The sequence below is a fragment of the Pseudomonas syringae group sp. 243L2 genome, assembly GCF_032587875.1.
GTDB lineage: Bacteria > Pseudomonadota > Gammaproteobacteria > Pseudomonadales > Pseudomonadaceae > Aquipseudomonas > Aquipseudomonas amygdali.
On sequence record NZ_JAWHPL010000003.1, the window covers coordinates 1 to 57,671 of the forward strand.

The 57,671-nt window shown below is 59.1% G+C and carries 43 protein-coding genes (1 of these 43 running past the window's edge); 27 read left to right on the forward strand and 16 right to left on the reverse strand.

The annotated features are described in order from the left end of the window. Positions 1-205 precede the first annotated feature (205 nt). The 5 genes from RYB66_RS01185 (at position 206) to RYB66_RS01205 (ending at position 8,253) form a co-directional block, all read left to right on the forward strand. Positions 206-1,372, forward strand: coding sequence for an efflux RND transporter periplasmic adaptor subunit (locus tag RYB66_RS01185; RefSeq protein ID WP_117140276.1), 1,167 nt, complete (start codon positions 206-208; stop codon positions 1,370-1,372). After that, positions 1,369-4,473: a multidrug efflux RND transporter permease subunit gene (locus tag RYB66_RS01190; protein ID WP_005778166.1), complete on the forward strand. Its 3,105-nt coding sequence runs from the start codon at positions 1,369-1,371 to the stop codon at positions 4,471-4,473. The genes RYB66_RS01185 and RYB66_RS01190 overlap by 4 nt, the downstream gene beginning before the upstream one ends. Before the next feature lie 10 nt (positions 4,474-4,483). Then, entirely contained in the window at positions 4,484-5,161 is a 678-nt protein-coding gene (locus RYB66_RS01195) for a heavy metal response regulator transcription factor (RefSeq protein ID WP_057405381.1), read from the forward strand. Further along, complete coding sequence (locus RYB66_RS01200; protein WP_060407189.1) at positions 5,151-6,515, forward strand: heavy metal sensor histidine kinase; 1,365 nt, start codon at positions 5,151-5,153, stop codon at positions 6,513-6,515. The genes RYB66_RS01195 and RYB66_RS01200 overlap by 11 nt, the downstream gene beginning before the upstream one ends. A 208-nt stretch (positions 6,516-6,723) precedes the next feature. After that, positions 6,724-8,253: a sensor domain-containing diguanylate cyclase gene (locus RYB66_RS01205; protein ID WP_010201929.1), complete on the forward strand. Its 1,530-nt coding sequence runs from the start codon at positions 6,724-6,726 to the stop codon at positions 8,251-8,253. 68 nt (positions 8,254-8,321) lie between these two features. On the opposite strand, the gene RYB66_RS01210 is transcribed toward RYB66_RS01205, so the two are convergent. After that, on the reverse strand, positions 8,322-8,801 hold the full coding sequence (locus tag RYB66_RS01210; RefSeq protein ID WP_316893553.1) for a PA2169 family four-helix-bundle protein: 480 nt from the start codon (positions 8,799-8,801) through the stop codon (positions 8,322-8,324). Positions 8,802-9,004: 203 nt separating this feature from the next. Here RYB66_RS01210 and RYB66_RS01215 point away from each other — a divergent pair, with 203 nt between their 5' ends. Beyond that, positions 9,005-9,259: a DUF3820 family protein gene (locus RYB66_RS01215; RefSeq protein WP_004656040.1), complete on the forward strand. Its 255-nt coding sequence runs from the start codon at positions 9,005-9,007 to the stop codon at positions 9,257-9,259. 127 nt (positions 9,260-9,386) lie between these two features. On the opposite strand, the gene RYB66_RS01220 is transcribed toward RYB66_RS01215, so the two are convergent. Genes RYB66_RS01220 through zwf form a run of 3 tightly spaced genes read right to left on the reverse strand, consistent with a single transcriptional unit; the run spans position 9,387 to position 12,248 of the window. Next, positions 9,387-10,061 (reverse strand): bifunctional 4-hydroxy-2-oxoglutarate aldolase/2-dehydro-3-deoxy-phosphogluconate aldolase, encoded by a 675-nt coding sequence (locus RYB66_RS01220; protein ID WP_002552327.1) that lies wholly within the window; start codon positions 10,059-10,061, stop codon positions 9,387-9,389. A gap of 17 nt (positions 10,062-10,078) precedes the next feature. Continuing rightward, entirely contained in the window at positions 10,079-10,792 is a 714-nt protein-coding gene (gene pgl, locus RYB66_RS01225; protein WP_316893554.1) for a 6-phosphogluconolactonase, read from the reverse strand. Further along, positions 10,779-12,248 carry a glucose-6-phosphate dehydrogenase gene (gene zwf / locus RYB66_RS01230; RefSeq protein ID WP_005778156.1) on the reverse strand — a complete coding sequence of 490 codons (1,470 nt, stop codon included), beginning with the start codon at positions 12,246-12,248 and terminating at the stop codon, positions 10,779-10,781. Before zwf ends, pgl begins: the two co-directional genes overlap by 14 nt. Before the next feature lie 219 nt (positions 12,249-12,467). Between zwf and RYB66_RS01235 the strand changes: the two genes are divergently transcribed. Further along, the gene (locus RYB66_RS01235; protein ID WP_002552324.1) at positions 12,468-13,334 is read left to right on the forward strand and encodes a MurR/RpiR family transcriptional regulator; all 867 of its coding nucleotides are present in this window, start codon (positions 12,468-12,470) and stop codon (positions 13,332-13,334) included. Positions 13,335-13,875: 541 nt separating this feature from the next. Here the strand turns inward: RYB66_RS01235 and RYB66_RS01240 are convergent. From RYB66_RS01240 to edd, 10 genes are all read right to left on the reverse strand, one after another. Further along, positions 13,876-14,751, reverse strand: coding sequence for a D-hexose-6-phosphate mutarotase (locus RYB66_RS01240; protein WP_005732728.1), 876 nt, complete (start codon positions 14,749-14,751; stop codon positions 13,876-13,878). A gap of 108 nt (positions 14,752-14,859) precedes the next feature. Then, the gene (locus tag RYB66_RS01245; protein WP_004656031.1) at positions 14,860-16,221 is read right to left on the reverse strand and encodes a carbohydrate porin; all 1,362 of its coding nucleotides are present in this window, start codon (positions 16,219-16,221) and stop codon (positions 14,860-14,862) included. Positions 16,222-16,347: 126 nt separating this feature from the next. After that, on the reverse strand, positions 16,348-17,514 hold the full coding sequence (locus tag RYB66_RS01250) for an ABC transporter ATP-binding protein (RefSeq protein ID WP_004656029.1): 1,167 nt from the start codon (positions 17,512-17,514) through the stop codon (positions 16,348-16,350). A 2-nt stretch (positions 17,515-17,516) separates the two neighbouring features. Next, positions 17,517-18,362 carry a carbohydrate ABC transporter permease gene (locus tag RYB66_RS01255; RefSeq protein WP_316893557.1) on the reverse strand — a complete coding sequence of 282 codons (846 nt, stop codon included), beginning with the start codon at positions 18,360-18,362 and terminating at the stop codon, positions 17,517-17,519. Continuing rightward, complete coding sequence (locus tag RYB66_RS01260) at positions 18,355-19,263, reverse strand: carbohydrate ABC transporter permease (protein ID WP_004666129.1); 909 nt, start codon at positions 19,261-19,263, stop codon at positions 18,355-18,357. The genes RYB66_RS01255 and RYB66_RS01260 overlap by 8 nt, the downstream gene beginning before the upstream one ends. A gap of 104 nt (positions 19,264-19,367) precedes the next feature. After that, positions 19,368-20,654 carry an ABC transporter substrate-binding protein gene (locus RYB66_RS01265; RefSeq protein WP_016982660.1) on the reverse strand — a complete coding sequence of 429 codons (1,287 nt, stop codon included), beginning with the start codon at positions 20,652-20,654 and terminating at the stop codon, positions 19,368-19,370. Between the two features lie 169 nt (positions 20,655-20,823). Then, the gene (locus tag RYB66_RS01270; RefSeq protein ID WP_004666131.1) at positions 20,824-22,230 is read right to left on the reverse strand and encodes an ATP-binding protein; all 1,407 of its coding nucleotides are present in this window, start codon (positions 22,228-22,230) and stop codon (positions 20,824-20,826) included. Positions 22,231-22,291: 61 nt separating this feature from the next. Further along, positions 22,292-23,029 carry a response regulator gene (locus RYB66_RS01275; protein WP_004656016.1) on the reverse strand — a complete coding sequence of 246 codons (738 nt, stop codon included), beginning with the start codon at positions 23,027-23,029 and terminating at the stop codon, positions 22,292-22,294. A gap of 50 nt (positions 23,030-23,079) precedes the next feature. Next, positions 23,080-24,045 carry a glucokinase gene (locus tag RYB66_RS01280; RefSeq protein ID WP_004656014.1) on the reverse strand — a complete coding sequence of 322 codons (966 nt, stop codon included), beginning with the start codon at positions 24,043-24,045 and terminating at the stop codon, positions 23,080-23,082. Beyond that, positions 24,042-25,868, reverse strand: coding sequence for a phosphogluconate dehydratase (edd, locus tag RYB66_RS01285; RefSeq protein WP_004656012.1), 1,827 nt, complete (start codon positions 25,866-25,868; stop codon positions 24,042-24,044). The genes RYB66_RS01280 and edd overlap by 4 nt, the downstream gene beginning before the upstream one ends. Positions 25,869-26,087: 219 nt before the next feature. Here edd and gap point away from each other — a divergent pair, with 219 nt between their 5' ends. The 15 genes from gap (at position 26,088) to RYB66_RS01360 (ending at position 44,268) form a co-directional block, all read left to right on the forward strand. After that, on the forward strand, positions 26,088-27,089 hold the full coding sequence (gap, locus tag RYB66_RS01290; protein ID WP_005778146.1) for a type I glyceraldehyde-3-phosphate dehydrogenase: 1,002 nt from the start codon (positions 26,088-26,090) through the stop codon (positions 27,087-27,089). Between the two features lie 113 nt (positions 27,090-27,202). Further along, complete coding sequence (locus RYB66_RS01295) at positions 27,203-27,721, forward strand: RNA polymerase sigma factor (protein ID WP_005778145.1); 519 nt, start codon at positions 27,203-27,205, stop codon at positions 27,719-27,721. A 59-nt stretch (positions 27,722-27,780) separates the two neighbouring features. Further along, a complete protein-coding gene (locus RYB66_RS01300) occupies positions 27,781-28,746 on the forward strand; it encodes a FecR family protein (protein ID WP_005778143.1) in 966 nt (321 codons plus the stop codon). Positions 28,747-28,867: 121 nt separating this feature from the next. Then, complete coding sequence (locus tag RYB66_RS01305; RefSeq protein ID WP_117140737.1) at positions 28,868-31,447, forward strand: TonB-dependent receptor; 2,580 nt, start codon at positions 28,868-28,870, stop codon at positions 31,445-31,447. Between the two features lie 117 nt (positions 31,448-31,564). Continuing rightward, positions 31,565-32,179 (forward strand): biliverdin-producing heme oxygenase, encoded by a 615-nt coding sequence (locus RYB66_RS01310; RefSeq protein ID WP_057405375.1) that lies wholly within the window; start codon positions 31,565-31,567, stop codon positions 32,177-32,179. Further along, complete coding sequence (locus RYB66_RS01315) at positions 32,176-32,634, forward strand: YbaN family protein (protein ID WP_054077878.1); 459 nt, start codon at positions 32,176-32,178, stop codon at positions 32,632-32,634. The genes RYB66_RS01310 and RYB66_RS01315 overlap by 4 nt, the downstream gene beginning before the upstream one ends. 98 nt (positions 32,635-32,732) lie before the next feature. Next, positions 32,733-33,089: a DUF5064 family protein gene (locus RYB66_RS01320; protein WP_002552307.1), complete on the forward strand. Its 357-nt coding sequence runs from the start codon at positions 32,733-32,735 to the stop codon at positions 33,087-33,089. Positions 33,090-33,565: 476 nt separating this feature from the next. Then, positions 33,566-35,074: a sigma-54-dependent transcriptional regulator gene (locus tag RYB66_RS01325; protein WP_005745817.1), complete on the forward strand. Its 1,509-nt coding sequence runs from the start codon at positions 33,566-33,568 to the stop codon at positions 35,072-35,074. 171 nt (positions 35,075-35,245) lie between these two features. Next, positions 35,246-36,976 carry a PAS domain-containing sensor histidine kinase gene (locus RYB66_RS01330; protein WP_316893561.1) on the forward strand — a complete coding sequence of 577 codons (1,731 nt, stop codon included), beginning with the start codon at positions 35,246-35,248 and terminating at the stop codon, positions 36,974-36,976. Beyond that, the gene (locus tag RYB66_RS01335; protein ID WP_005745815.1) at positions 36,961-37,350 is read left to right on the forward strand and encodes a response regulator; all 390 of its coding nucleotides are present in this window, start codon (positions 36,961-36,963) and stop codon (positions 37,348-37,350) included. The genes RYB66_RS01330 and RYB66_RS01335 overlap by 16 nt, the downstream gene beginning before the upstream one ends. A gap of 9 nt (positions 37,351-37,359) precedes the next feature. Further along, positions 37,360-39,477, forward strand: a complete 2,118-nt coding sequence (locus RYB66_RS01340; protein ID WP_005778133.1) for a putative bifunctional diguanylate cyclase/phosphodiesterase — start codon at positions 37,360-37,362, stop codon at positions 39,475-39,477. Positions 39,478-39,564: 87 nt separating this feature from the next. Continuing rightward, entirely contained in the window at positions 39,565-40,314 is a 750-nt protein-coding gene (locus RYB66_RS01345) for an efflux RND transporter periplasmic adaptor subunit (RefSeq protein WP_183134537.1), read from the forward strand. Beyond that, positions 40,311-41,633 carry an efflux RND transporter periplasmic adaptor subunit gene (locus RYB66_RS01350; protein WP_316886446.1) on the forward strand — a complete coding sequence of 441 codons (1,323 nt, stop codon included), beginning with the start codon at positions 40,311-40,313 and terminating at the stop codon, positions 41,631-41,633. Before RYB66_RS01345 ends, RYB66_RS01350 begins: the two co-directional genes overlap by 4 nt. Next, entirely contained in the window at positions 41,633-43,729 is a 2,097-nt protein-coding gene (locus RYB66_RS01355; RefSeq protein WP_005778125.1) for an HlyD family efflux transporter periplasmic adaptor subunit, read from the forward strand. The genes RYB66_RS01350 and RYB66_RS01355 overlap by 1 nt, the downstream gene beginning before the upstream one ends. A gap of 29 nt (positions 43,730-43,758) precedes the next feature. Then, positions 43,759-44,268: a GNAT family N-acetyltransferase gene (locus RYB66_RS01360; RefSeq protein ID WP_005745809.1), complete on the forward strand. Its 510-nt coding sequence runs from the start codon at positions 43,759-43,761 to the stop codon at positions 44,266-44,268. Here RYB66_RS01360 and RYB66_RS01365 read toward each other — a convergent pair whose 3' ends face one another. Continuing rightward, positions 44,269-44,580, reverse strand: coding sequence for a DUF6916 family protein (locus RYB66_RS01365; RefSeq protein ID WP_005745808.1), 312 nt, complete (start codon positions 44,578-44,580; stop codon positions 44,269-44,271). Positions 44,581-44,634: 54 nt separating this feature from the next. Further along, complete coding sequence (locus RYB66_RS01370) at positions 44,635-45,225, reverse strand: phage tail protein (protein ID WP_002552297.1); 591 nt, start codon at positions 45,223-45,225, stop codon at positions 44,635-44,637. 364 nt (positions 45,226-45,589) lie between these two features. Between RYB66_RS01370 and RYB66_RS01375 the strand changes: the two genes are divergently transcribed. The 5 genes from RYB66_RS01375 to gcvP form a co-directional block, all read left to right on the forward strand. Then, a complete protein-coding gene (locus tag RYB66_RS01375) occupies positions 45,590-46,426 on the forward strand; it encodes a sulfotransferase family protein (RefSeq protein WP_005745807.1) in 837 nt (278 codons plus the stop codon). A gap of 139 nt (positions 46,427-46,565) precedes the next feature. After that, on the forward strand, positions 46,566-54,344 hold the full coding sequence (locus RYB66_RS01380; protein ID WP_316893716.1) for an Ig-like domain-containing protein: 7,779 nt from the start codon (positions 46,566-46,568) through the stop codon (positions 54,342-54,344). 98 nt (positions 54,345-54,442) lie between these two features. Beyond that, positions 54,443-55,936: a TolC family protein gene (locus RYB66_RS01385; protein ID WP_010202019.1), complete on the forward strand. Its 1,494-nt coding sequence runs from the start codon at positions 54,443-54,445 to the stop codon at positions 55,934-55,936. Positions 55,937-56,258: 322 nt separating this feature from the next. After that, on the forward strand, positions 56,259-56,642 hold the full coding sequence (gcvH, locus tag RYB66_RS01390; RefSeq protein ID WP_002552291.1) for a glycine cleavage system protein GcvH: 384 nt from the start codon (positions 56,259-56,261) through the stop codon (positions 56,640-56,642). A gap of 10 nt (positions 56,643-56,652) precedes the next feature. Next, positions 56,653-57,671: the beginning of an aminomethyl-transferring glycine dehydrogenase gene (gene gcvP, locus RYB66_RS01395; RefSeq protein ID WP_057405370.1), read on the forward strand. Its footprint extends 1,846 nt past the window's final position; 1,019 of the gene's 2,865 nt are visible here — the first part of the coding sequence; its start codon is at positions 56,653-56,655; the stop codon falls past the right edge of the window.

Sequence of the window (57,671 nt, forward strand, 5' to 3'; positions counted from 1 at the left end):
CGGCGACTGGTGTCCGGAGATTTTGCCAAATTAGGAAGTCTTTTTCAGAGTTTCCTTAGCGGATTTTCTTGACTGCACGCTATGCGCGGTGGAGGCTTCCTGACAAACCTGACAGCTAAAAGTCATTCTGCTGACCGGGTTTGCAGGCTATAAGGAAGCCCTAAAAAAATATTACTCCCGTACCGACATTTGGCGTTTTCTTCATATGCGCAGACAGACCCTGACCGTCACCGCTGTAGTCCTGCTGATAGCCTGCGCGGCCATTGCCGGATGGAAACTGACACGCCCCGCTACACTCCCGAAAAGCTCCGTGACTGCGGTGCCTGTGAAGGTGATCACGGTCAGCATTGAGGACGTACCACGTTTCGTCACAGGTATCGGTTCGGTGCTGTCACTGCAAAGTGTGGTGATCCGTCCTCAGGTAGATGGCGTACTGACGCGCGTGCTGGTCAAGGAAGGTCAACAGGTCAAGGCCGGCGAGTTGCTGGCGACGCTGGAGGATCGATCGATCCGCGCCTCGCTGGAGCAGGCACGCGCGCAGCTGGCGCAGAGCAAGGCGCAGCTTGATGTCGCGCAACTGGACCTGAAGCGCTATCGCCAACTCACTCAGGACAATGGCATTTCGCGCCAGACATTCGATCAGCAGCAGGCACTGGTCAGGCAACTCGAAGCCACGGCGAAAGGCAACGAAGCAAGCATCAACGCCTCACAGGTGCAGCTCTCCTACACCCAGATTCGCTCGCCGGTCACGGGAAGGGTCGGCATCCGCAATGTCGATGAAGGCAACTTCCTGCGCGTCAGCGATGCTACCGGGCTGTTTTCGGTGACACAGATCGACCCGATTGCGGTGGAATTCTCCCTGCCTCAGCAGATGTTACCGACCCTGCAGGGGCTGATTGCCGAGCGTAGCGCTGCGACCGTCAAGGCGTATCAGGGCGACGGTGCGGCCAACGGACTGCTTTTGGGTGAAGGCACGCTTTCGCTGATCGACAATCAGGTTTCGGCAACCACCGGCACGATCCGCGCCAAGGCTCAATTCAAAAACCCCGGCGAACAACTGTGGCCCGGGCAACTGGTCACGGTGAAGATCCAGACCGGTGTCGAACTCAACTCGCTCAAGGTACCGCCACAAGTGGTACAGCGCGGGATCGATCAGCACTTTGTTTATCGACTGACTGCTGATAAAAAAGTGGAAGTGGTACCGGTCAAGGTGCTTTATCAGGACAGCGAGCAGACGTTGATCAGCGGGCCAAACGCCGGAGATGTACTGGTCAGCGACGGCCAGTCGCGGCTGCGGCCGGGGGCAACTGTCGAAGTGGTCAGCGCACCCGCCCCGGATGTGGCAAGCGCGCAAGTGGAGCACGCACAATGAGTGGCCGAGGCTCGGTATCGGCGTGGTGCATCGACCACCCGGTGGCCACCTTGTTATTGACCTTCGCACTGGTACTGCTAGGGGTCATTGCCTTTCCACGACTGCCGATTGCGCCGTTGCCGGAAGCGGAGTTCCCGACCATACAGGTTACCGCGCAGCTGCCCGGTGCCAGCCCGGAAACCATGGCGTCTTCGGTTGCCACACCGCTGGAAGTGCAGTTCAGCGCGATCCCCGGCATGACCCAGATGACCTCCAGCAGCGCGCTGGGGTCCACCAACCTGACGCTGCAATTCACCCTCAACAAAAGCATCGACACTGCCGCCCAGGAAGTCCAGGCCGCCATCAACACTGCGGCGGGACGCCTGCCAGCCGACATGCCGAGCCTGCCGACCTGGCGCAAGGTCAACCCGGCTGACAGTCCGGTGCTGATCCTCAGTGTCAGCTCCAGCCTGATGCCCGGCACGGAGCTGAGCGATGTCACCGAAACCATCCTGGCGCGCCAGCTCAGCCAGATCGAAGGCGTGGGCCAGGTGTTCATCACCGGCCAGCAAAGGCCAGCGATTCGTGTGCAGGCCGCCCCCGAAAAACTGGCCGCGCTGGGGCTGACCCTGGCCGACATTCGCCTGGCGGTGCAACAGACCAGCCTTAACCTGGCCAAAGGTGCCTTATACGGCAAGGACAGCATTTCGACACTGTCGTCCAACGACCAGTTATTCAAGCCGCAGGACTACGCGCAACTGATCGTTTCCTACAAGAACGGCGCCCCCGTCCAGCTCAAGGATGTGGCGCGGGTGGTCGCGGGTTCGGAAAACGCCTACGTCAAGGCCTGGTCCGGCGACCAGCAAGGCGTCAACATCGCTATTTTTCGTCAGCCGGGCGCCAACATTGTCGACACCGTGGACCGCATTCAGCGTGAACTGCCAAGGCTGCAGGAAATGCTCCCGGCCACCGTTGAGGTCTCGGTACTCAACGACCGGACCCGCACCATTCGTGCCTCGCTGCACGAAGTGGAACTGACCCTGATGATCGCAGTGCTGCTGGTGGTGGCGGTCATGGCGCTGTTTCTGCGCCAGCTGTCGGCCACGCTGATCGTCAGCGCGGTGCTCGGGGTATCGCTGATCGCCAGCTTTGCGATGATGTACCTGTTCGGCTTCAGCCTGAACAACCTGACATTGGTAGCCATCGTGGTCGCGGTCGGGTTCGTGGTGGACGACGCTATCGTGGTGGTGGAGAACATCCATCGCCACCTTGAAGCCGGACAAGGCATGCGCGAGGCTGCCATAAAAGGCTCGGGGGAAATCGGTTTTACCGTGGTGTCGATCAGTTTCTCGCTGGTGGCGGCGTTCATCCCGCTGTTGTTCATGGGCGGCGTGGTCGGGCGGCTGTTCAAGGAATTCGCCCTGACCGCCACGGCGACCATTCTGATTTCGGTGGTCGTCTCCCTGACCCTGGCGCCGACCCTTGCGGCATTGTTCATGCGCGCCCCCACGCACAACCCGCATCAGAAGCCGGGCTTCGGTGAACGTTTGCTGGCTTCCTACGAGCGAGGCTTGCGTAAGGCGCTGGCCCATCAGCGACTGATGCTCGGCGTGTTCGGCCTGACCCTGGCGCTTGCGGTGGTCGGCTACATCCTCATACCCAAGGGCTTCTTTCCGGTTCAGGACACTGCTTTTGCACTCGGCACCACCGAGGCCGCTGCCGACATTTCCTACCCGGACATGGTGGAAAAACACCTGCAACTGGCAAAAATCGTCGGTGCAGACCCGGCAGTGCTGGCGTTCTCGCATTCAGTCGGTGTGTCAGGCAGCAACCAGACCATCGCCAACGGTCGCTTCTGGATCTCGCTCAAGCCGCGCTCTGAACGCGATGTGTCGGTCAGTGAGTTCATTGACCGCCTGCGCCCCAAACTGGCAAAGGTCCCCGGCATCGTTCTGTATCTGCGCGCCGGGCAGGACATCAACCTGAGTTCCGGGCCGAGCCGCAGTCAGTATCAGTACGTGCTCAAGAGCAACGACGGCGAATTGCTCAACACCTGGACGCAACGGCTGACTGAAAAGCTGCGTAGCAATCCGGCGTTTCGCGATATGTCCAACGACTTGCAACTGGGCGGCAGCGTCACCCATATCGATATTGATCGCAGTGCTGCCGCGCGATTCGGCCTGACCACCGCCGACGTCGATCAGGCGCTGTACGATGCGTTCGGCCAGCGGCAGATCAGCGAATACCAGACCGAAGTCAACCAGTACAAAGTGATCCTCGAACTGGATGCCCAGCAGCGTGGCAAGGCCGAAAGCCTGGCTTACTTCTACCTGCGCTCACCGCTGACCAATGAAATGGTGCCGCTGTCGGCACTGGCCAAAGTCAGTGCGCCACGCATGGGCCCGCTGTCGATCAGCCACGACGGTATGTTCCCGGCTGCCAACCTGTCATTCAACCTGGCGTCCGGAGTCGCACTGGGCGACGCGGTAAGCATGCTCGATCAGGCCAAGAAAGAGATCGGCATGCCCGCCTCGATCATCGGCAGTTTTCAGGGTGCGGCGCAGGCATTCCAGAGTTCGCTGGCCAACCAGCCGTGGCTGATTCTCGCCGCGCTGGTGGCGGTGTACATCATTCTGGGTGTGCTTTATGAAAGCTTCGTGCACCCGCTGACCATTATCTCCACCCTGCCCTCGGCAGGTATCGGCGCGCTGTTGCTGCTATGGATGATGGGGCAGGACTTCTCGATCATGGCCCTGATCGGCATCGTGCTGCTGATCGGCATCGTCAAGAAGAACGGCATTCTGCTGGTGGACTTTGCCCTGCAAGCGCAGCGTGAGCAGGGCCTGTCGCCACAGGAGGCCATTTATGAGGCCTGCATTACCCGCTTCCGACCGATTATCATGACCACCCTTGCCGCCCTGCTCGGCGCACTGCCGCTGATGCTGGGTTTCGGGGTCGGTGCCGAACTGCGTCAACCGCTGGGTATCGCAGTGGTCGGCGGCCTGCTGGTGAGCCAGATGCTGACCCTGTTCACTACGCCGGTCATTTACCTGCAACTGGAGCAGCTGTTTCATAAACGCCACCCGGCGCCCGCCGCACCCGCGCTGGCCCTTCACAAGTGAGAGTCACCCGATGCGCGTGCTGATTATCGAAGACGAAGAGAAAACCGCAGACTACCTGCGTCGCGGCCTGACCGAACAGGGCTACGCCGTCGACGTGGCGCGCGATGGCATCGAAGGTCTGCACCTGGCGCTGGAGAACGACCACGCGATCATCATTCTTGATGTGATGTTGCCCGGCCTGGACGGCTTTGGCGTGTTGCGTGCGTTACGTGCGCGCAAGCAGACGCCCGTCATCATGCTGACCGCTCGCGAGCAGGTCGATGACCGCATTCGCGGCCTGCGCGAAGGTGCCGATGACTATCTCGGCAAACCGTTTTCCTTTCTGGAACTGGTCGCCCGCCTGCAGGCCCTGACCCGCCGCAGCGGCGGCCACGAACCGGTGCAGATCACCATCGCCGACCTGTGGATCGACCTGATCAGCCGCAAGGCGACCCGCGCCGGAGTGCGTCTGGACCTGACCGCCAAGGAGTTTTCGCTGCTCAGCGTGCTGGCCAGACGCCAGGGCGACATCCTCTCCAAGACATCAATCGCCGAGATGGTCTGGGACATCAACTTCGACAGTGATACCAACGTGGTCGAAGTCGCGATCAAACGCTTGCGGGCCAAGCTGGACGGTCCTCACGAACACAAACTGCTGCACACCATTCGTGGCATGGGCTACGTGCTGGAGAACCGCAGTGCGGGTTGATTCGATCGCCCTGCGCCTCAGCGGGCTGTTCGCGCTGGTGGCACTGGTGGTATTCCTGCTGATCGGCTGGGCCTTGTACCTGCAGGTCGACAAGAGCCTGGACCTGTTGCCGCGTGCCGAAGTCGATGCGCGCTACAGTGTTCTGGAATCGGCTGTCGGACGTTTCGGCAACCCGGAGCACTGGGGCAAGATCAAGGCAAAACTGGAGTTGCTCAGCGAGGAAGACAAGCGCTTGCGTTTCTGGGTAGTCAGCGACAACCCGCTGTACGAATTCGGCAACCCGGACGCGAACATTCGTCGTTTCGCGCAAGGCGCACCGGGTATGCATGACCTGAAGCTGGCCGATCACCCGTTCGCATTCAAGGTGCTGGTCAGCGAATTCCCGGCCAAGGAACAGCGCCCGGCACTGCGTTTTCTGACCGCCATCGATACCGAGACATTCTGGCATACCCAACACTCGCTGCTGGTCGCGCTGATCAGCCTGGCCACGCTGGGTATTTTGCTGGCTTCGGCGCTTGGTTACTGGGTCGCGCGTATTGGCCTGCGTCCGTTGACCAGCCTATCGCAGGAAGTCCAGAAGCTCGCCCCACCACGGCTGTCCGGACGCTTGCAGCTGTCGCCGCTGCCACCGGAGCTTGAACAGTTCGTAGCCTCGTTCAACTCCACGCTGGAACGGGTCGAGCAGGCCTACTCTAGGCTCGAGTCGTTCAATGCCGATGTGGCACATGAGCTTCGCTCACCGCTGACCAACCTGATCGGCCAAACCCAGGTGGCGCTGACCCGCGGCCGCTCTGCCGAGCATTATTTCGAGGTGTTGCAATCAAACCTCGAAGAGCTGGAGCGTTTGCGCTCGATTATCAACGACATGCTGTTTCTGGCCAGCGCGGATCAAGGCACCAAGGTCAAAGCACAGACCTGCGCGTCACTGGCAGACGAAGTCGCCACCACGCTGGATTACCTGGATTTCATTCTGGAAGATGCCCACGTACAAGTCCGGGTTCAGGGCGACGCCAGCGCGCCGATTGAAAAGCCCCACTTGCGCCGCGCGTTGATCAACCTGCTGCACAACGCCGTGCAACATACCGACGCCGGTCAGGTCATTGAGGTAACTATCGAGTCGCGCGATGCCGATGTGAGTATCAGCGTGACCAATCCTGGCGTGCAGATAGCCCCGGAACATTTGCCCAGGCTGTTCGAGCGTTTTTATCGGGTCGATGCCTCACGCAGCAACAGCGGCGCCAATCATGGCCTGGGGCTGGCCATCGTCAAGGCCATTGCATTGATGCACGGCGGCACCGTGTTCGTAAACAGCGATAACGGTGTCAATACGTTCGGCATACAGCTGCCTCGCTGATCCCTTCAAGAAATAAATTACTCCCCCTGTTTTTTACAGTCGTCCGTGTGCGTCTGTTCGCATCATTTTAAATACACTTGCTTTATTCACATTCCATTCATATGAGGCTATAAGGAGCGTGCTATACACCCAGCATTAAAATCATAAAAATAATGATAACTGTCTTAACCATTTATCAAGATTCATTCGTCTGCAGGTAGAACAACCAATGATGTTGTTTGCGTCATCTCGGCAAGACCGGCTCAAATGGACCCGACCGGAACTCATGCTGATCTTTGGCAGCTCACTGTCAATGTTCGCCATACTGGGGATTGTGGCGTCTTTACTGGCCCGAGAGCGTGACGACGCAGCGCAGACTGCGGCGCGTGCGGCGGCCAATATCGTGCAATTGATTGATGCCGACGTCATGCATAACGCAGAACTTTACGACTCGTCCCTGCAAGGCATGATCAGCGCATGGCAGCGTCCGGATCTTCAGAACCTGTCACCTGAACTGCGACAACTTGTCCTGTTTGATCGCTCCACTGCGGCGTCTTTCAAAGGCGATCTGGTATTGCTCGATAACAAGGGCGCCATCCTGGCTGACTCACTGTCCGTCATCCCTCGAAACGACAATTTCTCTGACCGTTCCTATTTCAAGGAACACAAGGCGGACCCTTCACTGGGTCTGCACGTCAGTGCGCCGTACAAAAGCCGTTGGGGTTACAAGGACTGGTGCATCAGTTTCAGCCGTCGCATGTCAGGCCCCAATGGAGAGTTCACCGGAATGGTAAGTGCGGCAATGCGACTGGTGTATTTCAAACACTTGTTCATGAGCCAGAATCTGGGTGTCGGCAGCAGTATCAACCTGATCAATACCGCAGGCATCCTGATCGTCCGCTACCCCGATCTGGAGGGTGAAGATCTGATTGGCAAGGATTACAGCCACAGCCCCAACTTTCAGCGCATTCTTCAGGAAGGAGATGGCAGCTTTGCTGCCATGTCGACGCAGTTGAACGCTCGTCGGCTGTATACGTTTTCCCGGGTCGGCAATCTGCCGCTGGTTGTCGTGATCGGTCAGTCCGAGGATGAGGTGTATGCCGTATGGCGGCGCAATGCCTGGCTGGTCGGCTCCGCTACCAGCGTACTGTGTCTCGGAATCCTGTGGCTGACATGGCTGCTGTGTCGCGAGTTGCGACGACGCCATCGCGCTGAGGATGCACTGGCCAGCCTGGCTGCAACGGACGGTTTGACAGGGCTCGATAATCGTCGCCAGCTTGACGAAGCCATGGAAACCGAATGGGCGCGGGCACAGCGCTCAGGCAAACAGCTGTCTTTACTGATGATCGACGTAGACCATTTCAAGGCATTCAACGAGCGTCATGGTCATCAGGGCGGTGACGAAGCACTGCGCCTGATTGCACAAACCATCTCCTTCAATATCCGTCGTCCCGGCGACCGGGTTGCACGCTATGGCGGCGAGGAGTTTGTGGTAGTGCTGCCGGAAACCGACTTGCCGGGAGCCATGATGATTGCCGAACAGATCCGCAAGGCAGCTGAATCACTGCCGCTGTTTCCGGGTGCACAACAGCCCATAACCGTGAGTATCGGTGTCGTTTCAGAGATGGTGCGTCAGGGAGACAAACTGGAGGCGTTTTTCGGAATAGCCGACAAGGCGCTTTATCAGGCCAAACACAAGGGTCGTAACCGTGTAGAGCATCGCAGTTCGGTTGCCAGAGAGATGACCGACCAGCTTTGATGAGCTACCCACGGACATAAAAAAACGCCAGACTGGCTGGCGTTTTCGGCTACCGCTGCAACATCGAATTACGATGCGGCGTGGGCTGCACGTGCTGCGTCACGCAGTGCTTTTATTTTGTCGTGGTTGGCCAGAACGCCAGCCTGCTGCTTTTCAATCAGCGCGATAACGTTAGGGGAAACGTTCTTGGCACGGGCTTTTTCCAGCGCTTCGCGATAGGCCTTCTTGGCAACGTCTTCGCCTTTTTCGACTTCTTCCAGTACGGCCTTGTCGTCATCCGAAGTCACCATCGACTTCAGGTTGACCCATGCACGATGCAGTGCGCCAGACACGCTGGAAGAATCTTCAGGCTTGCCACCCAGTGCGGTCACTTCAGCTTGCAATTCACGAACGGCTGCAGCCACCTCAGTGGAGCGATTGGTAAGGAACGATTTTACCTGAGCGCTTTTTGCGTGTTCTGCGCTGGTACGGAAACCTTCTTCACCATCTTTGCTGGTTTCGATCAGGTCATTCAGGATAGAGATCGTTTCTTTGTTGATATCAGTCATTTGATAATTTCCTAATGGCAGGTTGATACGAAAGTGTTCGATGTATAGGTAATTGCAGACACCGTGCCAGTTTTCGATATGGAAATAATTGTTTAAAATCAATGAATTACGAAATTTTCACAATTGGCTGTTCGTGACTTCTGCATGATCTGTCGTTTGGCCTGCATGCAGAATGCACGTATCGTGATGTTCGACATGTATTGATGGGAGGCTTGCAGGTGAACCCGGAGAAACTCAGGTTATTGGTGACGCAGGAAATGCCATTTGGCAAATATAAAGGACGGCTGATCGCCGATTTGCCAGGTCATTATCTGAACTGGTTCGCGCGAGAAGGCTTTCCGAAAGGTGAACTGGGAGGTTTGCTGGCATTGATGCAGGAAATCGATCACAACGGCCTTGGCGCGCTATTGGATCCATTGCGCACACGTCCGCGTCAGTCGTTCAAGGACAAGGGATAAACAAAGAGGCGGTCCGGGGGAGAAAAAAACGGTGCTCCGGACCAGGGAGCACCGAAAAGCCATACAACCAACAACAACTTCCTTGCCGGAGTCAGCCGCAAAGGGGCTGACTCCGATATCCTGAAAATCAGTCAAACAACGCCATTGCCTGCGCAGTGGCTTCCTGTATGCGGCCCCAGTCGCCATTCTTGACCCAGGCGTTATCAATCATCCAGGTCCCGCCCACGCACATGACGTTGGGCAAGGCCATGTAGCTCTTCAGGTTCTGCTCGTTGACGCCGCCAGTCGGGCAGAAACGCACCTCATTGAAAGGTCCGCCCAGGGCTTTGATTGCCGCCACACCGCCGCTGATCTCGGCCGGAAACAGCTTGAAGCGGCGATAGCCCATGGCATAACCGATCATGATTTCCGAAGCACTGCTGACGCCCGGCAAAAGGGGCAACGGGCTGTCGACTGCGGCTTGCAGCAGGTCTTGCGTGCTGCCAGGGGTCACAATGAACTGCGAACCTGCCGCCTCGGCGTCCGCCAGCATCTTGCGGTCCAGAATGGTGCCGGCGCCCACACACAGCTCCGGGCGCTGCTCACGCAGAATACGGATTGCGCTTAGACCGAACGCCGAGCGAAGCGTAACTTCCAGTGCAGTCATGCCGCCAGCGGCCAGAGCATCGGCCAGAGGCAGCACATCCTGGTCACGGGCAATGGTGATGACCGGCAGAATCTTTGCCTTGGCGCAGAGTTCGTCAATCTGGGCAATCTTGTTCGCCATGCTGATGAGCGGCTGATTATTTTCGTTCTGTGTCATGGCGACGTTTCCTTTGCTTATGGGCACCAGTAAATCTCGAGAGACGGGTTGAGAAACGCACGCATCGGCATCTCGGCGAGGTCATCGCCCGCCAGCGCGGTGCGCAGGGTGTCGAGTTTGGCCTGACCGGACACCGACAGGATCGGCGAACGTGCCGACGCCAACAGGCGGCGGGTCAGGGTCAGGCGCTGATGCGGCACGCTCGGTGCGAGCATCGGCAGGCAGCGGCGCTCACCTTGCAGATCAAGGGCTTCTTTCAGGTTCGGGCTACCAGGGAACAGCGACGCGGTATGCCCGTCGTCGCCCATGCCCAGAATCAATACATCAATCGGTGGCAGCTCGGCCAGCGCCTGATCGGCAGCCAGCGCTGCCTCCTCGACACTGCCCGCCACGCTGTACAACCCCAGAAACTTCGCCTTCGCCACAGGACCCTGCAGCAAGTGACGCTGCAGCAGGCCCGCATTGCTGTCGGCATGCTCGGTCGGCACGAAACGCTCGTCAGCCAGGCTGATGACTACTTTCGACCAGTCCAGCGGCTGCACGGCCAGGCTCTGGAAAAAGGCCACCGGACTGCGACCACCGGACACCACCAGGGTCGCCAGACCGTTTTCGCCAATTGCCTGCTTCAGGCGCTCGGCGACGTTGGCAGCCAGCGCATCAGCCAGTTGCTGCGGTGTGTCGAAATCACTTGCTACCAGCCCTGCTGGCAGCTCAAGGTCACATATCGCCATACCAGGATCTCCCGTCACGAGTAATCAGGGCAATGGAGCTCATTGGCCCCCAGGTTCCGGCCGGATAAGGCTTGGGCGCATCGCCCGCCTTCTTCCAGCCAGCGATCAACTGATCGCACCATTGCCAGGCGTACTCGATTTCATCTTTGCGGACAAACAGGTTCTGATTGCCACGCATGACTTCCAGCAACAACCGCTCATAAGCGTCGGGGACACGAGCGCTGCGGTAGGTGTCGGAAAAATTCAGTTGCAAGGGCCCGCTGCGCAGCTGCATGCCTTTGTCCAGCCCCTGGTCCTTGGTCATCACCTGCAAGGAAATACCTTCGTCGGGCTGCAGGCGAATGATCAGGCGGTTGCTGATCTGCAAACGCTGTTCAGGCGCGAAGATGTAGTGCGGCGGCTCTTTGAAATGGATCACGATCTGCGACATTTTCTGCGGCATGCGCTTGCCGGTACGCAGATAAAACGGCGTACCCGACCATCGCCAGTTGCGGATATCGGCACGCAACGCGACGAAGGTTTCAGTATCGCTCTGGGTGTTGGAGTTCTCTTCCTCCAGATAACCCGGCACCGCCTTGCCTTCGCTGTAGCCAGCGGTGTACTGGCCACGCACCACCTGGGTCGCCAGACGCTCGGGCGTGAACGGTGCCAGCGCCTTGAGCACCTTGACCTTCTCGTCGCGAATACTGTCTGCCGACAGATCGCTGGGCGGGTCCATGGCAATCAGGCAAAGCAGTTGCAGCAAGTGGTTCTGAATCATGTCGCGCAATTGACCGGCCTGATCGAAGTAGCCCCAACGGCCCTCGATGCCGACCTTCTCGGCAACCGTGATTTCCACATGAGAAATATGGTTCTGGTTCCACTGGGTTTCGAACAGGCTGTTGGCGAAACGCAGGGCAATAAGGTTCTGTACCGTGTCCTTGCCCAGATAGTGGTCGATACGATAGACGCGGTTTTCCGGGAAGAACTGCGCCACCGCATCGTTAACCCGGCGCGAAGAAGCCAGGTCGTGGCCAATGGGTTTTTCCAGGACGGCGCGAGTTCGCTCGGCCAGATTGACCGAAGCGAGGTTCTCGCAGATTGCGCCGTAGACCGAGGCCGGGGTGGCGAAATAGGCGATCAGGGTTTCCGCAGTGCCGACGCGTTCGGCAAGCGCGACGTAGTCCTCAGCCTTGAGGAAGTCGACATGCAGGTAGCTGAGGCGCGCCAGAAACCGTCCCAGGTTGTCGGACTCGAGTTCGGCCTCGGGAATGAAGCGGCGCATGGATTTTTCGATATACGCCAGATGCGACTGTTCGTCGCCGGGTTCACGCGCCAGGGCAAGAATTTTTGTGTCTTCGTGCAGCAGTCCAGCGCGATCAAGCTGATAAAGAGCCGGGAACAGCTTGCGTACCGCCAGGTCCCCCAGGGCACCAAACAGGGCAAATGTGCACGGTTCAACCGTAATCAAGGGCATAATGTTGGTTCTTTTATCAAGTTAGGCTACAAATACCTTTTTTAAAGGCGTTACTCAAGGCCATATGTAGTAATAACCACAACATTCTGCCTAAAAGCATATTCCAGTGGTGATCAACACAGGCCCTCAGTACGATAGGCCACCTTTGCTACAGGCTAAAGAGCTAAAAAAAGCTCAGGCCAAAACCGTTGGTGAATCAGCCCCCGACAAGGACTTTGAATGGACCGCGTAAGAAACCTCCTGGAGCAAATCCAGGGCCGACTCGATGAGTTGAACAAGGCCGAGCGCAAGGTGGCCGAAGTGATCCTGCTCAACCCGCAGATGGCAACGCGGCTGAGCATTGCAGCGCTTGCCCAGGCCGCCAAGGTCAGCGAACCGACGGTCAACCGCTTCTGCCGTTCGTTCAGCGTCAGCGGTTATCCGGAGCTCAAACTGCAACTGGCCCAGAGCCTGGCAAGCGGCGCAGCCTATGTCAGCCGCGCTGTGGAAGCCGACGACAATCCCGAGGCCTATACCCAGAAGATTTTCGGTAGCGCCATTGCTTCGCTCGACAGCGCCTGCCAGCAACTGGACCCGGCGCTGATCAGCAAGTCCGTGGACATGCTGATCCAGGCACGGCAGATCCACTTTTTCGGGCTGGGTGCCTCGGCGCCGGTGGCGCTTGATGCGCAGCACAAATTCTTCCGTTTCAACCTGGCGGTCACGGCGCATGCCGATGTGCTGATGCAACGGATGATTGCGTCGGTGGCCCATACCGGCGAATTGTTCGTGATCATTTCCTACACCGGGCGCACGCGCGAGCTGGTGGAAGTGGCCCGCATCGCCCGTGCAAATGGTGCTTCGGTGCTGGGACTGACCGCCGCTGGCTCGCCACTGGCGCAGGCCAGCACTGTGAGCCTGAACATTCCATTGCCGGAAGATACCGACATCTACATGCCGATGACCTCGCGGATCATCCAGCTCACCGTTCTCGATGTGTTGGCCACCGGCATGACCCTGCGCCGCGGCGTCGACTTCCAGCCGCACCTGCGCAAGATCAAGGAAAGCCTGAATGACAGCCGCTATCCGATCGAGGATCAGGGCTGACTGGGTGTCGTTGACTATCGTTCACTCTGCGTAGTAATGCCTTTTGTGACGCTCTGCGTCACACAGCGGTTCTGTGACTTCAGGTGAATTGGTGTTCGACTCAGATTCTCGTTCCCACGCTCCGCGTGGTAATGCCCTTCGTGACGCTCTGCGTCACACAGTTCTGCGATTCAGCGAGATTCAGGCTCGACTCGATTCACCTTTTCGCCCCTCGGCGAGTTACTTTGATGGGGCCAAAGTAACCAAATCCCCTCGCTCCTGTTTCCGGCCCGACTTCGTCGGGTTCCTTCGCCCTGTCACTGATCCGGGGGCGCCGCAACGGGCCATCCTTGGCCCGATGCGGCTTGCTCGGCGTCCTGCCTCGCATCCCCCGGATCAGCGCCAGGACTCAGCCGTCACTAACGTCGCACTCTGCGTTGTCTGTGCCATCGTGGTTGAAAAGCGCTTAGAGCAGTTTGGTTAAAGGCACGATTCAGATATCACTATCGTGCCGACGCTCCGCATCGGCATGCAGTTCGTAACGCTCTGCGTCACACGCAAATCACCCCGCCAGGCTGGCCTGCAATTTGAGTTGCACCTGCTCGCCCGGTTGCAGGCTGAAGGCGTCGCCGGAAGCCGAAGCGGCTTCCACGCGCACAAAGCCTGCGGTCTCGCTGCCACACACCCCCAGGAGCGGTCTGTTGCCGGGGTGCCAGACCACGGTATTGACGCTGTCACCGGTGTCGATGTTCAGTCTGCGCTGCCAGGTCGGGTCCTGCAGTTGCAGGGCTCCCGCATGTTCGAAAACTCGCTGGCAGCCGCCTGCCACACGCAATTCGCCATGTTGCTGGCAGACCTGTCGGCTGAGTTCGTCATAGCCCTGCGCCCCATCAAGGCCCTCAAGCGCGACTTCAGCCACATCGCCAATCCGCCAGTACGCATGCAGCGCGTGACTGAAATGACACGGTTCACTGTCCTCGTGGCGGGTGCTCAGACGCAACTCCATGCCCTGCCCCAGCTCGGCATGCAGATCGACCTGCCAGTCCCACAGCTGCAAGCGCCAGTGCAGGCTGACGCCCTTTTCGCTCTCGCTGCTGTCGATCAGTTTCCAGTCCAGCAAGCGCCCCCAGCCGTGTGCCGGCCAGCCGCTTTCACCGGGGTGTCGGCCGTACCAGGGCCAGCACACTGGCACGCCACCCCGAATCGCCCCCACCTGCGGCCATTGTGCAGCGCACCAGAGCCAGGGTTTCTGGCCTTGCGGCTGAAAATGCAGCAACTGCGCGCCCTGGCGACTGAAGACCGCCTGACACTGCGGATGATCGATAACCAGTACATCGCGCAGCTGGTGACGCTCCCACTCGAAAGTGGGTCTGGCACGTCGGGATCGGAAGAAGCGTTGCAATGGATGTTCAGGCAGTTGCGCGTCGAGAGAGGTCATCGCCAATCGCGTCCCTGAAAAATAAAAGGATCAAGCCAAAAAAAACGGGCAGCCAGGCTGCCCGCAAAGCACACACGACCTTTGATCGCGTTACGCGTCAATCAGTAATCAGAACTTCGACTGGATCTTGATGCCCGCCACAATCGCGTCATCAACCTGATCTACACCGCCAGGGTGCTTGACGTACTGCAGGTTGGGACGCACGGTCAGCCAGTTGGTGACGTGGAAGCCGTAGTAGATTTCCGAGTTGTACTCAGTGCTCTGGACCGGCAGGTAGCCAGGGTTGTCGTAGTCGTTGATGCCGCTGATCTGGTTGGCCAGACGCACACGATCCTGCACATCGTCGTTGACGTGGATACGGGCGATACCGATACCGATGTCATCTTTCGGACGCGAGTTGAACGGACCTTTGTACGTGAAACCGATCTGCTGGTAGTTATCGACGAAGTTGGTGGCCTTGTCATGCACGGTAGCGTTGGCAAAAATGCTCAGGCCGCGCGATGCATCGCCATCGTGAGTAGTCAGCTGTTGCTGAGCCACGACCCACCAGCCGTGCTTGCTGTCATGCGACTTGAACGCAGCGCCGGTAGCTGCCTGTGGCTGACCGTTAACGTCTTCATAGACATCATCGGCGTTGGGCGTGCTCTTGTAGAAGCCGACACGGTATTCACCGGGCAACGAATTGACGGTCGGGGTCCAGACCAGTTCAACCGGCAGGATCATACCTTTGGTGCCGCTGCCGCTGAGTTTGAAGCCGTTGCCGGTTTCGAGGTTGGACGGGTTCTGCTCGTAGACGCCGACCTGTGCATACACTTCCGGCGTGATGTTGTACTTCACGCGCAAGGCCCACTGGCTGATTGGCCAGTTGTACCAGGTGTTCACATAGTTACCGACCTGCGAGCCGCAGAACGACAGGTTCTGGAAATCGCAAGGGAAGCTGTTGAAGTCTTCGCCCGGTCCGAAACGACCAGCCTTGACGTCCAGCGCGCCGTCAAAGTACTTCTGCTTGATCCACATTTGCGTCAGACGCCAGGTCTGGCCGCGACCCCAGACTTCCTGGGAGGAACTGAGGGTACCGGCACGAGGGTCGCCGATCCGGTCGTTGGAGATGTTGCGTCCGCTACGTTCGGTGATTGCCAGCTTGAACTCTGCGTCCTGCCAGCCGAAAGCCTTCTGCAAATCGACTTTCATGCCCAGCGCGAACTGGTCGCTGTAGCGGCCGGTCTTGTCGTCGTTGTAACCGCCCTTGATGTTGCTGGCCATCTCGGAAACGTATTCCAGCGAGAAGTCATAGCCCTTGTCGAGCAGTTCGGTACGCTTGCCGTTCCAGTCGCCAGTCATCCACGGTGAATCGGCAGAAAATGCGTCGGCCGCATGAACGCTGCCTGCCAGCCCCATCGCACCCAACACCGACAGCGTGCTTACCAACTGGAACCGGGAAAGCGATTTACCTTTGTTGATCTTCTTCATCCCATCAATCCTCGTTTTATTGTTATTAGCTTTGGTAGACGTTTTGCTTCATTCACTGCTTCGTTTTCGCCGGTCGGCCGCTTCATTGTGGCAGTAGACAGCCGGCCAGCGATGCTCGGTGCTGAATCAATTTATCACTTGCGGCTCAACTGGAACATTGTTTGCCCGTTCAGCCAAAGGTGGTGTTCCCAGAACCCCAAGACGCTCACCGCTCTGAGCATCGAAAATCAGCACCCTGGAAGGATCGAACTGCAGGGTCAGACTTTCGCCCACCTGCGGTGCGACATCCGGCGCAAGGCGACAGCAGACCTTGCTCTGATTGAGCGTGACGAACACCAGCGTGTCCGGCCCGGTAGGCTCGGTCACCTGGACCTCGGCACGGATGGTCGGCATGCCATTCGACTCAGCGCCAGCAAGCATAATCTGTTCCGGCCGGATACCGAGAATGATTTCTCGATCTTCCAGCCCGGCATCGGATACGCCGACCGGCAGCTCGCAACGCGCCTGACCACTGTCGAGCAGCGCAATCAATTGGCCATCCTTGCGTTGCAGACGCAGCGGGATGAAGTTCATCGGCGGCGAACCGATGAAACTGGCGACGAACAGGTTGGCCGGATCGGTGTAAATCTGCTTGGGCGTACCGAATTGCTGAACGATACCGTCCTTCATGACCGCGACCTTGTCGCCCAGCGTCATGGCCTCGATCTGATCATGGGTCACATAGACGGTGGTGGTTTTAAGGCGCTGGTGCATCAGTTTCATTTCGGTACGCATCTCGACGCGCAACTTGGCATCGAGGTTGGACAACGGCTCATCGAACAGGTAGATCTTGGGACGACGCGCCAAGGCACGACCCATCGCGACACGCTGCTGCTGGCCACCGGACATCTGGCCCGGCTTGCGATTGAGCAAGTGCTCGATCTGCAACAGCTTGGCTACACGAGCCACTTCCGCATCGATGTCGGCTTGCGGCATCTTGCGGATCTTCAGCCCGAACGCGATGTTTTCACGCACGCTCATGGTCGGGTAAAGGGCATAGGACTGAAAGACCATCGCGATGTCGCGATCCTTGGGGCTGGTGCTGCTGACGTCCTGGCCATCGATGAGAATCTCACCGCCGCTGATGCTTTCCAGACCGGCAATGCAGTTCATCAAGGTGGATTTGCCACAGCCGGAAGGGCCGACCAGAATCAGAAACTCGCCATCCTTGATCGACAGGTCGATGTTCTTGAGCGTGTCCGGCAAGTTGCTGCCGTAGGTCTTGTTGACGTTGCGTAATTCGAGAGTCGCCATGATTACCCCTTGACCGCGCCGGCCGTGAGCCCACGCAGGAAATACTTGCCAGCCAGTACGTAGACCAGCAGTGTCGGCAGGCCGGCAATCATCGCCGCCGCCATGTCAACGTTGTATTCCTTGGCACCTGTGCTGGTGTTGACCAGATTGTTCAGGGCCACGGTGATCGGCTGAGACTCACCACTGGAGAACACAACGCCAAACAGGAAATCGTTCCATATCTGGGTGAACTGCCAGATAAGGCAGACCATCACGATGGGCGTGGACATCGGCAGAATGATGCGCCCGAAGATGGTGAAAAACCCGGCACCGTCCAGCCGTGCAGCCTTGACCAGCGCATCGGGAATGCTGACGTAGTAGTTACGGAAGAATAGCGTGGTGAACGCCAGCCCGTAGACCACATGCACAAACACCAGCCCGGTGGTCGTACTGGCCAGGCCCATTTTGCCCAGCGTAAAGGAAGCCGGCAGCAGAACAGTCTGAAACGGCAGGAAGCAACCAAACAGCAACAGACCGAAGAACAGCTGCGAACCCTTGAAGCGCCACATCGACAATACATAGCCATTGAGCGCGCCAATGGCGGTGGAAATAATGACTGCCGGAACGGTTATTTTTATCGAGTTCCAGAAATAACCATCTACCAGGTCCCAGGCCTTTATCCAGCCAATTGTAGTGATCACACTTGGCCAGCTCAGCAGGTTGCCGGTGCCGATGTCTTCGGGGGTCTTGAAGCTGGTGAACAGCATCACCACCAGCGGCACCAGATAAATCAGACAGGCCAGTATCAGCACGGCGTAAATCAGAATACGACTGAAGCTGATGCCCGGTTTGCCAACATGACTAGTCATGGCGTTTGGTCCTCAGCTCGGAATACAGGTACGGCACCAGAATCGCCAGGATCGCGCCGAGCATCAGAATCGCACTGGCCGAGCCCATGCCCATCTGGCCGCGGCTAAAGGTGAAGGAGTACATGAACATCGCAGGCAGGTCGGATGAGTAACCGGGGCCACCGGCGGTCATCGCTGCCACCAGATCGAAGCTCTTGATGGCAATGTGCGCAAGGATCATCACGGCACTGAAAAACACCGGACGCAGGCTTGGCAACACAACGCGCCAGTAGATCATCGGCAAACTCGCGCCATCCATCTGCGCAGCACGAATGATCGATTGATCGACGCCACGCAGGCCCGCCAGAAACAACGCCATGACAAAGCCGGAAGACTGCCACACCGCAGCAATGACCAGGCAGTAAACCACGCGGTCCGGGTCGATCAGCCAGTCGAGACGGAAACCTTCCCAGCCCCAGTCGCGCAGCATCTTGTCCAGGCCCAGGCCGGGGTTGAGCAGCCATTTCCACGCCGTACCGGTGACAATCATCGACAGTGCCATCGGGTACAGGTAAATGGTGCGGATCATGCCCTCACGACGGATCCGCTGGTCCAGCAGGACGGCCAGCAGAACACCGATCACCAGGCTGATGGCAATGAACATCCCGCCAAACACCGCAAGGTTCTTGCTTGCCACCCACCAACGATCGTTGTCCATCAGGCGTGCGTATTGCGCCAGACCTACCCATTTGTAGGACGGCAGAAACGTCGAGTTGGTAAACGAAAGCGCGAATGTCCAGAGGATGTAGCCATAGAAACCCACCAGCACGATGAACATGCTGGGTGCGAGCACCAGTTTTGGTAGCCAGCGTTGCAGCGCATCCATTGGCGAGGCTTTGCTGATCGCAGCGACAGAGCTCATCGGGAGTATCCCATCCGGTGTATCGAATCCAGGCCGCAGCCGCGGGTGAAATCAACAAATGATTTCAGCACCACGAACTGCGGGCATAGGCGGTTCAGAGAGAGTTACTGGGCCGATTTGACCGCAGTGGCCAGCTTCTTGGCTGTCGCTGCAGGATCAGCTGCCGGGTCGTTGATGTAGTTGGTGACTACATCAAAGAAAGCACCCTGCACCGCCAGCGTAGTGGCCATGTTGTGCGCCATGCTTGGTTGCAGGCCACCGGTCTTCGAATCGGCCAGGAAATCCTTGGCAGCGGTTTGCGCACACGAGTCGAAACCGTACTTGCCCATGTCGGACAGCATGTCCTCACGAACCGGGATCGAGCCCTTGTTGATGCTGAAGACTTTCTGGAAGTCCTCGCCCATCGCGACCTTGGCCAGATCCTGCTGTGCGGCAGTGGTGCCCTTGTCTTTCTGCTTGAACACCGCCAGCGAGTCGATGTTGTAGGTAAACGCCTTGTCGGTGCCAGGGAAGGCTACGCACTGGTAATCCTTGCCTGCGACCTTCTTGGCTGCGGTCCATTCACTCTTGGCCCAGTCACCCATGATCTGCATGCCGGCCTTGCCGTTGATAACCTTGGCAGCTTCCAGGTTCCAGTCCTGGCCCTTGCCATCGGCATCCATGTAGGTCGCGACTTTCTTGAGCTCCGTGAGGGACTTGACCATGCCTTCACCGGTCAACGCGTCCTTGTCCAGATCAACCAGGGCCTTCTTGTAGCCATCAGCGCCCATGACCGAGAGCACAACGGCTTCGAAGACAGTGCTGTCCTGCCACGGCTGACCACCGTGGGCGAGCGGGATGAAACCGGCTTTTTTCAGCTTGTCGCCCGCAGCGTAAAATTCTTCGAGCGTGGTGGGTGCCTTATCGATACCGGCTTTCTTGAAGACTTCAGGGTTGATCCACAGCCAATTGACGCGGTGAATATTCACCGGCACTGCTACGTAATCACCATCGTACTTCACGGTGTCGGAGACCTTCTTGTCCAGCAGCGAGTCCCATTTTTCGGCCTTGGCGACGTCTTTCAACGCGTCCGTATCAAGCAGACCGGTAGAGGCCCATTCCTGAATGTCAGGACCTTTGATCTGGGCAACACCTGGCGGGTTACCGGCAACCGCACGGCTCTTGAGCACGGTCATGGCGGTGGAACCGCCACCGCCGGCAATGGCGCCGTCCTTCCAGACAAAGCCGTCTTTTTCGACCTGCGCTTTCAGAACGTCGACCGCAGCCTTTTCGCCACCCGACGTCCACCAGTGCACAACTTCTACAGTGCCTTTGGATTCAGCGGCAGTAGCGCTCAGAGGGAACAACGAAGCGAGAGAGATGACAACAGCGAGACGTGACATGGAATTCATCGAATTGACCTTTCTTGTTGTTATGCATGAGCAAGTCTGATGCTTGCGCTTCGTGGGAGTCTAACCAAGCCTGAAGCGCCGACAGTAACGAAGGGACGCGCGATTGTCACAAGATGGTGACAATTGAAATCCCGGTGCAATCGATAGGTAAAAGCCACTTTGCAGCGCGTCATTCCGCAGTTCTCGGCAGGTACAACGTTACCCGCAACCCACCCTCACGCAGGTTCTGCAGGCTGACTTCGCCACCGTGACTGTGGGCAATGTTGCGCGCGATACCCAGGCCCAGACCGTAGCCCTGCTGCTGATTGCCTGCCAGACGGAAATGCGGTTCGAAAACGTGTTCGAGACGTTGTTCGGGCACACCAGGCCCTTCGTCATCCACATGCAGGACGAAAGCCGTGGCGTTATCCTCGACTTTCAGATGAGCGCGATGGCCATATTTAAGGGCATTGTCGATCAGGTTGCCCATGCAGCGCCGCAGCGCCAACGGCTTGCCGGGATAGGCAGCCTGAGCCTCGCCTTGCTGGGTGACACGTCCGTCGCCTTCAACATTCAGCCAGGGCTCGACCAGGCAATCAAGCAGTGCATTGAGGTCCACCGGCTCGATGTTTTCATGAATATCGGTATCTTTGACGCACTGCAGCGCGCCTTTGACCAGCAACTCCAGTTCGTCCAGATCGCGGCTGAATTTACGCTGCATGTGCTCATCTTCCAGCAGCTCGACACGCAACCGCAGCCGGGTGATGGGCGTGCGCAGATCATGCGAGATGGCACTGAACAACTGACCCCGTTCGGTCAGATAGCGGCTGATACGGGTGCGCATGGCGTTGAACGCACGGCTGACCTCGATCACCTCGCTGCCGCCGCCCTCGACCACCGGCTCGACGTCCGCGCCCAGTGACATGTCCCGTGCGGCCCGCGCCAGGCGTTTGAGCGGCCGGCTCTGCCAATGCACCAGCAAACCGATGAACAACAGCAAAAACATGCTGGTCAGGACGATGAATGAAACCTGCTGAAGGGGCAGCTCCTGCTCCTCCAGCGAGGTGTAGGGCTCAGGCAGCAGAGAGGCAATGTAAAACCATTCACCGGGCGCCATTTCGATTTGCGTAACCAGCACCGGCGGGTTCACCGGCTCAAGTGTCAGCGCGTAATGCGCCCAGGAACGCGGCAGTTCATCGAGCTTCAGGCCGCTGTTGAAAATACGCAGCTCATCGGGCCGCGCAAACCATACGGTGATGTCCGGCCCATTACCCAGACGCTGGCGCAATACCTCGCCCACCACGTCCAGGACCGCCTGCTTGCGAGGCGTGGGCTGCATGATTTGCATATCCAGCGGGTGATCGTTGAGCGAGACGACGAAACGGGTGCCGCCCATACTGCGCAGTTGATCCAGCACCATGGGCCGGTAGGCCAGCGGCAATGAGCGAAAGTAACTGACACTGGCCGCCATCGAGTAAGCGAGGCTGCGCGCGCTGGTCACCAGCCCTTCGGTCTGTGTGGCGCGCAACTGTGACAGCCAGATCACACTGGACAGTGTCTGAGCCAGCAGAACCGCCAGTAACGTCAACAGCAGCATGCGCCCCAGCAATGAGCGCGGCAGTGGCAGGCCGGTTCTTTTCGCTCCTGCCACCGGCGAGTTAATAGCCGTTGCCCGCTTGCGAGTTGACGTTCGCGGCCAGCAGATAACCACTGCCGCGAATGGTGCGGATCAGGCGCGGCGACTTGCCAGTATCGCGCAGACGCTGACGCAGCCGACTGACCGCCATGTCGACGATCCGCTCCAGCGGCATCAGCTCACGCCCGCGTGTGGCATTGCCGATAGTGTCGCGGTCGAGAATCTGCTGGGGGTTGTCGAGAAACAGCTTGAGCAGCGCAAAGTCGGCACCGGACAGAATCACTTCTTCGCCGTCATTGTGAAACAACCTGTGACTGACCATGTCCAGCCGCCATTCGTCGAACAGAATGACATCGCCGCCAGGACGCTCCTGACCGAACTGGGCGCGCCTCAACAGTGCCTTGATACGCGCTTGCAGCTCACGCGGGCTGAACGGCTTGCCCAGATAATCATCAGCGCCCAATTCCAGGCCGATGACCCGATCGGCTTCGTCCGAACTGGCGGTCAACATGATGATCGGCACATGCGGCTGGCGCGGATGCTGACGGATCCATTTGCACAGACTGAAACCGTCTTCATCGGGCAGCATCACATCAAGGATCAGCAAATCACTGGGTTCTTCGTTGAAGGCGCGGCGAAAATCAGCGCCATCACCCACCGTGCGCACCTGAAAACCGGCACGACTCAGGTAGGTGTCCAGCAACTCGCGAATCTCCTGATCGTCATCCACCAGCAGGATCGATTTACTGACTGAACTCAAGTTGAGGCGTCCTTGTTTGACGGTGAATCTTTGTTGTTATGGGATGCTGCTCAGATCTGCGAACCGAAGGCCTGTTGCAGAGCGACGCCTGAGCCCATCAGGCCAGGGTACTCGGCGGTCACCAGCCAGACCGGCAGGTTCTTGAAATAGTCGCTCATCACGCCCTTCTCGGCCATGGCGCGCTTGAAACCGCTGTTGATGAAGAACTCAGTGAAGCGCGGCACCACACCGCCGACAATGTACACGCCGCCCAGGCTGCCCAGGGTCAGCACATTGTTGCCCACCACCCTGCCTAGAAACACACAGAACTGCTCCAGCACGGCTGCGGCTACCGGGTCGCCCGCCAGCGCTGCCGAGGTGACAGCCGCAGGCGACTTGAGCACTGGCTCGATATCGTCCAGGGCGCAACTGACCTGATAGAGCAACAGCAAGCCCGCGCCACTGAGTACCACTTCAGCGCTGACATGCTCATGCTCAGCCATCAGGCGTGTCCATAACAGGGCCTCGCGTGCCGTGCCGATTGGCAGGTCAGCATGCCCGCCCTCGCCCGGCAGCGCCAGCCAGCGACTGCCGTCAAGCTTGATCAGCGTACCGATGCCCAGCCCGGTACCCGGCCCGACCACCACACGCGGCCGATCCGGCTTGCCAGCGCCAGGGCAAACCGTCAGGTATTCATCTTCCTTGAGCCGGGTCATGCCCAGCGCCATGGCGGTGAAGTCGTTGATCAGCAGCAGGTGATCGACTTTCAGGTCAGCGCAAAATGCCTCACGGCTCAACCGCCAGTGACTATTGGTGAACTGGAAAAAATCGCCATCCACCGGTCCGGCAACGGCCAGGCATACGTGGCTGATATCACCGCGCTGCAATTCAAGGTCCTGCAGATAGACTTCGATGGCCTTTTCCGGGCCGGCGTAGTCAATGGTCGGGAATACCCGGACAGAATGCAGCGTGTCGTCTTCCCAAATGGCAAAACGTGCATTGGTACCGCCTATATCACCGACCAGGGCCAACTTCACTTGAGCGTCTCCAGACTAGAAGTAAAGGCGCTGGCACCCTGCTCTGCGGAGCTGAAGGCCATGCGCATGAATCCAAAGAGCTCGCGACCACAGCCGACACTGTTGTCGATCTGGTTGATGGCCGGTTCTCTGGCGGCCAATTCTGACGCTTCGACCAGAACTTGTAACGTGCCTTTTACGCCATCCACACGGATCACATCACCATCGCGCACCAGTGCCAACGGGCCACCATCAAACGCTTCAGGGCAGACATGAATGGCCGCCGGGATTTTTCCCGATGCGCCCGACATACGTCCGTCGGTGACCAGCGCCACCTTGAAACCACGGTCCTGCAGAACACCCAGAAACGGCGTCATCTTGTGCAACTCGGGCATGCCGTTGCAGCGCGGACCCTGGAAGCGCATCACGGCGACGAAATCGCACTCCAGTTCACCGGCCTTGAACGCATCGGCCAGCTCCTTCTGATCCTGAAAGACCTTGGCTGGCGCTTCGACGATCTGATGCTCCGGGGCCACGGCAGAGACTTTCATCACCCCGCGGCCCAGGTTGCCCTCCATGACCCGCAAACCACCTTCCGGCGAGAACGGACGGGCGACCGGACGCAAAATGTTTTCATCAAGGCTTTCAAGCGGTCCTTCGCGCCAGACCAGCTTGCCATCCTCCAGGAATGGCTCTTTGGTGTAGCGGCTCAAGCCGTAACCGGCCACGGTATTGACGTTTTCGTGCAACAGACCGGCAGCCAGCAACTCACGGATCAGGAACGACATGCCGCCCGCCGCCTGGAAGTGGTTGATATCGGCTTTGCCGTTGGGGTAGACGTGACTCAGGGTTGGCACCACTTCCGACAGGTCGGCCATGTCCTGCCAGGTCAGTTGAATGCCCGCGGCCTGGGCAATCGCCGGCATGTGCAGCGTGTGGTTGGTCGAGCCACCTGTCGCGTGCAGGGCAACGATGGAGTTGACCAGCGAGCGCTCGTCGACGATTTCGCCGATCGGCATGAAGCTGCCGCTCTGCTTGGTCAGACGCGTCACCTGGTGAGCCGCTTCGGCGGTCAGTGCATCGCGCAGTGGCGTGTAGGGATTGACGAACGAGGCACCGGGAAGGTGCATGCCCATGACTTCCATCAGCAGCTGGTTGGTGTTGGCAGTGCCGTAGAAGGTGCAGGTTCCCGGACCGTGATAGGACTTCATTTCCGAGTCGAGCAACTCTTCACGGCTGGCCTTGCCTTCCGCGTAACGCTGCCGTACGTCGGCTTTTTCCTTGTTGGAGATACCTGAAACCATCGGTCCGCCCGGCACGAAGATGGTCGGCAGATGACCAAAACGCAGTGCGCCCATCATCAAGCCAGGGACGATCTTGTCGCAGATACCCAGCATCATCGCGGCGTCGAACATATTGTGTGACAACGCAACTGCCGTGGACATGGCAATCACTTCGCGACTGGCAATCGCCAGCTCCATACCCGGCTCACCCTGAGTCACGCCATCGCACATGGCAGGCACGCCGCCGGCAAACTGACCGACCGAACCAATGTCACGTAAAGCCTGTTTGATCTGGGCAGGAAAGTGTTCGTAGGGTTGATGCGCCGAGAGCATCTCGTTGTAGGAGGAGACGATTGCCACGTTGGCGGCGTTCATCAGACGCAGGCTTTGCTTGTCTTCCGGCCCGCAGGCAGCGACGCCGTGAGCAAAGTTGGCACATTGAAGCTTGCCGCGCATCGGGCCATCGCTCGCTGCGCCGCGAATCAATTGAAGGTAGCGCTGACGGGTATCGCGACTGCGGGCGATGAGTCGCTCGGTTACTTCAAGGACGCGGGGATGCATGTGATGAACTCCAGGCTAACGTCTAAGGTCACCCGTAAAGACGGTTCCGGTTTTCGAGCAGTGACGGGCGGGGAGCAGAACCCTGATCTCGATCAACCGGGAGGGCCTTTCAGGCTTGTAGTTGTAGATAAAACAAAATATTGCCACTAAAAAGGCTTGTTTTCTATTTCTATGAGAATAATCTTGTAATTCCAACAACAAATTCAGAAGGACGGCTGTATGACTCTTCGTATCGCAATCAACGGTTTTGGCCGCATCGGCCGCAACGTCCTACGCGCACTGTATACCCAAGGCTACCGCCAGGACCTGCAGGTCGTCGCCATCAACGATCTTGGCGACAGCGAAATGAACGCACACCTGCTGCGCTTCGACACCGTACACGGCCCTTTCAGCGGCACGGTCGAGTGCGACAAGGATAGCCTGACCGTCAATGGTGACCGTATTTCGGTCAGTGCCATTCGCAATCCGGCCGAGCTGCCGTGGAAGGCGCAGGACATTGATGTAGTGTTCGAGTGCACCGGCCTGTTCACCAGCCGTGACAAGGCCGCAGCGCACCTTACTGCCGGTGCCCGCAAGGTCATTATCTCCGCACCGGCCAGCGGTGCCGATGCCACCATCGTCTATGGTGTCAACCACGACACGCTGCGTCAGTCGCACCAGATCATCTCCAGTGCATCCTGCACCACCAATTGCCTGGCCCCGGTCGCCCAGGTACTGCACCGTGAACTGGGGATCGAAAATGGCCTGATGACCACCATCCATGCCTACACCAACGACCAGAACCTGATCGATGTCTATCACACCGATCCGTACCGCGCCCGCTCGGCGACGCAGTCGATGATCCCGAGCAAGACCGGCGCTGCCGAAGCAGTGGGCCTGGTACTGCCGGAGCTGGCAGGCAAACTCACCGGCATGGCGGTACGCGTACCGGTCATTAACGTTTCGCTGGTCGACCTGACCGTGACCCTGAAGCGTGAAACCACGGTCGATGAAGTCAACGCGCTGCTGAAAGAAGCCAGTCAGCATTCCAAAGTGCTGGGCTACAACGCCCTGCCGCTGGTTTCCCACGACTTCAATCACAACCCGTTGTCGTCGATTTTCGACGCCAATCACACCAAGGTCAGTGGCAGGTTGCTCAAGGTACTGTCGTGGTACGACAACGAATGGGCGTTCTCCAATCGTATGCTCGACAACTGCCTGGCACTGCACAACGCCGAGTAAATTCAGCGTCGCAGTGGGCAGCAGCGTAAGATAATTATTTACAGATGCAGGCTTGACCCGACCAAAAGATGAGAAGCATTATCATTTGCTCACATCTCTGGTCGGGCCTCTCTGTGTCGCAGTCACGCTTCAACGATGTCTTTCTGGCCCAGCGCCCGGTTCTGCTACGCACCCTGCAACGCATGGTCGGCAACCAAAACGCTGCCGAAGACCTGCTTCAGGAAACCTGGCTGCGCGTCAGCCGTGCATTGACCGAACACCCCGTCGACCACCTTGAACCCTTCGTCTTTCAGACCGCCCGCAACCTGGCGCTGGATCATTTGCGTGCGCGGCGTATTCATGGCCGGACCATGCTCGAAGATGTCTCACCCGACCAACTCGAAAGCGTCGTAGCCCAGATGGGCTCGCCTGAGGATGCTGCGCATGCCAAGCGCCTGCTTGAAAACCTGAGTGCCAGCCTGAGTACGTTGAGCCCGCGTCAGCAGAAAATCTTTACCCTCAGCCGCCTCGATGGCCGCAGTTATCTGGAAATCGCCGAGCAGCTTCAGGTCTCCGCCAGTACTGTCCAGAAAGAACTGAAACTGATCATGGCCATCTGCGTAGGCGTCCTCTCAAGACTTGACCCGCCCTGAACCCTGCCGCACGCTGCCAGACTCTTATCGATACAGTTTCAGGATTGCCGAGGAACACTGTGGCCCCGAGAACCGAACGCCCGCACGCGATTGCGCAGGACGTGTTGAGCAATGCTGCAATGGATCAGGCACTGACCTGGCTGGTCGAACTGGAAGGCGCAGACGCCACCAGGCTTGCCCGTTTTCAGGAATGGCTGAACGCCGATCCGGAACACGCACGCGCCTTCGATAAGGCCCGGACACTCTGGAATTCACAGCCGGTTCAGCACGCCGCCGAAAGCATCGCGCAACCCCGCAAGCCATCGGCGTGGCAACGTGTCCGTGCGCAATGGAAACCTCTCGCCACTGCAGCGGTGTTGCTGTTGGGGCTGTTCAGTTTCAGCAATCTGCCGCTGCGCCTGCAGGCCGATCACCTGACGATAATCGGTGAGCGCCAGCGCCTGGAACTGGCAGACGGCTCGAAAGTGCTGCTCAACACCGACTCGGCGTTCTCCAGTCAGATCGGTGAACAGCGGCGCTCTGCTCGCCTGCTGCAAGGCGAGGCATTCTTCGATGTCAGTTCCAGAGCGGGCGTGCCACTGGAAATCGAAGCCGGACCAGTGCGCATGAGTGCCAACAGCACCGAATTTTCCGTGCGTTATCTTAACGGCGTTGCCCAGGTGCAAGTGCAGCGCGGCGCTGTCGACGTGCGTGCCACACGCGGCGACTCCAGCGTCAGCCTGGGGGCCGGAGAAAGCGTTCGCGTGGGGCCTGCTGGCTTCGGGCATCGTGAAAAGCTTGACCCGCTCAGGGATTTCGCCTGGGTGCAAGGTCGACTGATCTTCGATAACCGCCCGCTGAGCGAAGTGCTGACCGAGCTGCGTCGTTACTATCCCGGCTGGATCATCAGCACCAACCCGCAACTGGATCGTGTGGCAGTGACCGGCAACTATCGCCTGGACAACCCGCTCGACGTGGTGCGGTCGCTGGCACAGATCACCTCGGCAAGCCTTCACGAAATGCCTGCGCTAGTGATTCTCAACTGAAGCAAAGTTTTTTTACTCGATAGCGACTGCCCGTTCGTCTAGTTATAGCCAATGCAACTGATTCTCATTTTGAAACGGTTTGTAAACACTATAACGAGCAACACCCCAGGGAGCGCTACCGATGTCATCCACGTTCACGCCTGCCGCCCAACCACACGTACGGCTCACGCTATCTCTGCTGACACTTGCAGTGCTGGGCGCCAGTCTACAGACGGTCAACGCCAGTGCTGCCAGTGAAAGCACCCAGGCGGCACGTTCGGCAGGCACCTACAACTTCTCGATTGGTCAGCAATCGCTGGTGTCGGCACTCAATGAATTCAGCCGCATCACCGGCTGGCAGGTGGGCGTGTCATCGGATCTCGCGCAAAATGTCACCTCCCAGGGTGCCCGCGGCAACCTGAGACCTGCGCAGGCGCTGGACACCCTGCTGGCCGGCAGCTCGCTGAGCTATCGCAATCTGGGCAACAACAATGTAGTGCTGGAAAGGCGCACCGCAACCGCCGGCGTCTTGGCCCTCGATCAGATCACCGTCAGCGCCACGCGTCAGGCACAGGATGTCGCCACGGTACCAAGCACCGTCAGCGTGCATTCCCGTGAAGAACTGGACCGCAGCAACGTCAACACCATCCGTGATCTGGTGCGCTACGAGCCGGGGGTTTCGGTGGGCGGCGCAGGCCAGCGCGCAGGCACAACCGGCTATAACATCCGCGGCATTGACGGCAACCGGATACTGACTCAGGTCGACGGCGTGGAAGTCCCCGACAGCTTTTTCACCGGTCCTTATGCGCAGACCCATCGTAACTATGTCGACCCGGAGATCGTCAAGCGCGTGGAAATCCTCCGCGGTCCGGCCTCGGCCCTGTACGGCAGCAGCGCAATCGGTGGGGTGGTCAGTTATTACACGCTGGACCCGGATGACATCATCAAGCCCGGCAAGGATGTCGGCGCACGCCTCAAGACCGGTTACAGCTCGGCAGACGAAAGCTGGTTGAACTCGGCCACTGTCGCAGGCCGTCAGGGCGAGTTTGACGGCTTGCTGCACGTGAGCCAGCGCAATGGTCATGAGACCGAATCCTATGGCGAAACAGGTGGCACAGGCCTGAGCCGCACCGAAGCCAACCCTGAGGATGCGCGCAGCACCAACGTGCTGGCCAAGCTGGGCTGGAATTATACCGACGGTTCGCGTCTGGCTCTGGCTTACGAAAAGTACAAGGACGACCGCGACAGCAACCTGAAAAGCGCAGTCGGTGGGCCGTTCACCAACGGCAGCGGGCTGGGCATGTATCAATCGCGCGAGGGTAACGACACCATCACCCGCGAGCGCTTCGGGGTCGAAAACAGCTTCGCCGTCGACAGCCTGCTGGTCGACGACCTCAAATGGAGCCTGAATTACCAGACCGCAAAGACTGATCAAAGCACCCGGGAGCGGTACTTTCCGTTTTCCCGAGATGTCATTCGTGATCGCGACACGCACTATCAGGAAAAGCAGTGGGTATTCGATGCCCAACTGGACAAGGCATTCTCTATCGCCAGCACGGACCATGTGCTGACCTACGGTACGACGGTAAAGCAGCAGAAAGTCACCGGGCTGCGCAGCGGCAGCGGGACCTGTGCACGCGTATTCGGCTCCTGCCGCGTGGTCGGTGCAGACAGCCCGAGCGACCGTCTGGCCGCGACGAGCGATTTCCCGGACCCGACCATCACCAGCTATGCGCTGTTCGCCCAGGATCAGATCAGCTGGAACGACTGGACCTTCATGCCCGGCGTGCGTTATGACCACACCACACTCGACCCGAAGTTCACGCCAGAATTTCTCAGGTCGGTCAGCCTCGACGACCCCGGTCAGGGCAACGACGAAACGCGGACATGGCATCGCTTGTCGCCCAAGTTCGGTGTGACTTATGCACTCAGCGACGCCTACACCTGGTACGGCCAGTATGCCGAAGGTTTCCGCACACCGTCGGCCAAGTCACTTTATGGACGCTTCGAAAACCCGACGGCAGGCTACGTGGTTGAGCCCAATCCGAACCTGGAGCCGGAAACCAGCAAAAGCTATGAAACCGGTTTACGCGGTCGCTTCGAATCCGGCTCGTTTGACATCGCGGTGTTCTACAACAAATACCGTGACTTCATCAACGAGGACGCCATCACCCCCGGTTACAGCGAACTCACGTTCCAGTCCAACAACATCAAGCACGCAACCATGAAGGGCGCGGAATTCAAAGGGCGCATCAATCTCGACAGCATCGGTGCGCCAAACGGTCTCTACAGCCAGGCATCGGTTGCCTACGTGCAGGGCCGCAACAACGATACAGGCGAGCCAATCAACAGCGTCAACCCGCTGACCGGTGTGATCGGCCTGGGCTATGACCAGAATGACTACGGCGGCCTGCTGAGCTGGACGCTGGTCAAGCGCAAGAATCGCGTGGATGACAGCAATTTCCACACGCCGGACGGCACCTCCAGTCAATTCAAGACCCCGGGCTACGGCATTCTGGACCTGAGCGGCTACTACAAGGTCAGCAACGATGTGACCGTCAATGCGGGTCTGTACAACCTGACCGACAAGAAATACTGGCGCTGGGATGATGTGCGCGGCTACGACGGCGTGGGCGAAGCTGGTGTGACGGCGCCCGCTAATCTGGATCGCCTGACCCAGCCGGGACGCAACTTCAGCGTCAACGTGGTGTGGGACATCTGAACCCGAAAGTAGAGTAAAACCCGTCGCCGAGTACATCGGCGGCAGGCTTTTTTTACGCTTTCGGGTGCAGCTATTCGTCTATTCAACAAGCCCCCTTTTTCAGCAAGGAAGAACTCGATGACCCTTGATCAGAACCGACCGACTCTGCGTTCGCAACGCCTGAGCCAGATCACCCACGCGCCACACGAACAGCTCGACAAGGCGGTCAAGGCACATGCGCCGTTTGAAACCCTGGCCAGCTACGCTCGCTTCGTGGTTGCTCAATACCTTTTTCAGACGGAATTGCAAAGCCTGTACAACGAGCCCGCGCTAGGGGCGATCATCAACGACCTGCCGGCCCGCTGCCGCGCAGAACAGGCCGGAGCGGATCTTGCCGACCTGAACATGGACCTTCCCCTGCCGGTGGCTGGCGAAGTACAAGCGCCGAGCACCGCAGAAGCGCTCGGCTGGCTATTTGTCTCCGAAGGTTCCAAGCTGGGTGCTGCATTCCTGATCAAACGTGCCGAAGCCTTGAACCTGAGCCACAGCTTTGGCGCCCGGCATCTGAGCGAGCCTGCCGGAGGCCGCGCAGCAGGCTGGAAGACCTTTGTCAGGACGCTTGACGGGCTGTCGCTGACCGTCGAGCAGGAAGCAGCACTTGATCGAGGCGCCATTGCCGCATTCGAGCGTTTCAATGTCCTGCTGCAACACGCCTACGCCGATGCCCCGGTTGCAGACATGGCACAGGCATGAAAAAGCGCCCGGTGCTGTTAAGCTGGCCGGGCTCCCCGAACCTGCCTGTAGAGACCATGACGTACAAACCACCCGGCTCAAGACTCTCGCGCCTTTTATACGGCATCCTCGCCTACGTCGCCCTCGGCATAGGCATTGTCGCGATCTTCATTCCCGGCTTGCCGACCACCGAGTTCATTCTGCTGGCGGCGTGGGCGGCGACACGCAGCTCGCCGCGTCTGAATGCCTGGCTGGAAAACCATCGTGTGTTCGGCCCGATCCTGCACAACTGGCGCAACGGCAGACTGGTCGCCCGCAAGGCCAAGATCAGCGCCACCATCAGCATGCTGGTCTGCGCCGTGGTGATGCTGAGCCTGATCGGCCACGCCTGGTGGCTTTATCTGGCTCTTACCGGTATGGCGCTGGGTAATCTGTGGATATGGTCGAGGCCGGAACCGGACAAGATCGATCGTTGAGCGCAGGCATGATGCGAGCGGCACCCTGCACGAGGCTGAACCGTCCGGTCGCGAGGAGTGTCAGACTGAACACACTCAACACTTGATGGAGTCACTTCATGTACGAGCCAGGCCATCTGCACCTCACCCACGTGGCGCTTCAACCGTCGGATATCAGCTATGACATCCACTTGCGCTACAACGTGGAGGAAGATCCCAAGCAAGGCACGTCCATGCACTTCACCATGCAGGGCGAAATCAACGGCAAGCCGTTCGAAGAGCAGTTCCAGCTGCCCCGTGACCTCGCCTTCAACTTCGCCCATGACGCCAGTCGCATCGCGATCAGACACGGCTTGCCCAACTCGGCCGCACTGCCCATCGCCCAGCACAAGGACTACGACCGAATGTTCGCGGACATTCGCGACAAACTCCACGCCAAGTCAGGCGACCCGGTCAAGCCGGAGCATCTGGAGTAAGCGCCAGGCTCCTCTTGGCAACGGAAGCACGAGGTCCGGCGAACACTCTCGTGCCCATGCTCCGCGTGGGTATGCCGTTCCGGACGCTCTGCGTCCTCTCCTGAATAAACAGCGTGGCGTAAATCCATGACGCAGAGCGTCAAGAAGGGCATTCCCACGCTGGAGCGTGAGGAACGATAGGTGTACGGCAGAGCACCAGCGTGCAGTAGCGTGAGGAACGACGCTCCGCAGAACACCATCGTGCCCATGCTCCGCGTGGGTATGCCGTTCCGGACGCTCTGCGTCCTCTCCTGAATAAACAGCGTGGCGTAAATCCATGACGCAGAGCGTCAAGAAGGGCATTCCCACGCTGGAGCGTGAGGAACGATAGTTGCCCGGGAGAACACTATCGTGCTCATGCCCACCACCGGATTTCACCAAACCTGCCGCTACAAGGCATACTTGCCGCCTTCTAATCCGCGAAACGTCAATGCCTCATGCGCATCCATGTCAGCTTCATCGACCGCGTCGGTATCACCCAGGAAGTGCTGGCGATCCTGGGTGGACGCAATCTGAATCTGGATGCCGTGGAGATGGTACCGCCCAATGTCTATATCGACGCGCCGACCCTCAGCCACCAGATGCTCGAAGAACTCAAGGACGCGCTGTTTCGGGTTCGTGGGGTAGAAGCAATCACTGTGGTCGACATCCTGCCGGGTCAGCGCCGCCATCTGCAACTGGACGCGCTGCTCGCCGCCATGACCGACCCGGTACTGGCACTGGACAGCGCCGGGCATGTGCTGCTGGCCAATCCCGCGTTGATCGCACTGATCGGCCGGGAACCTGCAGGCGAACCCATTGCTGAACTGTTCGCCGACCCCGGTTTGCAAGCAGCATTGCTGGAAAACAGCTTTCGACTGCCACTGCGCGAAATCACCCTCAACGGTGAAGCGCTGTTGCTGGATGCCACCCCAATCACCGAGGCGGGTGCGCTGATTACCCTTTACCTGCCCAGCCGTATCGGTGAGCGCCTGTCGGCGCTGCATCACGATCACGCCGAAGGTTTCGATGCGCTGCTCGGCGAGTCAGCCGCAATCCGCACCCTCAAGGCGCGCGCGCAACGTGTGGCGGCGCTGGATGCACCGTTGCTGATTCAAGGTGAGACCGGCACCGGTAAAGAACTGGTAGCGCGGGCTTGCCACGCCAGCAGCGCGCGTTACGGCGAGCCATTCCTGGCACTGAACTGCGCGGCGCTGCCAGAAAACCTGGCTGAAAGCGAACTGTTCGGTTATGCCCCGGGTGCCTTCACCGGCGCCCAGCGCGGTGGCAAGCCGGGGCTGATGGAACTGGCCAATCAGGGCACCGTGTTTCTTGATGAAATCGGCGAAATGTCGCCTTATCTGCAAGCCAAACTGCTGCGCTTTCTCAACGATGGCAGCTTCCGGCGTGTCGGTGGAGACCGGGAGGTCAGGGTCAATGTGCGTATCCTCAGCGCTACCCACCGCGATCTGGAAAAAATGGTCAGCGAAGGTACCTTTCGTGAAGACCTTTTCTACCGCCTCAACGTCCTCAATCTCGAGGTACCGCCGCTACGCGAACGCGGGCAGGACATTCTGCTGCTGGCCCGCTACTTCATGGAACAGGCCTGCGCGCAGATTCAGCGTCCAGTGTGCAGGCTTGCGCACGGCACCTACCCTGCTCTGCTGGGCAATCGCTGGCCGGGCAATGTTCGTCAATTGCAGAACGTGATCTTCCGTGCTGCCGCCATCTGCGAACACACTCAAGTGGATATAGGCGATCTGGATATCGCAGGCACTGCAGTTGCGCATCCGCACGACAGCCCCGTGGACAGCCTCGAACATGCCGTCGAGGCATTTGAAAGAAATCTGCTGGAAAAACTCTACGCAGACTATCCATCTACCCGTCAGTTGGCCGCGCGTCTGCATACTTCGCACACCGCCATCGCTCATCGACTGCGAAAATATGGAATACCGGGCAAGCGCTAATCTATTGACGCCATTTATCGAAAATATATTCCGAAAAGATTCATTTAATAACTAATCTGCCGATACTGATCTGGTATGGTCCACAAACCTCTTATCATCCATTTGAGTGGATGTCCGTAAGTGTGATTACGGCCGTAATGGCAGAAAGGTCAGGTAGTACCGGGAAGTGATATGTCAACCCCGCCAGCAGACCGCCCGCTTGCCGATTCTCAGTCTCGTGCTGAAAAAATCGTCGAATCTCGCCGTCAGAAAATCCTGCTCAAAACCGGCGCGCTGCAGGACGCGATTTTCAACAGCGCCTACTTCTCCAGCATCGCGACCGACGAACACGGCGTCATCCAGATATTCAACGTGGGTGCCGAACGCATGCTTGGTTACCACTCTGAAGATGTGGTCGACAAAATCACGCCGGCAGATATCTCCGACCCCGCCGAGCTGATCATCCGCGCGGCAGCGCTCAGCCATGAACTGAACACGCCCATCACGCCGGGCTTTGAGGCACTGGTATTCAAGGCTTCGCGTGGCATCGAAGACATCTACGAATTGACCTACATCCGCAAGGACGGCAGCCGCCTGTCGGCCATGGTGTCGGTCACTTCACTGCGAGACAGCGCCGAAACCATCATTGGTTATCTGCTGATCGGCACCGACAACACCGCGCGCAAGCAGGAAGAGGAAGCCCAGGCTCTAATGGATCAGCGGTTGCGTGACCAGCAGTTCTACACCCGCTCGCTGATCGAATCGAACATCGACGCGCTGATGATGACCGACCCGCAAGGCATCATTTCCGACGTCAACAAGCAGATGATGGCGCTGACCGGGCGCACCCGTGATGAGTTGATCGGCGCGCCCTGCAAAAACTTCTTCACAGACCCGGCGAGTGCCGATGCCGCGATCAAACGCGTGCTCAGCGAACATAAGGTCAGCGACTACGAACTCACCGTGCGGGCCTACGACGGCACCGAAACCGTGGTGTCCTACAACGCTGCGACTTTTCATGACCGGGACCGCAAGCTCAAGGGTGTCTTCGCTGCCGCCCGAGACGTGACCGAGCGCAAGCGCTTCGAACGCACGCTGGAAGAAAAAAACGTCGAGCTGGAACACGCCAGCCATATGAAGTCCGAGTTCCTTGCCACCATGTCCCACGAGTTGCGCACACCGCTGAACGCCGTCATCGGTTTTTCCGAGGCGCTCAAGGACGGCATGGTCGGCGACATGACCGATGCCCAGCGACGGTACATCGGCGATATCTTCAACAGCGGCCAGCATCTGCTCTCGCTGATTAACGACATTCTCGACCTGTCCAAGGTCGAAGCCGGAATGATGACCCTGGAGCTTGAACCGGTCGATCTGGACGAATTGCTGAGCAACAGTCTGCTGATCGTTCGCGAGCAGGCCGCCCTGCAACGCATTCAGTTGAAACTGGAAACAGATGCCGACTTCGGCCTGCTTGAGCTGGATCGGCGCAAGACCAAGCAGATTGTCTACAACTTGCTGGCCAACGCAGTGAAATTCAGCGAACCCGGCGGCTGGGTGACCCTGGCGGTGCGCCAAGTGTCATTTGCTCACGCAGGCGTCATTGAGGGTGACTGGCCAGCACACACGTTTCCATTGCCCTCCAGTGAATACGAACAGTTTCTGGAACTGAGCGTCAGCGACACAGGAATCGGTATCGCCCAAAGCGATATGAACAAACTGTTCAAAGCCTTTAGTCAGATCGACAGTGGTCTGGCACGCAAATTCGAGGGCACCGGACTGGGCCTGGCGATGGTCAAGCAGCTGACCGAACTGCATGGCGGCTGCGTCGCGGTCGCAAGCGTCAAGGACCTCGGCGCACGTTTTGTGGTCTGGCTGCCCATCCGCCCGCCTGAATGCGAGGAGGCACGATGGCCCAGATCCTGATCATTGAAGACAATGCGGCGAATATGCGCCTGACGGAGCTGTTATTGACCAGCGCCGGTCACAGCGTACTGTCGGCAGTCGATGCTGAAACCGGCCTGAAACTGGCCCTTGAGCGTCAGCCCGACCTGATTCTGATGGATATTCACCTGCCGGAAATGGACGGCCTGATTGCCACCGCGCTGTTGAAGAAAGACGCCGGCACAGCCGCGATCCCGGTGGTCGCCTTGACCGCAATGGCCATGAAGGAAGACAAGGAAAAGATCCGTCTGGCGGGCTGCAACGCTTACATCATCAAACCATTGCGCTACAAGGAGCTGTACCGGGTTATCGACACCCTGCTGGAAAAAAAACTGCCTCAACAGCCAATTACCTGAGCATTCGATATGACCCAGAGCGCCGCAACCATCCTGATTATCGATGACGATGTCCATGTCCGGGACCTGCTGGAGGTTCTGCTGCAGAATCAGGGTTATCGGACGCTGACTGCGGAATCGGGCGAGCTGGGGCTGGCCATGGTCGAACTACAAGCGCCTGACCTGATCCTGCTGGACATCATGATGCCGGGCATGGACGGTTACGAAGTCGCCAGTCAGCTCAAGGCCAGCAAGAGCACCGCCAATATACCGATCATCATGCTCTCGGCACTTGACGAGCAAAGTGCACGTTTGTCAGGGCTGGAAGCCGGTGCCGAGGAATACCTCAACAAACCGGTGGACAGCGCCGAGCTATGGTTACGTGTGCGTAACCTGCTGCGCCTCAAGGCGTTTGGCGACTACCTGAAAAACCACAGCCTGATCCTCGAAGACCAATTGCAGCAGCGCACCATAGACCTTGAGCGTTTTCGTACGGTGATGGACGCTTCTGAAGATGCCATTTTCCTGATCAACCGCAACACCATGAGTCTGATCGAATTCAACCGCAGGGCATGTCAGCTGCTGGGCTACACCGCTGAAGAACTGGCGCACAAGACCCCGGCCGAGCTGGGCGAGACGTCAATGGAAAATCTGGAAGTCGTGTATGACCAGATCATCGCCGGCAAAGGCCCCAGCGAACCACTGGAAACCCAGATTCGCGACAAGAGCGGACGCGATGTCGAGGTAGAGATCCATCGCCAGGCCTATCGTACCGGCGAGGACTGGGTCATCGTCGGCATCGTCCGCGACATCACCCGGCGCAAGGAAAGCGATCAGCGCCTGCTGACCATGGCCCACTACGACGCACTGACCGGCCTGCCCAATCGGGACCTTTTTTTTACCAGCCTGCAAATGGGCGTGACCCAGGCGGCCATCAGCCGCTGGAAGCTGGCAGCACTGACGGTGAATCTGGATGGCTTCAAGAACATCAACGAAACCTGGGGGCATGTACTGGGCGACGAGGTGCTGCTGGAAGTCAGCCGCCGCCTGTCGGAGTGCCTCAACGCCAGCGACACCCTTGGCCGTGTGGATGGCGATCAGTTTGCACTGATTCTGATGCTTCGTGACGGCCAGGCCGATACCCGCCAGACACTGGACCGCATTCGCAACGCATTGCGCGTGCCTTTTCAGTTGGAAGGCCAGAGTATCGTCATGACCGCCAGTATCGGCATCGCACTTTATCCGGAGGACGGCGAAGACTCTCGCGAGCTGATCAAACACGCCTACACCGCAATGAACAGTGCTAAAAAAATAGGCCCGGACACCTATCGGTTCTATACCGCGCAGATGAACGCTGACGTCTCGGCACGCCTGGACCTCGAAGCGGCCTTGCGTGACGCCGTGCAAAAACAGGCGTTCGAGATTGTCTACCAGCCTAAACTCAACCTGACTGACAACCGGGTATGCGGGCTTGAAGCCTTGCTGCGCTGGCCGCGCCCTGGCCAGGCAGGCATTTCGCCCGCCGTATTTGTTCCGGTGCTGGAAAGTCTGGGGTTGATCGGTGAAGTCGGCAACTGGGTGGTCGACAGCGTTTGCGCGCAGATTGCGCGCTGGCAACGTTCCGGGCTGGGCTCTTTTCAGGTGGCAGTCAACATCTCCGGGCAGCAGATTTCCAGCAGCAGTCTGGTGGCCGACATTCGTCAGGCACTTGAGAAACACAAAGTTGCGCCGCAGTGGCTGGAGGTCGAACTGACGGAAAGCTCGTTGATGGAAAACACCTCTCACACCATCGCTACCCTGGGTGCGCTACGCGCCAATGGCGTGAGTATTTCCATCGACGATTTCGGCACCGGCTATTCAAGTCTGGCTTACTTGCGCCGATTCCCTATCGACAAGCTTAAAATCGATATCGCATTCATTCGCGAAGTGACCAGCAACCCACAGGACGCGGCCATTGCCAGAGCCATCATTGAACTGGCTCACAGCCTCGACCTGAAGGTTATCGCCGAAGGTGTGGAAACACCCGAGCAACTGGCGTTTCTGCGTGAAAACCATTGCGATCAAATCCAGGGTTACCTGATCAGCAAGCCGCTGCCACTGGGAGAGCTCGAGGTCTTTCTTCGATCACCGGCAAGCCGCGTCGGGTGACACAGCATAGTCGGCACAGGCGGTGCCGATCATGCCATTTTTGAAGGAGTTCGCTGCATGCGGTGTTTGCCAGCTGTACTTTTAGGGATGCTAAGTGTGGCGGGGCTGGCTCAGGCGCAAATGCCGAGCGATGCCGGACTGATCGAGGACAACGCAGCAGCCAGTACACCCACCTCGTCCAGCGAAGCGCGGGGCGTATTGCGCGCAACCAATCAGGCTGTCCTCGCCAGCGAGTTGTCCGGCCGTATTACTGACCTGCCTTTCCAGGAAGGCGAGTCTTTCAACAAAGGCGATACCCTCGCCCGCTTCGACTGTTCGGCCTACCAGGCTCAGCTCAATGCCGCGCAGGCAGCCAGCCGTGGTGCCAGCGAGGAACTGGCGCACAACCGGCAACTGGCGGCGCTCAACTCGGTGGGTCGTTTCGAGGTGGCACGTGCCGAGGCGAAGCTTTCCGAAACTCAGGCGCAGTCTGGCGTCTATCAGGTACAGATCAAGCGCTGCAGCGTGGTTGCGCCCTACGACGGGCAAGTCGTCGAGCGCAAGGTGAAGCGTTACGAGAGTGTCGCAGCCGGTACGCCGATGCTCGAAATCGTCGACAACCGCACGCTGGAAATTCACCTGCTGGTGCCCTCGCGCTGGATGAGCAGACTCAAGCCCGGACAAACCTTCAGCTTCGTTCCCGACGAGACCGGTCAGCCGCTGACCGCCACCGTCAAGCGCCTCGGTGCGCGTATCGATGAAGGCAGCCAGACATTGCTGCTGATCGCCAGCCTGCCCAAAGCGGAGGGCCTGCTGGGAGGCATGAGCGGTACTGCACATTTTGCGGAGCTCAAGTGAACGCCCCCGCATCCGGCGCGGTTGAACGGGTTTTCGCGCAGTTTCTCGACCTTGAACGGCTGACCCGCGCCGCACCTGCGATAGATCAACTGGCGTACAGCCTGGTCAACGACAGCCAGGGGTTGTTCGGCTATCGCCACGCAGCGCTGGTGATCGCCGGCAAGGTGCGCTCAGTGACGGGAGTCAGCATCATCGAACCCAATGCGCCGTTCGTGGCCTTTGTCGAACATGCCGTCGGCCAGTTGCTGAAACTGGAGCAGGTCAAACCGGCGCGCGTCGTGCACATGGATTCACTCAGCGCATCGGTACGCGATGACTGGAACAGCCTCTCGGCACCGCATGTTTTCTGGCTGCCGCTGCAAGACCGTAAAGGTGAGGTGTTTGGCGGCCTGTGGCTGGCCCGCGACACGCTGTGGACACCCGCAGAGCAAATCCTGCTGGCGCAACTGGGCGATACCTGCAGCCACGCGTGGCTCGCCTTGCAGCCCGGAAAACCGTGGCGCCTGCGCTTCAACCGCAAGCGCCAGGCCTTACTAGTGATGCTGGCGCTGTTGTGCCTGCTGATTCCGGTGCGTCAGTCGGTACTGGCACCCGCCGAAGTCGTACCGCTGGGCGGACGCGTGGTGGCTGCGCCGCTGGATGGCGTGGTGGCCGAGTTTCTGGTCAAGCCCAATCAGGTCGTCAAGACCGGGGACCTGCTGCTGCGTTTCGAGAACACGACCCTCAAGGCTCAGGCTGATGTAGCCGAACGGGCACTGGGCGTTGCCGAAGCGGAACTGAAAGCCAACTCGCAGCGCTCTTTCGCCGATGCCGAATCCAGTTCACGAATCGACCTGCTGGCGGCCCGTGTCGAGCAGAAGCGTGCCGAGCGCGATTATGCCCGTGAACTGCTTAAACGCAGTGAAGTGCGCGCCGAACGCGACGGTATCGCGGTATTTGCCGATGCCCAGCGCTGGCTCGGCAAGCCGGTGCAGACCGGCGAGCGTCTGCTGGAAATTGCCGACCCGACTCAGGCCGAGCTGCGCATCGAGCTGGCAGTTGGCGACGCCATCGCCCTGCAACCGGATGCCGAAATCGCATTGTTTCTGGACAGCGACCCGCTGCAACGGCATGCCGCCCGCCTTGAGCGAGCAGCCTATGAGGCCCAGCCCACTCCCGGCGGGCAGCTGGCGTATCGTCTGGATGCCAGCTTTCTCGATTCGCCGCCACCCCGGATCGGGCTGCGTGGCACAGCCAAGGTATTCGGCGACCGTGCTCCACTGGCGCTGTACCTGCTGCGTCGCCCTCTTGCCGGCCTGCGTCAAAGTGTAGGCCTGTAATGAACCTGCCCAACCTGCGTGCAGATTTGCAGCTTACACCTGCCGCCCCAGCCCTTGACGGTTCGCCACGCTGGACCTTGGCCGACCCGGTGCGCGGTCGCTATTTCAAGCTTGGCACCCAGGCCATTCGCCTGTTGCGTCATTGGGCGCTGGGTGATGCTTCACAGGTGCTGCAAGCGGCCAACCGCGAGCCGGGCCTGCCGTTGGGCGACACCGAGATTGACGAGTTGCTGCGTTTCTTGCGCGGCCATGACCTGATCGCAGCGCGCGATCCGGAGCAGCGTGCCAGTTACGCCTACAAGGCCGCAGCGGCACGTCATGGGCTGTGGCAGATGCTCTTGCATCAATATCTGTTCTTCCGGATTCCGCTCTGGCGTCCTGACGCATTTCTCAACAAGGCTTGGCCGTGGCTGGCGCGCTACGGTTCAAGGCTGCTGCGCTACGGGCTGCCGCTCACGCTGGGGCTGGGAATTTTTCTGGTAGCCCGGGACTGGCAACGCTTCATCGGGACCTTTCCCCACCTGTTCAGTCTGGGTGGCGCGCTGGCATTCGGTATAGCGCTGTTTTTCGCCAAACTCTGCCATGAGTTCGGCCACGCATTCATGGCCAAGCGTGCCGGATGCCGGGTACAGAGCATGGGCGTGGCGTTCATGGTCCTGTTGCCGTTGTTCTATACCGATGTCAGCGATGCCTGGCGGGTCAACGATCGCCGCGCCCGACTGCTGATCGGCGCGGGTGGCGTGCTGGCGGAAATGCTGCTGGCATGTATCGCCTTGCTGGCCTGGTCACTGCTACCCGACGGACCGGCGCGCACCGCAGCATTCATGCTCGCCAGCGCGACGTGGCTGACCACTGTGGTGGTCAACCTCAATCCGTTCATGCGCTTTGATGGTTACTTTCTGATCAGCGATTTTTGGGAAGTCGACAATCTTCAGGGTCGGGCTTTTGCCCTGTGTCGCTGGCGACTGCGCGAGGCGCTGTTCGGCTACGGCCTTCCCGCACCGGAGCCGTGGTCAGCGGCCATGCAGCGTCGTCTGCTGTGGTGGGGGTATCTGTCCTGGTTGTGGCGTGCAGCACTGTTTTTCGGTATCGCGCTGGCGGTCTACCATCTGTTTTTCAAGTTGCTGGGGATTTTCCTGATGCTGGTGGAGTTGGGCTGGTTCATTTTTCTGCCGATTTTCAAGGAATGTCGCCACTGGTGGTCACACCGCGAACAGGCGTACGCACCCCGTGTGCTGCTCAGTGCGGCAGGCTTGCTGGCACTGCTCCTGTTGCTCATCGTACCGTGGCACAGCAGTGTCGAGTTGCCGGTGATGCTGGAAGCCGAAAGTGTGACGGCCATACATGCCCCGGCCGCTGCCAGAGTCAGGCAGGTCAATGTGCACGACGGCCAGAAGGTCGAACAAGGCGCCGTGCTGATGGAACTGGAATCCCCGGATATCGACTCGCGGCAAAGTATCGTGCGCCGTGAGATCAACATTTTGCAGTTGCAGATGCGTCGTCAGGCAGGCCGCAGCGAGACCGCCGCCGATGCCGGGATTCTCGAACAGCGTCTGGCCGAAGCCGTTGCCGAGTATCGCGGCCTGGCTGCACGACGCGAACGTCTGCTGTTACGCGCTCCCAAGGCCGGGCAGGTGCGCGACCTGCTGCCCCAGTTGAGCGAAGGTCGCTGGGTTTCAACCAGAGACCCGCTGCTGAGGATTGTCGAGGAAGGCACGCGAATTCGCGGTTACGTGGCCGAGAACGCGCTGTGGCGTATCGCACCTGGTGATCGCGGACGCTTTATTGCCGATGATCCGATGCGTGAGTCGCTGCTCGTGGAGCTTCAGGAAGTCGATGCCAACGGCGTGGCGTGGCTGGATCAAGAGGCGTTGAGTTCCGATCACCACGGACCGATTGCCGTGCGGCGTGACGAAAATCAGCGCGCCGAACCGGTACAGGGCCAGTATGGTGTACGCCTGAAACTGGTCGACAACAGCGCTGCACCGTCCCAGCCGTTGCGTGGCGTAGCGGTGCTGGATGGCCGCAGTGAATCCCTGTTGGGCGCAACCTGGCGCAGGCTTGCCGCCCTGGGAGTAAGAGAAAGCGGGTTCTGAAGCTGACACATGGACAGAGGACAGCAGACATGACAAAAAAACCTTTCACCAATATCGATGGGCTGGTGGTGCGGCCATCGAGAGAAACCGACAGCGCCTTTCTGCAGATGCTCTACCACTCGGCGCGTCCCGATCTGCAATTGATCGACGGCGAACGCGATCAGGTTGAAGACGTCATCGCCCAGCAGTTTCGCGTGCAGGATCTAGGGCAGGGAGAAAACTTCCCCAACGCCATGCGCTACGTGATTGAAAAGCTCGGCACGCCCATCGGTGCGCTGGTCACAGATTTCGGACACAACGAGATACGCGTGCTGTATCTGGCGTTCATTCCGGCAGCGCGTGGCAAGGGCTACGGGCGCAACGTTTTGCAGGGTGTGCAGCAGGCCGCCGAACAGATCCGCTGCCCGGTGGCAACAGTGGTCTGGGCCAACAACCCGCATGCTCGTCAGCAATATCTGGCGCTGGGGTTTCAGGTTGAAGAGCAGGATGTGGCAGCGGCGAGACTGATCTGGTATCCAGGCCAGACCGCTGCCTTTTGATCAGTTGAAGCTTATGCAGTAGTAGGCCAGGTTCTCGTCGCGGCCCATGGCGGGAACACGAGAGACGAACACATTCTGTAGCAGGCCCAGCTCCGGCAGTTCGATAGCACAGGCCCCATCGACAAACTCGCTGGGCTCAAGTGACTCAAGTGAAACGTTGAACGGCATACGTTGTTGCCGGGCGGCTCGTGCCTGCGGTTTTTCGGCCACTGAGGCGACATGTACAGGCAACTGGCTGCCGTCGCTCATTTGCAACTGGCAGGTATTACCCAGCAGGCTCTGGAAGTGTTCAACGGTAACGTCTTGCAGCATGACGCATCTCCAGTGAAATGAGTGGGAAGAGCCCGTCCCTGGACTCGTGTCAGATCAGTCCCTGGTAGGGAAAAGACCCTGCAGGGCGATACTGAAGTTCACCACCAGGAACGGGTTCATGCTGTCGATAGGCAGGCTGCCTCCGACGGGCTGCATGGTTCCGGTGATGGCGGTACTGACGCCCTTCTGCACGACAGGTGCGGTGCCTGCATTGGGCGAAAAGATATTGGCGGAGGTCGGTCCGCTAGTGGAAGCGCCTATGAACGCATTGTCTGTGGTGGGCGCGATGGTCGCCCCGGTCACTGCCGGGTTGGCCAATGTGATGGTGGTGTTTGCGGTCAGCGTGCTCATCTGGTGCACGTGTGCAGGCATGTTGGCGATGGCCACAGTGACCTTCTCAACACCCGATACAGAGCCGATCACCCGGTTGGTGAGGTTGACCCCGGTCCCCTGATTTATCGGCACCCGGCCTTGAAGATTGGGCAACATGAAGTTCTGCGAGGGATTCCCTCCATAAATGACGCCCAATAGTGCGTACAAGGCGTTGTACTGACTGATGTTCAATGTTTGTCCATTGCATTGCATCCAGCCAGCAGGCGCAAACGGAAAGCCAAACGTCATGATCGAACCCATAAAAACTTCCATACACCCTCATCCTTCTTCTATGTCATGGGAAACTTCGATCCACCGGGGCACGGTCCACAGGTGGCAGGATAGAAGCGTAGACGCAGTTTTCAGGGTGTAAATGTTTTTGCAAATGACCGTTATCCGTTGTACATCCAGTGACACTCAACAGTCATTGCCGGAAAGTTCACTACCGTTCATCTGATACTCATCATTCTTTCACCGGAAAACCCTAATAAAACCGGGAGGGAGAACGCCACATCAGTTTTTTTAACGTTCCCATCCCTCAAGACATGCTGGCTCCTGTCGAACTACTGGCATATGAATGCACTTTGTTACGTAGTTCACACACTCGTATAAACAGTTGTTTTTCCGGGGCGCATGGATGCAAAAATTCCACTTCATTGCAGGTTTGCCACGATCGGGCTCTACCCTGCTATCAGCCATTCTCCTGCAAAACCCGCGCTTTCATGCGGGTATGAGCAGCCCGGTTGGCTCTCTTTTCTCCAGTATTCTTGGCCAGTGCAGCGCTGGCAGTGAATTCTCCTCAGTGATCAACACCGATGTGCGTCGTCGCTTGTTGCGCGGGGTTTTCGAGTCCTACTACGCCGACAAGGCCGATAAAGACGTGGTGTTCGATACAAACCGGGGCTGGTGTTCACGCCTGCCCGCGCTCATGGACCTGTTCCCGCGAAGCAAAGTGATTGCCTGCGTGCGTAACGTCGCCTGGGTCATGGACAGTATCGAACGTTTGTACCGCGCCAACCCTTTTGAAAACACCAAGCTGTTCAACGATGACGTGGAACGCAATACGGTCTACAGCCGGGTCGAGACGCTGGCGCAGCGCAATCGTCTGGTGGGCTTTGCCTGGGCATCGCTCAAGGAAGCCTATTACGGCGAGCATGCCGACTCGATTCTGTTGATCGATTACGAACTGCTGTCCCAGGCCCCGGAACGGGTCATACGGCTGGTCTACGACTTCATCGAAGAACCGTGGTTTGAACACGACTTCAACAACCTCGCCTATGACGCCCCGCAGTTCGACGATGCGCTGGGCGTATCAGGCTTGCACAAGGTCAAGCCGCGCGTTGCGCTGGAGCAAAGGCCCACCATCCTGCCGCCCGACCTGTTCGAGCAGTATTCAAAGTTGTCGTTCTGGAATGACGGGTCTGCCAGCGCAGCCAATGTCATCCGCATGAAATCAGACGCCGCCGTTAACTGACTGCGGTTTTATCACTCGTAACGTTCGATCTCTGGTGAGCAACATGTGGTGGAATAAACAAAAATCGCGGACTGCAAAGCGGGCACCTTCGAGTGCAACCTCACCCGTTTCCCCCATGATCATGTCTCTCGAACCGCGCATGCTGTTCGACGGTGCGGTCGCAGCCACCGTTGCTGAAGCGGCCCAGCCGGACAGCCAGCCCACGCCCGACGCATCGGCCAAAAGCGCCGAGCAGGCCAACAGCGCCAGCAACGACCATCATGCGCAAGCGCCAGCCTCTTCGGACGTGGCTGCAACGCCTGCCGCCGTGCCCGGCACCACCGTCGTATTTGTCGATTCACGGGTGAAGGATTCGGCCAGCCTGCTGGCGGGCGTTGCGCCCGGTGCGCAAGTGGTCGAACTGGACGCCACCAAGGATGGCCTGCAACAGATTGCCGATTACCTGGGGTCTCATCAGGGCGTCAGCTCAGTGCAGATCATTGCGCACGGCAACTCCGGCGACCTTTGGCTGGGCAACAGCTATGTTTCCGCGGACAACATCGCGCAACGCAGCGCCCTGCTGGCCGAAATCGGCAACGACATGAATGTTGGTGGCGATATTCTGATCTACGCCTGCAACACCGCCGAGGGCGACACCGGCCTGAGCTTTGTTGACTCGCTGGCAACCCTGACTGGCCGCGATGTTGCTGCGTCCACTAACCGCACCGGCGTGGGTGGCGACTGGGATCTGGAAATCGCCACCGGCAGCATTGAAAGCGTCAGCGCCCTTTCGCGACAGTCGATGGACGCTTACCAGTGGGGGCTGGCAACGTTTACGGTCACCTCCACCAGCAACACCGGCGCAGGCAGCTTGCGTGAAGCGCTGACCAATGCCCAGAACGGCGATATTGTAACCTTTTCGAGCGGCATGACCGTTGCATTGCAAAGCCAACTGGTGGTCAGCAAAAACATCACCGTGGATGGCGACCTGAATAACGACGGCGTCGCTGACGTCACCCTCGACGGGCAGAACAGAACCAGTGTCATCCGGGTCAACTCCGGGGTGACGGCCACACTCGACGGCGTGATCATCACCCGAGGCGTGGCCAGCACGGCGGGCGCAAACAGCGGCTCGGCCTTTTCGGCCTCTGATGCGCTGGGCGGCGGTATCAACAACGCCGGCAACCTCACGCTGCGCAACGTCACGGTGACTGCAAACGCGGCAGCAGGTGGTGGCGCTGGTGGTGGCGTCCTCTCGCCCACCGTAGGTGGTGGTGGCGGCGGTGGCGGCGGCATCGGCGGGCAGAACGGTGCTGCGGGTGGCAGTGCCGGGACTTACACCCCTACGGCCCCGTCAGCCAATACCGGCGGCAACGGTGCCGGGTTCAACACTATTTACATGGGTGGTAGAGGCGGTACTTCTGCGGGTGGCGGCGCGGGGGGCCTTGGCGTTTACGGGTACACCAACGGTGGCGCAGGCGGTACTGCGACCAGCAGCGGACGCACCATCGGTGGCGGTGGCGGCGGCTCGGGCTTTGATGCCAATGGCGGTAGAGGCGGATCAGCAGTTGGCGGCATTTACAACGCATCGACCGGCACTCTGGCGATCATCGGCACGTCGACCATCAGCAACAACATCGGTGCAGGCGGTGGTGGTGGCGGCGGCGGTACGATTGGTGGCAACGGCGGCCGTGGTATCGGAGCAATCTGGAACAAAGGCACACTCAATATCACCTCCGCCAACAACTCTGCCATGAGCGGCAACGTGGGTGGCAGCGGATCTGGCGGACAAGCGACCAGCGGCGGCACCAATGGCTCCTCGCCTACCGCCGTCACTAATATCTTCAACGACGGCGGTTCGCTTAACGTCGCCTACACCTCTGACACGACTGCACCAACGGGCACCAGCATCGTGATTGCCAATTCGTCGCTGAGTTCGGGTGGCACATCGCTGGTCACCTTCACGTTCAGTGAGCCGGTCTTCGGCCTGGAAATCTCCGAAATCACCGTGCCCAACGGTACGTTGAGCAACCTGGTGACCACCAACAACATTACCTGGACAGCCACTCTTACGGCCTCCAGCGATACTTCCTCCAATTCCAATGCGATCAGCCTGCCGTTATCGGCGGTGCAGGACTCAGCCGGCAATATCGGTACCGGAACAGTGACCTCCAACAGCTACGCAGTGTCCGATACCGTTCCGCCGACAGTGACTGTCGTGGTAGCAGACACCGCACTGGCGGCGGGTGAAACATCACTGGTCACCTTTACGTTCAGTGAAGTGGTTACAGGCTTCGACAACACCGACATCTCGGTCGCCAATGGCACATTGACCGCTGTGAGCAGCAGTGATGGCGGCAAAACCTGGACCGCGACCCTGACACCGACCGCCAACCTGACCAGCACCACCAACCAGATCAGCCTCAACCGGGCAGGCGTGCAGGACCTGTCCGGAAACGCCGGTTCCGGCACTGCCACGTCCAACAACTACGCCATCGACACGTCGCGCCCGACCGCAACCATCGTGCTGGCCGATAACTCCCTGAGCATTGGTGAAACCTCGCAGGTGACCATCACCTTCAGTGAGGCGGTGTCCGGTTTCACCAACGCGGACCTGACCGTCGTCAACGGCACCCTGAGTACCGTGACCACCAGCAACAATATTGTCTGGACCGCGACGTTCACGCCGACCAACAACATTACCGACAGCACCAACGTGATCACTCTGGACAACACTGGGGTCACCGATGCCGCGGGCAACACGGGTTCGGGAACCACAACTTCGAACAATTACGCCATCGATACCCAGCGCCCGACTGCAAACATTCTGGTGGCAGACGCCAGTCTCACGGCCGGTGAAACCTCACTGGTGACGATTACCTTCAGCGAGGCCGTCAGCGGTTTCACCAATGCCGACCTGACAGTGCCCAACGGCACCTTGAGCACCGTCACCAGCAGCGACGGCGGCATCACCTGGACGGCGACCTACACGCCGAACAACAACGTCAACGACACCACCAACCTGATCACCCTGAGCAACGCAGGTGTAACGGATCTGGCTGGCAATGCCGGGTCCGGCACCAGCAACTCGGGCAACTTCACCATCGACACCGTGCGCCCGAGTGCCACAGTGGTTGTGGCCGACAGCGCCCTTTCCGCGGGTGAAACCTCGCTGGTGACGATTACCTTCAGCGAGGCCGTAACCGGGTTCACCAATGCCGACCTGACCGTCGCCAATGGCACCTTGAGCACAGTGAGCAGCAGCGACGGCGGCGTCACCTGGACCGCGACCCTCACGCCAGCCGCCAACGTGACCGATACCACCAACCTGATCACGCTGGATGCGAGCGGCGTTGCCAATGCTTCCGGCAACGCAGGCACCGGCACCATCAGCTCCAACAATTACGCCATCGACACCCAGCGCCCGACCGCCACTATCGTGGTAACCGATAACGCGCTGGCCATCGGTGAAACCTCACTGGTAACCATTACCTTCAACGAGGCGGTCAGCGGTTTCACCAATGCCGACCTGAGCATCAGCAACGGCACACTGAGTGCGGTCAGCAGCAGCGATGGCGGCATCACCTGGACCGCAACCCTGACGCCGACACTAGGGGTCACCAGCAACAGCAATTCGGTGAACCTGAACAATGGCGGGGTCACCGATCTGGCGGGCAACGCCGGCAGCGGCCTGAGCACGTCGAACAATTACGCCATCGACACGGTACGCCCGACTGCCAGTATCACAATGTCGGACAATGCCTTGACCGCAGGTGAAACCTCACTGGTGACCATCACCTTCAGCGAGGCCGTTATCGGCTTTACCAACGCCGACCTGAGCGTACCCAACGGCACCTTGAGCGCCGTGAGCAGCAGCGACGGCGGTATCACCTGGACGGCGACCTACACGCCGAATGCCAATATCGCCGATACCACGAACGTGATCACGCTGAACAACACGGGCGTGACCGATCTGGCCGGCAATATCGGCAGCGGCACAACCGATTCCGGCAATTTCACCATTGCCACGCAGCAGCCGACAGCCACCGTAGTGGTCGCTGACAGCGCGTTGTCTGTGGGCGAAACCTCGCTGGTCACCATCACCTTCAGCGAAGCGGTCAGCGGTTTCAACAACGCCGACCTGACGGTCGAGAACGGCACCTTGAGCGCGGTCAGCAGCAGCGACGGCGGTATCACCTGGACGGCGACCTTCACGCCGACCGCAAACGTGACCGACGCAAGCAACCTGATCACTCTGGACAACACCGGCTTCACCAATGGTTCCGGCGTGACCGGCAGCGGCATCACGTCTTCGAACAACTACGCCATCGACACCCTGCGCCCTACCGCCACCATTGTGGTGGCCGACAATGCGCTGGCCGTCGGTGAAACCTCTCTGGTAACGATCAACTTCAGCGAAGCGGTCAGCGGTTTCACCAATGCGGACCTGAGCGTTGCCAACGGCACCCTGAGCGCGGTCAGCAGCAGCGACGGCGGTATTACCTGGACGGCAACGCTTACTCCGACCGCAGGCATCACCGACAGCAGCAATCTGGTGACCTTGAACAACGCTGGCGTCACTGATCAGGCAGGCAACGCGGGCACCGGGCTAACCTTCTCCAACAATTACGCCATCGACTCGGTGCGTCCGACCGCCAGTATTGTGGTTGCAGACAACGCGCTGTCGATCGGTGAAACCTCGCTGGTTACCATCACCTTCAGTGAAGCAGTCAGCGGCTTCGACAATAGCGACCTGAGCATCGCCAACGGCACCCTGAGCACGGTCAGCAGCAGTGACGGCGGCATCACCTGGACCGCGACCTTCACGCCAACCCTCAATGTCGCCGACAGCACCAACCTGATCACGCTGAACAACACCGGCGTAGCCGACCTGGCCGGCAACATCGGTAGCGGCGTCACCAACTCCAACAATTACAGCATCGACACCATCCAGCCGACCGCCACCATTGTGGTCGCTGACAGCGCGTTGTCTGTGGGCGAAACCTCGCTGGTCACCATCACCTTCAGCGAAGCGGTCAGCGGTTTCAACAACGCCGACCTGACGGTCGAGAACGGTACCTTGAGCGCGGTGAGCAGCAGCGACGGTGGTATCACCTGGACCGCGACCTTCACGCCGAACGCCAATGTCACCGACGCAAGCAACCTCGTGACCCTGGACAACACCGGGTTCACCAATGCCTCGGGCAACGCCGGCAGCGGCGTCACTTCCTCGAACAACTACGCCATCGACACCCTGCGCCCTACCGCCACCATTATGGTGGCCGACAATGCGCTGGCCGTCGGTGAAACCTCGCTGGTTACTATCACCTTCAGTGAAGCGGTCAGCGGTTTCACCAATGCAGACCTGAACATTGCCAACGGCACCCTGAGCGCAGTCAGCAGCAGCGATGGCGGTATTACCTGGACGGCAACGCTTACTCCGACCGCAGGCATTACCAGCGCAAGCAACTCGGTGACGCTGAACAATGGCGGCGTGACTGACCTGGCCGGTAACGTGGGCAGCGGCCTGACGCTCTCCAATAACTACACCATCGACCAGACGCGACCGACCGCCAGCATCGTAATAGCAGACAACGCCCTTTCGGCGGGTGAAACCTCACTGGTCACTATCACCTTCAGTGAGGCAGTCAGTGGTTTCGACAACAGCGACCTGAACGTACCGAACGGCACACTGAGCACGGTCAGCAGCAATGACGGCGGCATCACCTGGACTGCCACCTTCACACCAAACGCAAATGTGAATGCCAGCACCGGGCAGATCAGCCTGAACAGCGCAGGTGTCACCGACCTGGCGGGCAACGCGGGCAGCGGCATCATCAGTTCGGCAAGTTTCACCGTCGACACGACCAGACCTTCCGCCACCATCGTGGTGGCCGACAATGCCCTGTCCGCAGGCGAAACGTCTCTGGTCACGTTCACGTTCAGTCAGGCGGTCAGCGGGTTCAGCAACGCCGACCTGAGTGTCGCCAATGGCACGCTGAGCGCGGTTTCCAGCAGCGATGGCGGCATTACCTGGACTGCCACCTTCACACCAAACGCAAACGTGACCGATGCAAGCAACCTGATCACGCTGGATAACACCGGTGTCACCAACGCATCGGGCAGTACCGGCAGCGGCACCACGGCCTCGAACAACTACACCATCGATACTCAGCGCCCGACAGCAACTATCGTGGTCACTGACAGCCTTCTGGCGATCGGCGAAACCTCACGGGTGACCATTACGTTCAGCGAGGCGGTAAGCGGCTTCAGTAACGCCGACCTGACCGTCGCCAATGGCACCTTGAGCGCCGTCAGCAGCAACGACGGCGGTATCACCTGGACCGCAACGCTGACCCCCAATGCAAACGCCGCGAGCAACAGCAACGTGGTGACGCTTGATAACGGCGGCGTAACGGATCTGGCAGGCAACGCAGGTAGCGGCACGACGCAATCCAATAGTTACGCCGTTGATCAGGTCCGACCAACCGCCAGCATCGTGATCGCCGACAGCACCCTGTCTGCAGGTGAAACCTCGCAGGTGACGATTACCTTCAGCGAAGCAGTCAATGGCTTCAGCAATGCCGACCTTACAGCTGCCAATGGCACCTTGAGCGCAGTCAGTAGCAACGACGGGGGCATCACCTGGACCGCAACCTTCACGCCAAACGCAAACGTGACCGATGCAAGCAACCTGATTACGCTGAACAACACCGGAGTCGCCGATGCTTCCGGTAATACCGGCAGTGGCATTACATCGTCGAACAACTATGCAATCGATACGGTACGCCCGACCGCGACCATTACCGTCGCCAATCCGAACCTGGCCATCGGTCAAACCTCGCTGGTGACCTTCGCCTTCAGCGAGCGCGTGACCAATTTCGATCTGTCGGACATCAGTGTCGGCAACGGCAGCCTGTCCGGCCTGAGCAGCAGCGACAGCGGCCTCACCTGGACCGCCACCCTGACGCCGGATGCCAATATCACCGCAGCCAACAACTTCATCGTTCTGGACAGCGGCAGGATCAACGATCTGGCCGGCAACGCGGGTACGACAGTCGCGCTGTCCAGCAACTACAGCATCGATAACCAGCGTCCGACAGCGAACATTTCCATCGCCAATCCAAACCTGGCGACGGGTCAGACATCCCTGGTGACTTTTGCCTTCAGCGAGCCGGTGAATAACTTCACGCTGGCGGATGTCAGCGTGGCCAACGGCACGCTGTCCAACCTGGCCAGCAGCGATGGCGGAGCCACCTGGACCGCGACCCTGACGCCGACTGCGAACGTCACTGACCCGAGCAACTTCATTGTACTGGACAGCAGCACAGTGACTGACCGGGCAGGCAACGCAGGGACAGGCATCGCGCTGTCTCCCAACTACGCCATCACGACCACGTCGCTGACCGGAGACCCGCAGTTCCGGATAGACGCGCCAGCACCGCTGGTCAACACACGGAATGTGCCACTGCAGCCGGCACTGTTCGGTCCGCCAACCGGCAATCTGGGTTCGCCATTGAGCTTCTCGCCGTTGTTCGAACAGCGCACTACCGGGGGTGGTCTGCCGCCTGTGGGCAATATCTTCATCACCAACCGTGCCCTGGCACCCAGCTTCATTGCCCAAGTGTTCGACTCCAGCAGTGTCGGCGGCCCGGGCTCCGGGTTCACAGGCTTCAACAGCGGCGAAGGCAGCGTGTTCGGTACCAGTACGCTGTCGACGCTGTTTTCCCGCGAATCCGCGACGGACAGCTCGACGACGGGCGCCTTCAACAGCGCTGGCAGCAATGGCCTGCGAGACTCGTCACAGAGCATCCAGGCAGGTTTCGGCGCGTTGACCCTGGGTCAGCAGTTGCAACAGATCACCGATAACGAGCAAGAAAAACTGCGCGCACTGGCATGGGCTTTAGGGGAAGTCGGTGTGAGTGAAGCGCAAGCCTGAAACAGGGTTTGGTAATGCGTCGTAGCTGTACGGCGCTCATAAAAAAGAATGCGGTAGCTAGAGCTAGGGGCGGTCGGAGCATGAAAAGAAGTCAGAAGTTGTTCAGCATCAGCCTGCTGGCGCTGGTAGTGAGTGGTTGCGCTGTTACCAGCCAGCCTATCGACCGAAGCGTCAGCGAGCAGCGCGCTAAAAGCGATCTGCAACTGATGTACAAGGATCAAGAACCATTGAACGGTGCATTGACCCTGCACCAAGCCATGGCCCGCGCGGTGAAGTACAACCTTGAAGCGCGCCTGAAAATCATGGAAGAAGCCCTGGCCAAACGTCAGTTGGACCTCGCCAGCTTCGACATGCTGCCGCGCATGGCACTTTCAGCGGGCTATGCCGGACGCAGTAACGTCAGCGCATCGAGCAGTGAAAGCGTCGAGACCGGGACCCAGTCTCTCGAACCCTCAACCTCGCAGGATCGCAGCCGTCGTGTCGCCGACCTGACCATGGTGTGGAACGTACTCGACTTCGGTGTCAGCTACATCAGCGCCAAACAGCAAGGCGACCAACGCCTGATCGTTCAGGAACGCCGTCGCAAGGTGATCAACACCATCGTTCAGGACGTGCGTTCAGCCTATTGGCGCGCCGTCGCCGCCGAACGCATGCTCAAGCAGATCGACAGCCTGATGGTTCGCGTTGAAAAAGCGCAGGACAACAGCCAGCAAATGAGCCAGCAGCGTGTAGGTGACCCGGTACAGGCACTGGGTTATCAGCGCTCACTGATCCAGGCGACGCGTCAGCTTGAAGAACAGCGCAAGGCGCTTTCACTGGCCAAGACCGAACTGGCGACCCTGATCAACCTGCCGCTGGGCACCGATCTGAAGCTGGCGACGCCGGACGACTACTCGATTCCGCAACTCAAGGTCGACATGGCGCGCCTGGAAACCGAAGCGCTGGCCAGTCGTCCCGAGCTGCGCGAACAGGATTACCAAACCCGTATCAGCTCGGCCGAAACCCGCAAGGCCATGCTGCGCATGCTGCCGGGCCTGGAGTTCTCGGCAGGCGGCCATTACGACAGCAACTCGTTTCTGGTCAACGACAAATGGGCTGATCTGGGCGTAAAAGTCACCTGGAACCTGTTCAATGTGCTGTCGGCACCTGCCGCCATTGACGTCGCCAAAGCCGGTGAGGAAGTCGCTACTGCGCGTCGTCAGGCAATGTCCATTGCCGTACTGGCCCAGCTCTACGTGGCCAACGCCAACTACAACGAGGCGTTGCGCCAGTTCAAAACCAGCCAACAGCTGTCGAGCATCGACAGCCAGATCGTCGGTCAACTGCGCAATCGTTATCAGGCTGCCGGTCTGGGCGAGCTGGATCTGATCCAGGGCGAACTGAACACCCTGCAGGCTGATCTGCGTCGCGACCTGGCGTATGCCGACCTGCGCAACGCTTACGGCCAGATTTTCGCCAGTGCGGGTCTGGACCCGCTGCCGTCGGAGCTTTCATCCACCAAGGTGCAAGCCATTGCTGTTGCACTGGATGCGCGCGAGTCGCAGTGGGAAGCGGGTAATATTTCAGTAGCCGCTACCGCGCCCAAGCCTTAAGCCCGCATCATGAAAGACCACCCGGTCAGCGCTATGCGCTGGCTGGGTGCAGTAACACCCCTCGCCTCGCAACGAAATCGTTCCACTGTAATGATTTCACTCCATTAAAGCGCACTCCCCTTGCATCAAGGCCTTGATCAGGCACGTATTTTCAAATACCTGAACTGTGTAGCGATTTCGCTACAGCTGAAATCGGTCGTACTGACCTAATAATCAGTAACTATTTGATTTATATGAAAAAATAAAACATGGCCGCTAAATTGCTTAGCCATAGCTCATATTGTTCGCGTGCTGCGCGAGCCCTGTTCTCCGAGGAGTTTGTATGAGCGAGTTGCGATTCACCGTTGACCATGAATGGCTGCGTGCCGAAGCCGACGGCAGCATTACGGTCGGCATCACGCCCTATGCGCAAGAGTCGCTGGGCGACGTAGTCTTCGTGCAGCTCCCGGATTTGCAGGCCTACACTCAACACGCTGAAGTGTCAGTGGTGGAATCGGTGAAAGCCGCCAGCAGCATCAACATGCCGCTGGACGGTGAAGTGGTCGAGGTCAATTCAGTCCTCGATGACACGCCGGAGCTGGTCAATGAAGACGCTCTCGGTGCAGGCTGGTTTTTTCGTTTCATTCCACAGGATGCCGACGCCATCCACGGCCTGCTGGATCAGGACGCCTACGACCGCCTGATCAAAGCCAACGCCCAAGCCTGAGGAGCAAGCCATGACTGACCGTATTGAACTGACCACTGCCAACGAATTCATCGCCCGTCACATTGGCCCGCGCGCTGCCGACGAACAGGCCATGTTACAGACGCTGGGTTTCGACTCCATTGAAGCGCTGAGCGAAAGCGTTATCCCGGAAAGCATCAAGGGCACCAGCGTGCTGAACCTGCCTGCCGGGCAGAGTGAAGCCGATGCGCTGGCGTCCATCAAGGCCATCGCCGGCAAAAATCAACTGTTCAAGACCTACATCGGCCAGGGTTACTACAACACCCACACGCCGGCCCCGATTCTGCGCAACCTGCTGGAAAACCCGGCCTGGTACACCGCTTACACGCCCTATCAGCCGGAGATTTCCCAAGGTCGTCTGGAGTCGCTGCTCAATTTTCAGACGCTGATCAGCGACCTGACCGGCCTGCCGATTGCCAACGCGTCCTTGCTCGACGAAGCGACCGCTGCTGCCGAAGCAATGACCTTTTGCAAACGTTTGAGCAAGAACAAAGGCAGCCAGCAGTTTTTCGCCTCCAGCCACTGCCACCCGCAGACACTTGATGTGTTGCGTACCCGTGCCGAGCCATTGGGCATTACCGTTGTGGTGGCGGACGAAGCCGAGTTGGGCGACGTCAGCGATTACTTTGGCGCGTTGCTGCAATACCCGGCCAGCAACGGCGACGTGTTCGATTACCGCGAGCTGGTCGAACGTTTCCATGCTGCCAACGCGCTGGTCGCCGTGGCTGCCGACTTGCTGGCACTGACGTTGCTGACCCCGCCAGGCGAATTTGGCGCCGACGTGGCCATCGGCAGCGCACAACGCTTCGGTGTACCGCTGGGCTTCGGCGGCCCGCATGCGGCTTACTTCTCAACCCGCGATGCCTTCAAGCGCGACATGCCGGGCCGCCTGGTCGGCGTATCGGTGGACCGTCACGGCAAGCAGGCCCTGCGTCTTGCCATGCAGACCCGCGAACAGCATATTCGTCGCGAGAAGGCCACCAGCAACATTTGCACTGCGCAGGTGCTGCT

Excerpts from the sequence above, each read along its gene's own strand:
- RYB66_RS01185 (WP_117140276.1), top strand. The coding sequence starts at position 206 with ATGCGCAGACAGACCCTGACCGTCACCGCTGTAGTCCTGCTGATAGCC.
- RYB66_RS01190 (WP_005778166.1), top strand. The coding sequence starts at position 1,369 with ATGAGTGGCCGAGGCTCGGTATCGGCGTGGTGCATCGACCACCCGGTG.
- RYB66_RS01195 (WP_057405381.1), top strand. The coding sequence starts at position 4,484 with ATGCGCGTGCTGATTATCGAAGACGAAGAGAAAACCGCAGACTACCTG.
- RYB66_RS01205 (WP_010201929.1), top strand. The coding sequence starts at position 6,724 with ATGATGTTGTTTGCGTCATCTCGGCAAGACCGGCTCAAATGGACCCGA.
- RYB66_RS01210 (WP_316893553.1), bottom strand. The coding sequence starts at position 8,801 with ATGACTGATATCAACAAAGAAACGATCTCTATCCTGAATGACCTGATC.
- RYB66_RS01215 (WP_004656040.1), top strand. The coding sequence starts at position 9,005 with ATGGGAGGCTTGCAGGTGAACCCGGAGAAACTCAGGTTATTGGTGACG.
- RYB66_RS01220 (WP_002552327.1), bottom strand. The coding sequence starts at position 10,061 with ATGACACAGAACGAAAATAATCAGCCGCTCATCAGCATGGCGAACAAG.
- pgl (WP_316893554.1), bottom strand. The coding sequence starts at position 10,792 with ATGGCGATATGTGACCTTGAGCTGCCAGCAGGGCTGGTAGCAAGTGAT.
- zwf (WP_005778156.1), bottom strand. The coding sequence starts at position 12,248 with ATGCCCTTGATTACGGTTGAACCGTGCACATTTGCCCTGTTTGGTGCC.
- RYB66_RS01235 (WP_002552324.1), top strand. The coding sequence starts at position 12,468 with ATGGACCGCGTAAGAAACCTCCTGGAGCAAATCCAGGGCCGACTCGAT.
- RYB66_RS01240 (WP_005732728.1), bottom strand. The coding sequence starts at position 14,751 with ATGACCTCTCTCGACGCGCAACTGCCTGAACATCCATTGCAACGCTTC.
- RYB66_RS01245 (WP_004656031.1), bottom strand. The coding sequence starts at position 16,221 with ATGAAGAAGATCAACAAAGGTAAATCGCTTTCCCGGTTCCAGTTGGTA.
- RYB66_RS01250 (WP_004656029.1), bottom strand. The coding sequence starts at position 17,514 with ATGGCGACTCTCGAATTACGCAACGTCAACAAGACCTACGGCAGCAAC.
- RYB66_RS01255 (WP_316893557.1), bottom strand. The coding sequence starts at position 18,362 with ATGACTAGTCATGTTGGCAAACCGGGCATCAGCTTCAGTCGTATTCTG.
- RYB66_RS01260 (WP_004666129.1), bottom strand. The coding sequence starts at position 19,263 with ATGAGCTCTGTCGCTGCGATCAGCAAAGCCTCGCCAATGGATGCGCTG.
- RYB66_RS01265 (WP_016982660.1), bottom strand. The coding sequence starts at position 20,654 with ATGAATTCCATGTCACGTCTCGCTGTTGTCATCTCTCTCGCTTCGTTG.
- RYB66_RS01270 (WP_004666131.1), bottom strand. The coding sequence starts at position 22,230 with ATGCTGCTGTTGACGTTACTGGCGGTTCTGCTGGCTCAGACACTGTCC.
- edd (WP_004656012.1), bottom strand. The coding sequence starts at position 25,868 with ATGCATCCCCGCGTCCTTGAAGTAACCGAGCGACTCATCGCCCGCAGT.
- gap (WP_005778146.1), top strand. The coding sequence starts at position 26,088 with ATGACTCTTCGTATCGCAATCAACGGTTTTGGCCGCATCGGCCGCAAC.
- RYB66_RS01305 (WP_117140737.1), top strand. The coding sequence starts at position 28,868 with ATGTCATCCACGTTCACGCCTGCCGCCCAACCACACGTACGGCTCACG.
- RYB66_RS01310 (WP_057405375.1), top strand. The coding sequence starts at position 31,565 with ATGACCCTTGATCAGAACCGACCGACTCTGCGTTCGCAACGCCTGAGC.
- RYB66_RS01315 (WP_054077878.1), top strand. The coding sequence starts at position 32,176 with ATGAAAAAGCGCCCGGTGCTGTTAAGCTGGCCGGGCTCCCCGAACCTG.
- RYB66_RS01320 (WP_002552307.1), top strand. The coding sequence starts at position 32,733 with ATGTACGAGCCAGGCCATCTGCACCTCACCCACGTGGCGCTTCAACCG.
- RYB66_RS01325 (WP_005745817.1), top strand. The coding sequence starts at position 33,566 with ATGCGCATCCATGTCAGCTTCATCGACCGCGTCGGTATCACCCAGGAA.
- RYB66_RS01330 (WP_316893561.1), top strand. The coding sequence starts at position 35,246 with ATGTCAACCCCGCCAGCAGACCGCCCGCTTGCCGATTCTCAGTCTCGT.
- RYB66_RS01335 (WP_005745815.1), top strand. The coding sequence starts at position 36,961 with ATGGCCCAGATCCTGATCATTGAAGACAATGCGGCGAATATGCGCCTG.
- RYB66_RS01340 (WP_005778133.1), top strand. The coding sequence starts at position 37,360 with ATGACCCAGAGCGCCGCAACCATCCTGATTATCGATGACGATGTCCAT.
- RYB66_RS01345 (WP_183134537.1), top strand. The coding sequence starts at position 39,565 with ATGCTAAGTGTGGCGGGGCTGGCTCAGGCGCAAATGCCGAGCGATGCC.
- RYB66_RS01355 (WP_005778125.1), top strand. The coding sequence starts at position 41,633 with ATGAACCTGCCCAACCTGCGTGCAGATTTGCAGCTTACACCTGCCGCC.
- RYB66_RS01360 (WP_005745809.1), top strand. The coding sequence starts at position 43,759 with ATGACAAAAAAACCTTTCACCAATATCGATGGGCTGGTGGTGCGGCCA.
- RYB66_RS01365 (WP_005745808.1), bottom strand. The coding sequence starts at position 44,580 with ATGCTGCAAGACGTTACCGTTGAACACTTCCAGAGCCTGCTGGGTAAT.
- RYB66_RS01370 (WP_002552297.1), bottom strand. The coding sequence starts at position 45,225 with ATGGAAGTTTTTATGGGTTCGATCATGACGTTTGGCTTTCCGTTTGCG.
- RYB66_RS01375 (WP_005745807.1), top strand. The coding sequence starts at position 45,590 with ATGCAAAAATTCCACTTCATTGCAGGTTTGCCACGATCGGGCTCTACC.
- RYB66_RS01380 (WP_316893716.1), top strand. The coding sequence starts at position 46,566 with ATGCTGTTCGACGGTGCGGTCGCAGCCACCGTTGCTGAAGCGGCCCAG.
- gcvH (WP_002552291.1), top strand. The coding sequence starts at position 56,259 with ATGAGCGAGTTGCGATTCACCGTTGACCATGAATGGCTGCGTGCCGAA.